Annotated in this window: 50 protein-coding genes (1 of these 50 cut by a window edge); 12 read left to right on the forward strand and 38 right to left on the reverse strand. The window is 58.6% G+C overall.

All coding sequences use genetic code 11. The features are described from left to right. Positions 1–338 precede the first annotated feature (338 nt). The 4 genes from HMPREF9163_RS04020 to HMPREF9163_RS04035 all read left to right on the forward strand — a co-directional run bounded on the left by HMPREF9163_RS04020 (position 339) and on the right by HMPREF9163_RS04035 (position 5,526). Positions 339–1,271 carry an ABC transporter permease gene (locus HMPREF9163_RS04020; RefSeq protein WP_009440385.1) on the forward strand — a complete coding sequence of 311 codons (933 nt, stop codon included), beginning with the start codon at positions 339–341 and terminating at the stop codon, positions 1,269–1,271. Beyond that, positions 1,272–2,105 (forward strand): ABC transporter permease, encoded by an 834-nt coding sequence (locus tag HMPREF9163_RS04025; protein ID WP_009440386.1) that lies wholly within the window; start codon positions 1,272–1,274, stop codon positions 2,103–2,105. 240 nt (positions 2,106–2,345) lie between these two features. Continuing rightward, on the forward strand, positions 2,346–3,869 hold the full coding sequence (locus HMPREF9163_RS04030; protein WP_009440387.1) for an ABC transporter substrate-binding protein: 1,524 nt from the start codon (positions 2,346–2,348) through the stop codon (positions 3,867–3,869). Positions 3,870–3,900: 31 nt separating this feature from the next. Then, positions 3,901–5,526 carry an ABC transporter ATP-binding protein gene (locus tag HMPREF9163_RS04035; RefSeq protein ID WP_009440389.1) on the forward strand — a complete coding sequence of 542 codons (1,626 nt, stop codon included), beginning with the start codon at positions 3,901–3,903 and terminating at the stop codon, positions 5,524–5,526. Positions 5,527–5,616: 90 nt separating this feature from the next. Here the strand turns inward: HMPREF9163_RS04035 and hcp are convergent, their stop codons facing one another. The 3 genes from hcp to HMPREF9163_RS04050 form a co-directional block, all read right to left on the reverse strand. Continuing rightward, positions 5,617–7,278: a hydroxylamine reductase gene (gene hcp, locus HMPREF9163_RS04040; RefSeq protein WP_037345982.1), complete on the reverse strand. Its 1,662-nt coding sequence runs from the start codon at positions 7,276–7,278 to the stop codon at positions 5,617–5,619. Positions 7,279–7,396: 118 nt separating this feature from the next. Then, positions 7,397–7,804, reverse strand: coding sequence for a YkvA family protein (locus HMPREF9163_RS04045; protein ID WP_009440391.1), 408 nt, complete (start codon positions 7,802–7,804; stop codon positions 7,397–7,399). Between the two features lie 95 nt (positions 7,805–7,899). Next, positions 7,900–9,057, reverse strand: a complete 1,158-nt coding sequence (locus HMPREF9163_RS04050) for an MFS transporter (protein WP_037346025.1) — start codon at positions 9,055–9,057, stop codon at positions 7,900–7,902. Positions 9,058–9,215: 158 nt separating this feature from the next. Here HMPREF9163_RS04050 and HMPREF9163_RS04055 point away from each other — a divergent pair, with 158 nt between their 5' ends. Next, the gene (locus HMPREF9163_RS04055; RefSeq protein WP_037345985.1) at positions 9,216–10,394 is read left to right on the forward strand and encodes an MFS transporter; all 1,179 of its coding nucleotides are present in this window, start codon (positions 9,216–9,218) and stop codon (positions 10,392–10,394) included. A gap of 28 nt (positions 10,395–10,422) precedes the next feature. On the opposite strand, the gene HMPREF9163_RS04060 is transcribed toward HMPREF9163_RS04055, so the two are convergent. Further along, positions 10,423–12,246: a M48 family metallopeptidase gene (locus HMPREF9163_RS04060; protein WP_009440394.1), complete on the reverse strand. Its 1,824-nt coding sequence runs from the start codon at positions 12,244–12,246 to the stop codon at positions 10,423–10,425. Beyond that, positions 12,246–13,085: an ankyrin repeat domain-containing protein gene (locus HMPREF9163_RS04065; protein ID WP_009440395.1), complete on the reverse strand. Its 840-nt coding sequence runs from the start codon at positions 13,083–13,085 to the stop codon at positions 12,246–12,248. The genes HMPREF9163_RS04060 and HMPREF9163_RS04065 overlap by 1 nt, the downstream gene beginning before the upstream one ends. A 169-nt stretch (positions 13,086–13,254) precedes the next feature. Here HMPREF9163_RS04065 and HMPREF9163_RS04070 point away from each other — a divergent pair, with 169 nt between their 5' ends. Next, the gene (locus tag HMPREF9163_RS04070) at positions 13,255–13,767 is read left to right on the forward strand and encodes a nitroreductase family protein (RefSeq protein ID WP_009440396.1); all 513 of its coding nucleotides are present in this window, start codon (positions 13,255–13,257) and stop codon (positions 13,765–13,767) included. A gap of 66 nt (positions 13,768–13,833) precedes the next feature. On the opposite strand, the gene eno is transcribed toward HMPREF9163_RS04070, so the two are convergent. From eno to HMPREF9163_RS04105, 7 genes are all read right to left on the reverse strand, one after another. Continuing rightward, positions 13,834–15,138, reverse strand: coding sequence for a phosphopyruvate hydratase (eno, locus tag HMPREF9163_RS04075; RefSeq protein WP_009440397.1), 1,305 nt, complete (start codon positions 15,136–15,138; stop codon positions 13,834–13,836). 504 nt (positions 15,139–15,642) lie between these two features. Further along, a complete protein-coding gene (locus HMPREF9163_RS04080) occupies positions 15,643–16,422 on the reverse strand; it encodes a ZIP family metal transporter (protein ID WP_009440399.1) in 780 nt (259 codons plus the stop codon). 123 nt (positions 16,423–16,545) lie between these two features. After that, entirely contained in the window at positions 16,546–17,217 is a 672-nt protein-coding gene (locus HMPREF9163_RS04085; RefSeq protein WP_009656547.1) for a response regulator transcription factor, read from the reverse strand. A 67-nt stretch (positions 17,218–17,284) separates the two neighbouring features. Beyond that, positions 17,285–18,571, reverse strand: a complete 1,287-nt coding sequence (locus tag HMPREF9163_RS04090; protein WP_009440401.1) for a secretin N-terminal domain-containing protein — start codon at positions 18,569–18,571, stop codon at positions 17,285–17,287. Positions 18,572–18,577: 6 nt separating this feature from the next. Beyond that, on the reverse strand, positions 18,578–19,108 hold the full coding sequence (locus HMPREF9163_RS04095; protein ID WP_232296660.1) for a hypothetical protein: 531 nt from the start codon (positions 19,106–19,108) through the stop codon (positions 18,578–18,580). A 93-nt stretch (positions 19,109–19,201) separates the two neighbouring features. Beyond that, positions 19,202–20,650 carry a hypothetical protein gene (locus HMPREF9163_RS04100; protein ID WP_009440403.1) on the reverse strand — a complete coding sequence of 483 codons (1,449 nt, stop codon included), beginning with the start codon at positions 20,648–20,650 and terminating at the stop codon, positions 19,202–19,204. Between the two features lie 30 nt (positions 20,651–20,680). Next, positions 20,681–22,036 (reverse strand): phosphomannomutase/phosphoglucomutase, encoded by a 1,356-nt coding sequence (locus HMPREF9163_RS04105; RefSeq protein ID WP_009440404.1) that lies wholly within the window; start codon positions 22,034–22,036, stop codon positions 20,681–20,683. A gap of 266 nt (positions 22,037–22,302) precedes the next feature. On the opposite strand from HMPREF9163_RS04105, the gene HMPREF9163_RS04110 reads away from it, so the two are divergent. Together HMPREF9163_RS04110 and HMPREF9163_RS04115 are read left to right on the forward strand one after the other, a co-directional pair. Further along, on the forward strand, positions 22,303–23,259 hold the full coding sequence (locus HMPREF9163_RS04110; RefSeq protein WP_009440405.1) for an AEC family transporter: 957 nt from the start codon (positions 22,303–22,305) through the stop codon (positions 23,257–23,259). Between the two features lie 15 nt (positions 23,260–23,274). Then, entirely contained in the window at positions 23,275–24,228 is a 954-nt protein-coding gene (locus HMPREF9163_RS04115; RefSeq protein ID WP_009440406.1) for an AEC family transporter, read from the forward strand. Between the two features lie 78 nt (positions 24,229–24,306). Here the strand turns inward: HMPREF9163_RS04115 and HMPREF9163_RS04120 are convergent, their stop codons facing one another. Together HMPREF9163_RS04120 and HMPREF9163_RS04125 are read right to left on the reverse strand one after the other, a co-directional pair. Further along, positions 24,307–26,442 carry a methyl-accepting chemotaxis protein gene (locus HMPREF9163_RS04120; protein ID WP_037345996.1) on the reverse strand — a complete coding sequence of 712 codons (2,136 nt, stop codon included), beginning with the start codon at positions 26,440–26,442 and terminating at the stop codon, positions 24,307–24,309. Positions 26,443–26,675: 233 nt separating this feature from the next. Continuing rightward, positions 26,676–27,344, reverse strand: coding sequence for a PepSY domain-containing protein (locus HMPREF9163_RS04125; protein ID WP_037345998.1), 669 nt, complete (start codon positions 27,342–27,344; stop codon positions 26,676–26,678). Between the two features lie 343 nt (positions 27,345–27,687). Here HMPREF9163_RS04125 and HMPREF9163_RS04130 point away from each other — a divergent pair, with 343 nt between their 5' ends. The 3 genes from HMPREF9163_RS04130 to HMPREF9163_RS04140 all read left to right on the forward strand — a co-directional run bounded on the left by HMPREF9163_RS04130 (position 27,688) and on the right by HMPREF9163_RS04140 (position 31,498). Then, positions 27,688–29,184 (forward strand): HAMP domain-containing sensor histidine kinase, encoded by a 1,497-nt coding sequence (locus HMPREF9163_RS04130; protein WP_009440409.1) that lies wholly within the window; start codon positions 27,688–27,690, stop codon positions 29,182–29,184. Further along, positions 29,181–29,888: a response regulator transcription factor gene (locus HMPREF9163_RS04135; RefSeq protein WP_009440410.1), complete on the forward strand. Its 708-nt coding sequence runs from the start codon at positions 29,181–29,183 to the stop codon at positions 29,886–29,888. Before HMPREF9163_RS04130 ends, HMPREF9163_RS04135 begins: the two co-directional genes overlap by 4 nt. Positions 29,889–29,986: 98 nt before the next feature. After that, entirely contained in the window at positions 29,987–31,498 is a 1,512-nt protein-coding gene (locus HMPREF9163_RS04140) for a Na+/H+ antiporter NhaC family protein (protein WP_009440411.1), read from the forward strand. Positions 31,499–31,629: 131 nt separating this feature from the next. Here the strand turns inward: HMPREF9163_RS04140 and HMPREF9163_RS04145 are convergent, their stop codons facing one another. The 22 genes from HMPREF9163_RS04145 to gap form a co-directional block, all read right to left on the reverse strand. Then, positions 31,630–32,442, reverse strand: a complete 813-nt coding sequence (locus tag HMPREF9163_RS04145; RefSeq protein WP_009440412.1) for a PD-(D/E)XK nuclease family transposase — start codon at positions 32,440–32,442, stop codon at positions 31,630–31,632. Between the two features lie 163 nt (positions 32,443–32,605). Next, positions 32,606–33,415, reverse strand: coding sequence for an SDR family oxidoreductase (locus HMPREF9163_RS04150; protein ID WP_009440414.1), 810 nt, complete (start codon positions 33,413–33,415; stop codon positions 32,606–32,608). Between the two features lie 42 nt (positions 33,416–33,457). After that, positions 33,458–34,456, reverse strand: coding sequence for a PTS glucitol/sorbitol transporter subunit IIB (locus HMPREF9163_RS04155; RefSeq protein ID WP_009440415.1), 999 nt, complete (start codon positions 34,454–34,456; stop codon positions 33,458–33,460). Between the two features lie 24 nt (positions 34,457–34,480). Then, positions 34,481–35,035, reverse strand: a complete 555-nt coding sequence (locus HMPREF9163_RS04160; RefSeq protein WP_009440416.1) for a PTS glucitol/sorbitol transporter subunit IIC — start codon at positions 35,033–35,035, stop codon at positions 34,481–34,483. A 30-nt stretch (positions 35,036–35,065) separates the two neighbouring features. After that, positions 35,066–35,458: a transcriptional regulator GutM gene (locus tag HMPREF9163_RS04165; RefSeq protein ID WP_037346001.1), complete on the reverse strand. Its 393-nt coding sequence runs from the start codon at positions 35,456–35,458 to the stop codon at positions 35,066–35,068. A gap of 24 nt (positions 35,459–35,482) precedes the next feature. Then, entirely contained in the window at positions 35,483–36,421 is a 939-nt protein-coding gene (locus HMPREF9163_RS04170; RefSeq protein WP_037346004.1) for a sugar-binding transcriptional regulator, read from the reverse strand. A 203-nt stretch (positions 36,422–36,624) separates the two neighbouring features. Next, positions 36,625–36,996, reverse strand: coding sequence for a DUF488 domain-containing protein (locus HMPREF9163_RS04175; RefSeq protein ID WP_009440420.1), 372 nt, complete (start codon positions 36,994–36,996; stop codon positions 36,625–36,627). Next, positions 36,997–37,644 carry a hypothetical protein gene (locus HMPREF9163_RS04180; protein WP_009440421.1) on the reverse strand — a complete coding sequence of 216 codons (648 nt, stop codon included), beginning with the start codon at positions 37,642–37,644 and terminating at the stop codon, positions 36,997–36,999. A 130-nt stretch (positions 37,645–37,774) separates the two neighbouring features. Then, the gene (locus tag HMPREF9163_RS04185; protein ID WP_009440422.1) at positions 37,775–39,124 is read right to left on the reverse strand and encodes an amino acid permease; all 1,350 of its coding nucleotides are present in this window, start codon (positions 39,122–39,124) and stop codon (positions 37,775–37,777) included. Between the two features lie 10 nt (positions 39,125–39,134). Then, on the reverse strand, positions 39,135–39,608 hold the full coding sequence (gene smpB / locus HMPREF9163_RS04190) for an SsrA-binding protein SmpB (protein ID WP_009440423.1): 474 nt from the start codon (positions 39,606–39,608) through the stop codon (positions 39,135–39,137). 9 nt (positions 39,609–39,617) lie between these two features. Next, positions 39,618–42,329, reverse strand: a complete 2,712-nt coding sequence (rnr, locus tag HMPREF9163_RS04195; protein ID WP_009440424.1) for a ribonuclease R — start codon at positions 42,327–42,329, stop codon at positions 39,618–39,620. A gap of 42 nt (positions 42,330–42,371) precedes the next feature. After that, entirely contained in the window at positions 42,372–43,121 is a 750-nt protein-coding gene (locus HMPREF9163_RS04200) for a carboxylesterase (RefSeq protein ID WP_009440425.1), read from the reverse strand. Positions 43,122–43,203: 82 nt separating this feature from the next. Continuing rightward, positions 43,204–43,416: a preprotein translocase subunit SecG gene (gene secG, locus HMPREF9163_RS04205; protein WP_006693319.1), complete on the reverse strand. Its 213-nt coding sequence runs from the start codon at positions 43,414–43,416 to the stop codon at positions 43,204–43,206. Between the two features lie 91 nt (positions 43,417–43,507). Continuing rightward, a complete protein-coding gene (locus tag HMPREF9163_RS04210; protein WP_009440426.1) occupies positions 43,508–44,800 on the reverse strand; it encodes a hexokinase in 1,293 nt (430 codons plus the stop codon). A gap of 2 nt (positions 44,801–44,802) precedes the next feature. Next, complete coding sequence (locus HMPREF9163_RS04215; RefSeq protein WP_009440427.1) at positions 44,803–46,146, reverse strand: hemolysin family protein; 1,344 nt, start codon at positions 46,144–46,146, stop codon at positions 44,803–44,805. A gap of 45 nt (positions 46,147–46,191) precedes the next feature. After that, positions 46,192–47,295 (reverse strand): DEAD/DEAH box helicase, encoded by a 1,104-nt coding sequence (locus tag HMPREF9163_RS04220; RefSeq protein WP_009440428.1) that lies wholly within the window; start codon positions 47,293–47,295, stop codon positions 46,192–46,194. A 1-nt stretch (position 47,296) separates the two neighbouring features. Next, positions 47,297–49,438, reverse strand: a complete 2,142-nt coding sequence (locus HMPREF9163_RS04225; protein ID WP_009440429.1) for a DNA topoisomerase III — start codon at positions 49,436–49,438, stop codon at positions 47,297–47,299. Then, positions 49,435–49,794, reverse strand: coding sequence for a YkvA family protein (locus HMPREF9163_RS04230; protein WP_009440430.1), 360 nt, complete (start codon positions 49,792–49,794; stop codon positions 49,435–49,437). Before HMPREF9163_RS04230 ends, HMPREF9163_RS04225 begins: the two co-directional genes overlap by 4 nt. 128 nt (positions 49,795–49,922) lie before the next feature. Beyond that, on the reverse strand, positions 49,923–51,479 hold the full coding sequence (gpmI, locus tag HMPREF9163_RS04235) for a 2,3-bisphosphoglycerate-independent phosphoglycerate mutase (RefSeq protein WP_009440431.1): 1,557 nt from the start codon (positions 51,477–51,479) through the stop codon (positions 49,923–49,925). 108 nt (positions 51,480–51,587) lie between these two features. Then, complete coding sequence (gene tpiA, locus HMPREF9163_RS04240; RefSeq protein ID WP_009440432.1) at positions 51,588–52,337, reverse strand: triose-phosphate isomerase; 750 nt, start codon at positions 52,335–52,337, stop codon at positions 51,588–51,590. Positions 52,338–52,364: 27 nt separating this feature from the next. Further along, positions 52,365–53,558 carry a phosphoglycerate kinase gene (gene pgk / locus HMPREF9163_RS04245; RefSeq protein WP_009440433.1) on the reverse strand — a complete coding sequence of 398 codons (1,194 nt, stop codon included), beginning with the start codon at positions 53,556–53,558 and terminating at the stop codon, positions 52,365–52,367. 132 nt (positions 53,559–53,690) lie between these two features. Next, complete coding sequence (gene gap, locus HMPREF9163_RS04250) at positions 53,691–54,704, reverse strand: type I glyceraldehyde-3-phosphate dehydrogenase (protein WP_009440434.1); 1,014 nt, start codon at positions 54,702–54,704, stop codon at positions 53,691–53,693. 239 nt (positions 54,705–54,943) lie between these two features. Here gap and mtnA point away from each other — a divergent pair, with 239 nt between their 5' ends. Then, positions 54,944–55,999: an S-methyl-5-thioribose-1-phosphate isomerase gene (mtnA, locus tag HMPREF9163_RS04255; RefSeq protein WP_009440435.1), complete on the forward strand. Its 1,056-nt coding sequence runs from the start codon at positions 54,944–54,946 to the stop codon at positions 55,997–55,999. 73 nt (positions 56,000–56,072) lie between these two features. Here mtnA and HMPREF9163_RS04260 read toward each other — a convergent pair whose 3' ends face one another. Further along, positions 56,073–56,792, reverse strand: coding sequence for an HI0074 family nucleotidyltransferase substrate-binding subunit (locus HMPREF9163_RS04260; protein WP_037346011.1), 720 nt, complete (start codon positions 56,790–56,792; stop codon positions 56,073–56,075). Positions 56,793–56,933: 141 nt separating this feature from the next. Continuing rightward, a protein-coding gene (locus HMPREF9163_RS04265; protein ID WP_037346012.1) for an SDR family oxidoreductase crosses the window boundary here: on the reverse strand, positions 56,934–57,671 show its 3' portion. Its footprint extends 237 nt past the window's final position; only the last 738 of its 975 coding nucleotides appear in the window; its start codon lies beyond the right edge, outside the window — the gene reads right to left on this strand; it ends in the stop codon at positions 56,934–56,936.

Below are 57,671 nucleotides of genomic sequence, written 5' to 3' on the forward strand. Positions count from 1 at the left end.
GATGCTCCTAAGCAAACCCTAGTGAAGCAAGCGGGAAAAGTGCGTGGTACGCCCCGTTGGACTTCTTTCGTTCAAGCGCAGCGCGTTTAAGAAGTCCAGCGGTATTTAAGCGTACAAGCGCACGAACGCTTGCGCAACTAAGTGTTTGCGTGGAGCACGCATGTCTGTTACATTTATCATAGCACCAGAATTCACCGATAAATTCACGCATATTCATATCTTTACGCTTCGGTTGACAATCTTCTTCCATGGGCGATATACTAAAAATCGTTGTCTGACAGATAAATGATAAAAAACAATCGTCCACTTCAAAAAACCTACAATATAATGGAGTACCTATGACATACAAGACGCTTCTCGGTCGCTGCCTGCAATTTATCCCTGTATTTTTCGGCATCACACTTCTCTCCTTCGGTCTCATCTACATTGCTCCCGGCGATCCCGTCGGCATCCGTCTCTCGGCAGGCGGCATCGCCGCCGATCCGCAGCTCGTGGAGCGGATGCGTGCGGAGATGGGTCTCGATCAGCCCTTTCTCGTGCAGTACGGACACTGGCTCATCCATTTCCTCCAAGGCGATATGGGTAAATCCTACATTACCGATCTGCCTGTCGCTGCGACGTTTTGGAAGGCACTCCCCTACACGCTCCGCATGGCGGGTACGGCGATGGGGCTCACACTCCTCATCTCCCTGCCGCTCGGCATCGCCATCGCCGCGTGCCGCAACAGCCGCATGGACTATTGTCTGCGCTTTCTCACATTCGTCCTGAATGCAACGCCCGGCTTTATCATCGGGATTGTCCTCATGTTTATCTTTTCCTATCGGCTCGGATGGATTCCCGTGCTCGCAACGACGAAGCCGATCGGCATGATCCTACCCGCGCTGACCCTTGGACTTGTCATGTCCTCACGCTACATCCGTCAGATTCGAGCGGCGGCACTCGACGAACTGGCAAAGGACTACGTGATCGGACTGCGCGCGCGCGGCATCACGGAGCGCGTGATCCTGTTCCGCAACGTCCTGAAGAACATCATGGTCATCGTCATCACACTCACGGGCATCTCTATCGGCTCGCTCCTCGGCGGCACGGTGATTATTGAGACGATCTTTAACTGGCCGGGTATCGGCAGCCTCATCATGGGGGCAATCGGGAATCGCGACTATCCCGTCATTCAGGCGGTTGTCGTCTGGATGGCACTCGCATTCTTCCTTGTAAATCTCATTGCCGACCTCTCCTATCGCTATTTCAACCCGAAAATCAAGGATCTCTAAATGATGAAGTTCTTTCTGCAAACACCGCTCCTCTTTCGCACGTTTGCGCTCCTCGCGGCACTTATCCTGATCGCAAGCCTCTTCTCCGCGCAGCTTGCCCCCTATGACCCGTATGTGACCGACCCGCAGCTGATCCTAAAGGCACCGTCTGCAGAGCATCTTCTCGGCACGGACAACTACGGCAGGGACATCCTCTCGCGCATTCTCGCGGGTGGAAAAACGAGCATCTTTGCCGCGCTCTTCATCATCCTCGTCGCCGGCTCGCTCGGCAGTCTCATCGGACTGCTCGCGGGCTACTACCGGGGGCGGATGGATGCGATGCTGATGCGTGTAACCGACATCTTTCAGGCATTCCCCGACATCGTCCTTGCTATTGCGGTTGCGGGTGTGCTCGGCGGCGGACTTATGAACGCCGTACTCGCACTCATCCTTACGACATGGACACAGTACGCGCGCATTGCGCGGAGCGCGGCGGTTGCGGCAAAGGAGGAGACATACATACAGGCGGCACGCCTCTCAGGGTGCAGCGATGTGCGAATCCTCTTCGGACACATCCTGCCGAACATCGCAGGGCCGCTCGTCGTCACCGCTGTGCTCCACGTCAGCACAATGATGATGGGGCTCGCGGGGTTGTCCTACCTCGGCATTGGCGTTCAGATTCCCGCTGCCGAGTGGGGTGCGATGATCAGTGAGGGGCAGAAGTATCTCCAACAGGCACCGTGGGCGGCACTCGCCCCGAGCGCGGTGATGGTCGCCGTCATGATGGTGTTCAATATGTTTGGCGATCAGCTGCGTGACCTGCTCGATCCCAAGATGCGGGAAAAACGAGTGTAACGTACAGACAGATTATCTGTATGGATGCTGTGTAATGCCTCAAAGCGAACCCTAGTGAAGCAAGTGAGTAAAGAGTGCGTTTCGCCCCCTGCGGATTTCTTTCGTTCAAGCGAAGCGCGTTTAAGAAGTCCGCAGGTATTTAGGCGAATAAGCACACGATCACTTGCGTAACGAGGCGTTCGCGTGAGGCTTACACAGCGCATACAGCATCTCTGATAAACATTTTTCAGGAGGATTCCCATGAACAAAACACTGAAACGTCTCTGCGCCGCGCTCCTGCTCGCCGTTCCGCTCACCATGAGCGGCTGCGGCGGCTCGGATCAGGCGGCAGACAGCAAGAAAATCGTGCGCGTCGGCGGCACAGTCGCCGTGACGAACTCGATGGATCCCGCGAAGGAGTGGATGGGCTGGTACGCCGTACGCTACGGTGTCGGCGAAACACTCTTCCGTCTCGACGACAGTATGAAGCCGCAGCCGTGGCTCGCCGAGAAGGCGGAGAATGTCGAGCCGACGGTCTGGCGCATCACGCTGAAGGACAATGTCACGTTCTCCAACGGGGAGAAGATGACGGCGGACAAGGTCATCGCTTCGCTCAAACGCACGGCAGAGACGAATGACCGCGCCGCATGGCTGAAGGATGCAGAGTACACGGCAGAGGGAAATGTCCTCACGATCCGTACGAAAGCACCGTATGCGACCCTCGTCAACGATCTGTGCGACCCGTACGCTGTCATCGTCGATGTCGAAGGCACGAAGGACTTTGAGAATGCGCCCATCTGCACGGGGCCGTTTGTCATGAGCAGCTTTGAGGCGGACAAGCACGCCGTCATGACGAAGAACCCGAAGTATTGGGGCGGTGACGTGAAGGTCGACGAGGTCGAGTATACGAAGATCGCAGACTTCAATACGCTTGCAATGGCACTGCAGGGCGATGAGATTGACGTAGCACTGGATCTCAGCCCCGAGACGGCAGAGACGATTGCGGCGAATGACAAGTTTACGGTTGTCAAGACACCGCAGACGCGCACCTATCAGCTCTACATGAACCTCGATAAGCTCACTGATCCTGCGGTTCGTCAGGCGATCATGTACGGTGTCGACAAAAAGACCATCGGCGACCAGTACCTCAAGGGCGCAATGACCGCGTCGAACAGTGCGTTCCTCGCCTCCACCCCCTATGGCGATCCCGCGCTCAAGGCACGCTCCTACGATCCCGAAAAGGCAAAGCAGGTGCTTGCGGCGGCAGGATATACGGACACAAACGGCGACGGCATTGTCGAGAAGAACGGGCAGCCGCTGACCGTCGAGATGGGTGTCTACAAGCGTCTCTTCAACGAGAACATCACAACGGAGATGCAGGCACAGCTCAAGAAAATCGGCATCAACGTCAACATCGTTTCACATGAGAAATCGAACTACTACAAGGCGGGCGAATACGAGATCGGTCTTTACTCCGTCATCACCATGCCAACGGGCGACCCGTATGCATTCCTGCGTGACGTGCTGAGTGCAAAGGGCATTGCAAACTTTGGGCACTACACGAACCCCGTTGTCCAAGCGGCGCTTGCAGAGCTGCCGAACACATTTGATCCGGCAAAGCGCGTCGAACTCGTCAACCGCATTCAGCAGCAGGTGATCGACGACGCGGCGATGGACTTCATTGGGTTCAACAATATGCAGGTCGGCATCTCGAAGAAGGTCACCGGATTCCTCTCCACGCCGAGTGACTACTATCATGTGACAAAGGATCTGGATAAGAAGTGAGCGCACACACAGCGCACAGCGGAGCAGCGTCATGCAGGAACTCTTACGAATTGACCATTTGACTGCGGGGTACGGCGGCGATGCCGTGATCGAGGACATCAGCATCCATCTTCACGCGGGCGAGGTGCTTGGCATTGTCGGCGAGAGCGGCAGCGGCAAATCCACCCTGCTCAAGGCAATTGCGCAGATCTGCGGACTCTCCACCGAGATTCACGCAGGTACGATCTCCTTTAACACGAAAGATCTTGCCGTACTCTCCGAGGGAGAACGGCGCAGGCTGCGCGGCGAGGAGATTGCAATGGTGTTTCAGTATGCAGGCGCGTCACTGAACCCTATGCGGCAGATTGGCACGCAGCTCGTTGAGACGATGCGTGCACACACCGATCTGTCACGTGAGGAAATCTACGCACGCGCGGCAGAGGTATTCGGCGGCATGGGATTTCCCGACGTGCGTCGTATCCTTGCAACGTATCCGTTCGAACTCTCGGGCGGCATGGCACAGCGCGCCGCCATCGCACTTGCCGTCATCCTGCGCCCGCAGCTCCTCCTCGCCGATGAGCCGACCTCGGCACTCGACGCGACAATCCAACTGCAGGTACTCGACGAGCTGCGTGCACTCAAGGAGCGCACGGGGACGGCAATCCTCCTCATCACGCACAACATCGGCGTCGTGCGGCACATCGCCGACCGCGTCGCCGTCATGTGCAAAGGGAAGATCGTCGAGCAGGGCAGCGTGAATGAGGTGCTCGGAAACCCGCAGCATCCCTATACGCGGGAACTGCTTGCAGCCGTACCGAAGATGTCCGCTGCGACACATACGGACTGCGACCACATGGAGCATATGCACGTCACTCAAACCGCCTCCGCAATCACGGAGGAAAAAAACATAAGTGGTGATGAGGGGACACTCCTGCGCTTTGACAACGTCTCCATGCACTTTGACGATGCGGCGGGACGCGTCCAGGCAATCGACGGCATCTCCTTCTCCCTTGCTCGGCGCAAACTCCTTGGCATCGTCGGCGAGAGCGGCAGCGGCAAATCCACCGTTGCAAAGCTCCTCACTGGACTGCATACACCGACGGGCGGGAATATTCTCCTCGACGGCAAGGATATCACCCACGCAGTCGGAAAGGAACGCCGTGCCCTCTACACCCGCATCCAGATGGTGTTTCAGGACGCAGTGGGCTCGTTCAACCCACGCCGCACCATCGGCGCGATGATCGGTGAGACCATCTGCCGTCTGTGTACGCCCGATGAACGCGATACCAAACGGCGCGTCGCCGAACTCCTTACGGAGGTGGGACTTCCCTCCTCCTATGCCACGCGCTACCCGCACGAGATGAGCGGCGGCGAGTGCCAGCGGGCGGCGATTGCGCGGGCGATGGCAGTTCATCCCGAGATCCTCGTCTGCGATGAGGCAACCTCGGCACTTGATGTGTCCGTACAGGCAAAGATCATCGCCCTCCTCCTGCATCTGCAGCGAGAACATGGTATGAGCCTCCTCTTCATCTCACACGATCTGCCGCTCGTCAGCTCCATCGCCAACCGCGTCCTCATCATGCAGAATGGACGCATCGTCGAGCAGGGCGAGACCAGCCGCGTCCTCAGAGAACCAAGCGAGGACTATACGCGGAATCTCCTGCGGGCGGCACTGTAAACTCACACAAAAACGGGACTTCCGTACGAAATACCATTTTATTTCGTACGGAAGTCCCGTTTACTTACTTATCTATGAATGGATATTCTTTTACACAGCAGCAGCTTCGGGCACATTTACCTCAATGCCGAACATTGCCATATCGTCCTCAACATTCGTGATGCCACCGATGCCGAAAGTCTCAACGAGTACCTTTGCGACGTTCGGGGAGAGGAATGCGGGGAGCGTGGGTCCGAGGTGGATGTTCTTCACGCCGAGATGGAGCAGCGCAAGAAGAACAATGACCGCCTTCTGCTCGTACCACGCAATGTTGTACGCAATCGGGAGCTTGTTCACATCATCCAGCCCGAACACTTCCTTCAGCTTCAGCGCGATGAGCGCGAGCGAGTAGGAGTCGTTGCACTGTCCCGCATCGAGCACACGCGGAATACCACCGATGTCGCCGAGATCCTTCTTGATGTACTTGTACTTCGCGCAGCCCGCCGTGAGGATAACCGTGTCATGCGGCAGAGCCTCGGCGAACTCACCGTAGTACTCACGCGACTTCATGCGGCCGTCGCAGCCCGCCATGACAACGAACTTCTTGATCGCGCCGCTCTTCACCGCCTCGACGACCTTGTCCGCCACGGCAAAGACCTGCTCATGCGCGAAGCCGCCGACGATCTCGCCCGTCTCCAGCTCCGTCGGAGGCGCACACTTCTTCGCGCACTCGATGACAGGCGTAAAGTCCTTCTCACCGTTCACGAGCGGGATGTGCGTGCAGCCCGGTACGCCAACCGCAGCCGTCGTGAAGAGACGATCCTTGTAGCTGTCCTTCGGCGGAACAACGCAGTTCGTCGTCATGAGAATCGCGCCGTTAAACTTCTCGAACTCCTCTTTCTGCAGCCACCATGCGTTGCCGTAGTTGCCGACGAGGTTGTCGTACTTCTTAAACGCGGGATAGTAGTGCGCGGGGATCATCTCACCGTGCGTATAGACATCAACGCCCGTGCCCTTCGTCTGCTCCAAGAGACGCTCAAGATCCTTGAGGTCATGCCCGGAGATGAGAATGCCGGGGCGGCTGCCGACGCCGAGCTTCACCTTCGAGATCTCGGGATGTCCATACGTGCTCGTGTTTGCACCATCGAGCAGAGCCATACCGTCCACGCCCCACTTGCCCGTCTCAAGCACAAGTGCTGTCAACGCGTCGCCGTCCATCGTATCGTCGAGGAGCTGTGCCAGTGCACGCTGCATAAAGGCATCGATCTCCTCGTTCTCGTGGCCGAGTGCATTCGCATGCTCGACGTAGGCGGATAGGCCCTTCAGACCGTACGTCGTCAGTTCGCGTAGGCTGCGGACATCCTCGTTCTCCGTCGCAAGCACGCCGACCGTCTTTGCCTTTGCCTCAAAATCCGCACGTGAAGCTGTCCAATGCGCCGCTTCGGGCAGCTTCGATGCATCGGCAAGCTGACTGAGCAGATCCGACTTCAGCGCGAGCGTCTCCTCGATCACATCGATGATCGCCTCACGGTCGAAGTTCGCATTCGTGATCGTAATGAAGAGGTTCATCGTTACGCGATGGTTGACCTCAATCGCAACCTTCTTGCCCTCTGCGCGCAGTGCCGTCGTCACCGCGCCGAGCCCCTTCGTCACATAGACGAGCAGATCCTGCATCTCCGCGACATCCGGCTTCTTTCCGCAGACGCCCTGCACCGTGCAGCCCTTGCCGCCCGCCGTCTCCTGACACTGATAACAAAACATTTTAGCATCCATGAGAAACTCTCCTTTGCTGTCATATACAATACACATTTGTTGTGTTGATTATAGCAAAGGAGTCTCTCCATAGACGTAACATATGTTACCGTGTGCTAATCAATAAAAATTCTCAAATTTAATCATCAAGATTTTCGAGCGCATCCTCACCGAGCAGGTCGACGATCTTCGCACGTGCCTGCGCGCGAATCTCATCATTGATATAGACCTGCGCAAGTGCAACAGCCGCTGCAATCGCCGCCGCATCGTCGGCGAAGCCGATGCCCGGTATAAAGTCCGGAACGAGATCGAGCGGCGAGATCAGATAGCCAAGCGCACCGATGATGCCCGCCTTGATCTTCGTGGGACAGTTCGGCGACTGCGCCACATAGAAGAGGAGCAGCGCCTGATAGATGACCTTCACACCGATCTTGGCGATGTTGTTGCGGATCTTCTCCCAAAGCCCCTCCTCGGAGTACTTGTCCCTGTACTTCTCAATATCGAGATTTTCAATCTCTTCGACTTTGATTTCATCATGTGTGCTCATGTCACAACCTCCATTTGATCCCTACTTATACTGTATACGAATTTTTCGTACAACAATCCCATTTTTCGTCCGAAAATCTCCTGTACCCATTGACCTCAGACCAGCTTCCTGAATACATAGAATCCGACCACAGCCTGCAGGAGGCTGAGCGCGGCGAGCATGCCAAATGCTGTCGTGAGGCTCGTATGCGCGGAGACGAAGCCGATGGCGGCAGGACCTGCGAGTACGCCGAGATAGCCCATCGTGCTGACCGCAGAGACCGCCGTGCCGACGGGCATAACGTTCTGCCGCCCCATGAGGGAGAAGAAGACGGGCACGATGTTCGCACTGCCGATGCCGATGGCGAAGAAACCGAGATACAGGAGCGCATCCACGGGCGCGAACATGACGAGCAGGATGCCGACGAACGTGAGCAGTGCACCGCCCACGGCGACGGGGCACTGACCGACCTTCTGCGTCGTGCGATCGCCGAGGAAGCGCATGAGCAGCATAGCGGCAGAGAAGACGGAGAAGCCAACGCCCGCAAGCGAGAGATCCATGCCGCGCACCGTCGTGAGGTAGACGCCGCTCCAGTCCATGACCGCGCCCTCACTGAGGAATGCAATGAACGCCGCCACGCCGATGAAGGCGACAATCCCGCGTGGGATGGCGATGAGTGTGCCACCGCCCCCGCCATAGGGAATGAGATACCTGCCGAACGCAGCCGTCAGCGTGAGCATGAGTGCTGCGGCAATCAGGGTTGACTGAAGCGGCGTCACCCCCACGAGACCAACCCAGACGCCGTAGAGACCCGCGCCGACGAAGCCGCCGAGACTCCAAAAGGCATGCATGCCGCTCATGATGCGCCGCCCGATCCCCTGCTCCACGATGACCGCCGCAATATTCATGACAACATCGACACAGCCCATCAGTCCGCCAAAGAGGAAGATGACGGGAACAGCGACCCGGAAGGAGTCTACAAAGCAGATAGAGAGAAGACTCACTGCATAGAGGACTGCCCCCACGATCAGCACGCGCCTACATCCGATGCGCTCAGCAAGCGTTCCCGCAAGCGGCATGGTGACGATTGACCCAATTCCGATACAGAGGAGGAGCAGCCCCAGAAGATCATCCCCGATTACGAGGCGCTCACGCAGAACAGGCACGAGCGGTGCCCACGATGCCGCGCCAAAGCCGCTGACAAAGAAGATCGCACGCGTCGCGTTTGCCTCGCGGTCGCCAATCTTCGTCTCTCTTTCTCCAAATTCCGTCATTTCCATTTCCCCCCCTAGCTGCATGCCGCCCGAACGGCGCGCAAAAAACTTCTGCCATTCTATCACAGCATGGCAAAAAAGCAAGTACCGCCTTTACACAATGTTTTCTTCGTAGTATATTGAAAAGCACCGTTAAAAAGGGGAAACAGGAGACACTTATGAATCAACAGGGCGAACGCCAAAAAATTTGGACGCGCGAGTTTATCGGGATGAGCCTGAGCAACACCTTCATCTATGTTGCACAGTATGCCATGATCGCGGCACTTCCCATTGTCATCATGACGGAGTACGGCGGCGGCGATGTCGAGGCGGGTCTTGCGATGACCTTCTTCCAGATCGGCACGGTCGTCGCCCGCCCCTGCGCAGGCATCCTCATCGATGCCGTCAACAAGCGGAGGCTCATGATTTCCATTCTGACAGTATTCTTCATCCTCATGTGCAGCTTTGCATTCGCTGCGACGCTCTCCGCACTCTACGGTCTGCGCCTCGTGCACGGAGTCGTCTTTGCCGTTGCAACCACGACAGCGGCAGCGCTCGCCGCTCTCATCCTCCCGCCCGCACGTAAGGGTGAGGGCATCGGCTACTTCGCCCTCTCGACGAATCTTGCGATGGTCGCAGGTCCCATGATCGGACTTTTGATCTTGGAGTATTTCACCCCAACCGTACTCTTTGCCGCGCTCAGCGTACTCGCCGCCATCTCCATCGCAGCTGGCGGGGCGCATCGTCTGCCGGACGAGATCATCCTGCCCGCGAAGACACAGCGCGCACTCTCCGTCACTACATTCATCGAACGGCGTGCGCTCGCGCCCGCGCTCATTGCAGGGATTCTCTTCTTCGCGTACGGCAGCGTGCTCACCTTCATCCCGCTCTACACGCGCAGCCTCGGTCTCTCCACCGAGACGAGCCTCTTCTACGCGTGCTATGCGGGCGCAATCCTCGTGACGCGCCCCTTCGTCGGACGCATCTTCGACCGAAAGGGATCGGACTACACCGTCTATCCGGGGCTCGTCCTCTTCGCCGCGGGGATGTTCCTTCTCGGCAATATCGAGGGACTGTCGGGGCTGATTGCCGCCGCACTCCTCCTCGGTGCAGGCTTCGGCGCGGTGACGCCCGCCCTGCAGACACTTGCCGTACGCAGTGCGCCGCCCGCGCGTGCAGGTGTCGCCACTGCCACCTACTTCTGGTCACTCGACATCAGTGTCGGACTCGCCGCCGCAGGGCTTGGCGTTGTCGCCGTCACCTACGGCTACGCATTCACCTACAGCATCGTCGACGTTGCTGTCATCGCCGTAGGTACGCTTTGCTACGCACTGTGGCGCAGATCTGCGCGCATGTAAAAGGCGCGGCTCTGTGCCGCGCCCCTCATCAATCTGTACTGCCGTCCGTCGGACGGCTTTTTTTGTCGAGCTGCTCCCGCAACTCCTTCTCATGCGCCTCACGCGCCTTCTTTTTCTCCTTCATCCGCTTCTCGTAGGCGCGCTTGTCCACCGCCTCGAGATATTCGTCCGGAATGCGCCCCAAGGCGTCCTTTTCGACGGCGTAGAGCTTCTTGAAATACTCCTGCGCCTGTGTCTTCTCCCCCATCTCATCATAGAGCTCGGCGGCAATCAGATAGCCGTACGGATTCTTCGCGTCCACCTCAATCGCCTTCAGTGCGTCCGAGAGCGCACCCGTGCGGTCGCCGAGCATGCGGCGCACATCCGAGCGGTTCAGCCACGTGTAGACATCCTTCGGGTCATCCGCAACGCCGCGATCGGCATTCGCGAGTGCCTGCGCCGCATCGCCCTGCACGGCATACGCACGTGCGCGGATGACATAGCTGAGCGCACGGCTGTCATCGTGCTCCGAGGCAAAGACGCGATCCATCAGCGCGAGTGCCCGCTGACTGTCGCCGTAGTCGCTGTACGCATCGCTGTTCTCACGCATCTTCTTGATCGCCTTTGCATCAGCATTCTCGACCTCACTGCGCTCTGCCGCCCGTGCATCCGCACGTGCCTTCTCCTCTGCGCGCAGCTTCTCGCGTGCACCCGTCTCCGCCTCACGTGCATATGCTTCATGAACAAGCGAAATAAGCTGCGCCCCCGCCCGCTCCTTTGCAAGAAAGTGCACGAGCAGCTCGTTCACGCGCGCATCGCCGCCGAGCGTCGCGCCGCCCTCCCGCGTAAGGGCAAGCCCCCAGTCCTCCGCCCGATCATAGTCATGAAAGGCGCGTGCAAGTGCACCCGCGACGAGATAGGCATTCTCGGGGCTGTTGTCGTACTCCTCATCTGTCCATGTAACCGTGAGGAGCGGCGTCCCGTCGATGCAGACCGTCTTGCGGTCAGTGACCGTCACATGCCCCGCACTGTAGTCCGTCATGAACTGCGCGAGCTTCACCTCGCGCCGCTCCGTTGCAGGATGGTCGGAGAAATCGTCCTGCGGCAGATCCTTCTGCGTCGGATCCTGATACTCCGCAAGCTCCTGCGTCACATAGGTCAGATAATAGCCCATGCGCGCCATCGCCGCCGCCCCGCCGCCGGGGTTGAAGCCCGCACTCGTCATGATACGGAAGCCGCCCTCATCCGCCTCATACTCCGTGGGCAGGGTGACATTCTTCGCGACAGAGTACCCCACGAGCGCATTGAGCTTGTTCCAGTCCATGAGTCCGAAGTTCATATTGAGGAAGCTCATGCCGTAGAACTGCGCCGCCGCCTGCGCATAGTTGTGTGCGCTGTGCTGGCGGATGCCGTGCGTCATCTCGTGCCCGAGCACGGCGGCGAGCTCGTCCACATTGCTGTTCAGCCCGCGGATGAGTCCGCGGTTGATCGTCACATAGTCCGTCGGATAGCACGCGGCGTTGAAGACAGGGCTGTCCGTAACTGCCCACGTAAAGGGCAGCGAGTTCACGCGCAGCACATAGTCGCCGTCACGCACAAGGCGCTCCATGATCCCGTCCACGAGCTCGATGTCGCGCGCATTCCGCGCGCGCCCGTTCTCTGCAAGGTCCTGCCGCTGACTCTGCACCTGTGCACTCACATCGTTGCCGAGTGCAAGCACCGCGCCGAGCGCCGAATGATATGCACCGAGCACGCCGAGTGCCTGCGCCGCAATCCCCCACGCGTCAATCGCCTCCGCGCGCGCAGGCGGGAAGAATACGCTCCCCGCGATCACAAGCGCTGCGAGCAGAGAGCTTGTTGTTTTGCACATCATTACTGCCTAACGTATGTCTGGAGGAAGCGCGCGCTGTCAAGATCGTTGCGGGCGATGCAGTAGTCCACCGCCGTTTTTCCCGACTGATCTCGAACTGCAGGGTCTGCGCCCGCATCGAGCAGGATTTTGAGGACATTTTGACGGTCGCCCGCCGGAATCCACATCTGTGCAAAGTAGGTGAGCGGCGTTGTACCGCCGTTGCTTGTCACATAGTTCACATTGATGCCCTGTGCGATCAGATAGCGCATGACATTGAGATCATCGGACGATATACCGAGGGTAAAGAGTGCGTTGTAAAAGCCGTAACCATAGCTCCACGAAAGCCCATTGATATCCGCCCCCCAGTTGTGCAGATATTGGACGAGTGCGAGATCGCCCTTGTCCGCTGCTGCCACGAGATAGGAGTGCGTCCGGTTTTCCCCGCGGTCAAAGACATAACCCTGCACATCCGCGCCGCGCTCGAGAAGGAACTGGATTGTCGTGCGATTGTTCATGTGCATCGCACGGCCGAGCGGGGTCGTGTCCTTCACACTGTAGTAGGCGTTGATATCGACGCCCTTGTCGAGCATCAGCTGCATGGTATTGTAATCCGCCTTCTCGATGGCAAGGAAGAACATATTCTCATCCGTCGTGAGGGCGCGGTCAATGTACGGCGTCGTGATCTGCCCCGGAATGTAGATGGAAGGGCGCGTGCCGGGCACAGCCGTGGGCGCTGTCACGGCGGGCGAAACAACGGGCGCATCCGCAAAGAATACGCCCGCAGCCTCCGCCGCCGGCAGAGATGCGCCGCCGGCAGCGAGAACAGCTGCCATCATTGTTGCTGTCATAAACTTTTTCATAAAAAATCCCCCTTATCCGAGACATATGATTTCGAGTTTGCTTTGCACTGATAATAATTCGTTGCGCATATTCTATTTCCTCCATAGCTACCCAATGTTCCAAAAAATCCCGCCTCTTTCCCGTATTCTATGCTATACTTGAAGGACACGAAGCGAAGGAGGAAATACAATGGAATTCAATGAACTCATTCAGGAACGGTTCTCCTGCCGCGCACTCTCGGATGCGGAGCTTCCGCACGCGGCAATGGATCGCATCATCGAGGCGGCGCGCGTTGCACCGACGGCGGTCAACAAGCAGCCGTTCAAGATCTGGGCGATCGAGAGTCCCGAGGCGCGTGCAAAGATTGCGGAGACGACAAACTACACCTTCGGCGCGTGCGTCTTCCTCGTCGTCGGCGGCAAGCGTGAAGAGGCGTGGATACGCCCCTACGATGGACGGAACTTTGCCGACGTGGATGCCGCCATTGTCGCGACTCACATCATGCTCGCCATTCACAACGAGGGTCTGCGCTCAACATGGGTCGGACATTTCGACGCGCCCAAACTCAAAGAGACATTCCCTCAGATGGCAGACTACGACCTCATCGCCATCTTCCCCATCGGCTACCCAACCGAAAAGGGCATCCCCTCCCCGCGCCACACACAGCGTAAGGCTGCTGTGGAGATTGTGGAAGTATTGTAGGAGTGCCCCACATACACAAAAATCCCCCGCCGCAGCGGGGGATTTTTGTGTCCGTATCGGAATATCTTACTTCGTGAAGCCAAACGCGCGCTTGCCCGGATAGATTGCGCTGCCGCCGAGCTCTTCCTCAATGCGGAGGAGCTGGTTGTACTTCGCAACGCGCTCGGAGCGGGACGGTGCACCCGTCTTGATCTGCCCCGTGTTGAGCGCGACAGCGAGGTCGGCAATCGTCGTGTCCTCGGTCTCGCCCGAGCGATGCGACGTGACCGCCGTGTAGCCCGCCTTGTGCGCCATCTTGATCGCCTCGAGCGTCTCGGAGACAGAGCCGATCTGGTTGAGCTTGATGAGGATGGAGTTGCCCGCGCCGAGCTCGATGCCCTTCTTCAGACGCTCCGTATTCGTGACGAAGAGGTCGTCGCCAACGAGCTGAACCTTGTGTCCAAGTGCCTTTGTCATCGCCTTCCAGCCGTCCCAGTCCTCCTCATCGAGACCATCCTCGATCGAGTAGATCGGGAACTGGTCGACGAGCGACTCCCAATGCTTGATGAGTTCATCGGACGTAAACTTCTTGCCGGACTTCGGCTGATGGTAGAAGCCCTTGCCCTTCTCACGATCCTTCCACTCGGACGACGCCGCATCCATCGCAAGGACGAAATCCGTGCCAGGCTTGTAGCCGGCATTCTCGATCGCCTTCAGGATGTGCTCGATCGTGTCCTCATCGGAGTCGAGGTCAGGCGCAAAGCCGCCCTCGTCGCCGACCGCCGTCGTCTTGCCTTCCTTCTTGAGGAGGGACTGGAGGGAGTGGAAGACCTCGGTCGACCAGCGCAGAGCCTCGCGGAACGTCGGAGCACCTGCGGGCATAATCATGAACTCCTGCGTGTCAACGGAGTTCGACGCATGTGCGCCGCCGTTGAGGATGTTCATCATCGGCACGGGCAGGACGTTCGCCTGCAGACCGCCGAGGAAGCGATAGAGCGGAATATCCTCGGACTTTGCCGCCGCATCCGACGCCGCAATCGAGACTGCGAGGATCGCATTCGCGCCGAGCTTGGACTTATCCTTCGTGCCGTCCACATCGAACATCGCCTGATCGACGGCATAGATGTCGCTCGCCTCGATGCCGACGAGGGCGGGCGCAATCTTCTCGTTTACGTTCTCAACCGCCTTGGAGACCCCCTTGCCGCCGAACTTCGACTTGTCGCCGTCACGCAGCTCAAGCGCCTCGAACTCGCCTGTGGACGCGCCCGACGGGGACGCACCACGGCCGATCGTGCCGTCCTCGAGCACAACCTCCGCCTCAACGGTCGGATTGCCGCGCGAGTCGATGATCTCGCGTCCGATAACCTGAGCGATTCTTAAGTAATCACGCATGAATATTCCTCCTCATCACCAAACAAAGGGAGCATCCCCTCCGAATACGCCGCTCTATAGAGCGTATTCTCCTTCTCAATATTATACGATTTTTTTTCTCAAAAAGCAATGCAGGAGCCGCATGCAGAGTCCCATATCTGAGATATTTCTAAGAAATTCCTCAAGCACTGCACAGTACATCGATCACACAAAAATTTTCGATATTTTTCACTCTTAATGTATCTTTTTTTGTATTGTGTGACTTGGGTTACAAAATTTTCAAAAATAATATGATATAATACAGATGTCAACGGGAACTACGAAACGTCCTCCCCGACATTTTCCCCGTTGATCATCCCTCTATAGGAACGTTTCCCTGCGTTCCTCATTGTAAGGCAAATAACCCTTACATCCCATTTCTCAAGCCGCAGGTTTTTCCCGACCTGCGCGCATCCCTTTCCAGGAAAAAGAGCCGCTTGGCACCCCGCCAACGGCTCTTTTTCTATTTTCTTTTTTTATCCGATTTTATCCGAGTGCGACATCGAGCATCATCATGAGCGAGAAGCCCGCTGCGAACGAGATGACGCCCACATCCGAATGCTCCCCCTCACTCATCTCCGGAATCAACTCCTCGACGACGACGTAAAGCATCGCACCCGCTGCAAATGCGAGTGCATATGGCAGAATCGGCACGACGAGAGCCGTCGCGAGAATCGTGAGTGCCCCCCCGATCGGCTCTACTGCGCCAGATAGGACGCCGCCGCCGAACGCACGCCACTTCCCCATCCCCGCCGCACGCAGCGGCATGGATATGATCGCGCCCTCGGGAAAGTTCTGAATTGCAATGCCGAGCGAGAGCGCGAGCGCTGCGCCGAGCGTAATCCCCTCGCTGCCGCTCATCCACCCCGCATAGATCGCGCCGACCGCCATCCCCTCTGGGATATTGTGGAGCGTCACCGCAAGACAGAGCATCGTCGTCCGCGAGAGACGGCTGTGCGGCCCCTCTGCTTTCTTTGCGTTCATGTGCAGATGCGGGATGATGTGGTCGAGCGCAAGCAGGAAGAGGGTTCCTGCCCAGAAACCCACAACGGCAGGTACAAACGCAAGCTGCCCCATCTCCGCAGAGCCTTCCATCGCGGGGATCAGCAGGCTCCAGATCGACGCCGCAACCATCACGCCCGCTGCAAAGCCCGTCAGCCCGCGCTGCACGTTGCGGTTCAGCGCCCCCTTGAGAAAGAATACGCAGCCCGCACCGAGCGCCGTGCCGATGAACGGTATCATCAATCCTTGAAAAATATCCAACATAAGTGTTCACCTCATGACGGATATTATAGCACGTTCACTTCTTATTCACAAATGATAATTTTTTCAATAATATTGCAAAAAAGAGCGACTCCTCTCCCATAAGAGCTGAGCCGCTTCGTATGATTATTCCAACGTGACGATCTTATTCTTGAGCACGTAGACGAGTGCCTGTGTACGGTCATTGACCTTGAGCTTGTGAAAGATGCTCGTCAAGTGGTTCTTGACGGTCTTTTCGCTGAGGCCAAGAGCCTTGCCGATATCCTGATTCGAGAGCCCCTTTGCGATGCAGCCGAGCACATCCATCTCGCGCGGTGTGAGGCGTTCGCCGCGGCTCTCGTCCCAGATCTCCTTTGCCATGCGGCTGACATCGCCGTAGACCGCGGTGCTGCCAAAGAGGCGCTCCGCGAGCTTCGGATAGACGAATGGATTGCCCTCGTTGACCATGTGGATTGCCTTGATGAGGACGTTCGGCTCAACATCCTTCAGCAGGTAGCCGAGCGCGCCGTTCTTCAGGAGCTCGAGCACATAGTTGTCGCTGTCATGGATTGTGAGCGCAATGATCTTCGTGCGCGAGCGCGCCTGCTTGAGCTGCTTCGTGACATCGAGTCCCGTCAGCCCCGGCATATTGATGTCGAGCAGGAGGATGTCAGGCTTCAGCATGAGCGTGCGCGCGAGGGCTTCCTGTCCGTCCTCCGCTTCGCCGACGACCTCGAGATCATCCTCGAAGTTCAACACACGCTTGATTCCCTGGCGCAAAAGTGCGTGATCATCCGCAAGTAATATCCTGATTGCCACTGACATCTCCTCTTTTCCATGCATCCTGCATTTAGGAATCACTGATAATCACTGATTCCTTATATATCTATTCTTCATCCAACACGTGAGCTGTGAGAAAAATCATGAGTTCGGTCTCGGTCTTGCTCGTCCGCACGGAGCGGAAAAACGCGCCAAGTATGGGAATGTCTCCGAGAAACGGTATTTTTGAAAGCGATCGTGATTCATCACTGTCGATGAGGCCGCCGATCACCATCGTCTCGCCGTTTTTCAGACGGACGGTCGTGTCTGCACTCCGCTTCTGAAAGCGGTACGCCTTGAGATCCTCGACAAAGACAGGCGTGCTGACTTCTGTGTGCACACGCGCGACAATGTTGCCGTCTGCGGTGACACGCGGCGTATAGCGCAGGATGATTCCCGCCTCGCGGTAGTCAATGCCTGTCGTGGTGACGGTATTCGAGGTCGTCGTGCGCGGTACAGGTACCTCCGCGCCGATGTTGATGAGCGCCTCGTGTCCCTGCACTGTCGTGATGTTCGGACGTGCAAGCATCTTTGCCCTGCCGTCCGTGATGAGCGCGCGAATCGCCGCGGAGTAGTAGAACTCGAAGGGAACGCCCTCGGGTCCTCTGCCAAAGCGGATGATCCCCGGTGCGCTCGTCCCCTCGTTTCCAGCATTCCGCCCGCCAACCTCCCATGCGCCATCATCGCCGCGCCTAACACGCGGATACTGCGGGAGCGCTGACCATGACCAGTCCACGCCGAGTTCCTTTGCCGCCTGCTTAGAGATAGCAATGACACGAGCCTCAAGCGATACCTGCCGTGGAGCGACATCGAGTGCGGAGATAATTTCGCGCACGGAAAGAGCCTCAGATTCTGTCCCATAAAAGAGAAGTGTATTCGTTGCCCGATCGACGAGCACACGCCGCTGGGTATCAGAATCTGAGCCCTCATTCCATCTCTCTTCGTTATTTTTCGACACTATTGCCCGTTTTCCTTCACCTGTTAGGGATAAATTTGCAGCATGTGCCAATTCCTCCGGGTCGGCATAGCGCACGGTGTAGACGTGCACGCGCCGATTCTCCGTGCGTGCGTCTGCAGAAAGTGCAAGAAAGACCGAACCGTGCCGCTCGATGTGAATGCCGCGTGCGGCAGCCACGAGGCGCAGAACCTCCTCGCCCTCGCCTGTCAGATGCGCCGTCACCGCCCCCGCCACACCGTCGTCAACGATGAGGGGGATGTTCGCCATGCGTGCAACAGCAAGTAGAACGGCACGCACATCGCCGCCCGTCACGTCGATCGTCACGGGTGCGGCAGCGGCAGGAACGGAGAGGAGGAGTGTCCACACAAGAGCTGCTGCTGTCATCCATCGTTTCATACAGTTCTACTCCCTCGCTACCGTGATGCTGCCCGACATCGTCTCCAATGTCGCAGATGTGTCCGTCAGTCCTCGGAGGGTATGTCCCTCCCACGTCTCTCCAACGCTCAGTGCCGCGCCCTCTGTCCCCTTGCCGAGGATGGCGATGCGCACGCCGTTCGCATCCGTCACCACACCGCGCAGGACGAGCGGCGCGGGAGGAGGTGCGGGAGGAGTGCTTGCAGGTGAAGGCTGTGCCAGTGAAACAGGCTGCAGCGGTGAATGTCCGTCACCCTTGGATTTTTCTATGGCAGGAGAAGTCTCCGCAATCGCCTCATGCGCGTACGAAAAAGGATTGCGCAGCGGCATTTTCTGCGCCGCTGCAGAAAGTCCTGCAATCTCCGTTGCTGACTGCGGCACAGGCTCCTGTTGAAGTGTGACGACAGTCTCCGTATCATCTGTCCACAGGAGCGCAATGCCGCTGATTCCGCCCAAAAGAAATGCACCAATGAGCACCATCTGTCGCGCAGACAATTCGCGCAGACGCGCACGCCACATTTCGATCACAAGAACCTCCCGCTATTTCCTAAAACACAGAAAGGGACTGCCGCAGCAGCCCCTCCCCTCATGAAGGCATCCACCTTCGAAAATTTATCCCTTCAGCGCCTGAAGCTTCGGCCCCATGATCCGCTTGTACGCCTCCACACCCGGCTGATCGAATGCGTCCACATCCGCGAGCTCGCCCTCGTAGGCGACAGACATCGCAAGCAGGTAGAGCAGCTCGCCGAGATGGTACGGCGTCAGCTCCGGCAGAGCAAAGACGGCGCTGTATCGCTTGTTCGACGCAAGTGCGTCCGCGTTCGACTGACGCGCAACCTCGAGCGCCGCCCCCATCGTGACGCCCGCAATATCCGCGAGCTTCTTCACATCGGGGAAGACGTTCGGGATGACGAGATCATCCGCCCATTTATCCACGCGGATAAACTGCACAACCTTGTTGAGTTTGCCCTCCTGGTGCTGCTGCGTCTGTGCGTGCATATCGGTCGTGCCGACGGCGACAACCGGCGTGCGCCCGTAGCAGACCTCCTTGCCCTCCTTGTTGAACTGCTTTCCGAGGGATTCGGCAAGCAGCTGGATGTACCACTCGGAGACGGATTTCAGATAGTCTCCATACGGCATCATGACCTCAATGTCTCGCCCGTGCTTCTCCGACGCAGCAAACTTCAGCGCCGCATTGAGCATTGCAGGGTTCTGCCAGAGATCGTCATTCTGACATGCCTTGTCCATATCGCGTGCGCCCGCAAGGAAGCTCTCGATGTCAAAGCCGATGCACGCGGCAAGCGTCAGTCCGACCTCAGTGAACACCGTGAAGCGCCCGCCTACGCCGTCCGGCACAGCAAACTGCTTCCACCCCTTGTCCATCGCGAGTTTCTTCAGCAGCGTCGGCTTCGCCTCATTCGGGTCGGTGACCGCGACCACCTCGACCTCGATGTTGTCCGCCTTCATGAACGCGTCATACATGACCATGAAGTTCGACATTGTATCGAGCGTGCCGCCCGACTTCGAGATGACGAGGAGCATGATGCGCAGCGGCTGTCCGCCGTGCGTCTTCTTGATCTGCGCAACGTCTTTCAGATGATTGATGATGTCGCCTGTGCGGCGCGGGTCGATGTTGTTGCCGCTGAAGTAGATGCGCGGGTAGTTATTGCGCTGCTCGTTCGAGAGCGAGTTCCAAAGCTCGCCGCAGTGCACATCGAACAGTACCTTGTTCCCGAGGAACGAGCCGCCGATACCGAGCGAAATCACGACATCCGTATTCTGCTGCACATACTTGCCGAACTCCTTCAGCCGCGCAATCGACGCGGGTGAGTTGATATGCCCGTCTTCTATGTAGGGTGTCTGCGAGAAGAGCACCTTCTCAGGCTCGCCGTCCTTCGAGAGATGTGCACGGATGAAGCCGTTCTTGCGCATGACCTTCATCGCCTCATGCGCCTTCTTCAGATCCTCTGCGTAGAATGCGAGGTCGGCGTCCGTCACCTTGCCCTCGCCATAGAGATTGTCATAGTCAAATGTAAATCCGGATTTCAGTACAAGGCTCATCAAAAAACTCCTTCCTGTACCAGTACGCGATCAGGCACGAATCTCTGCAAGCAGTTCGTCCGTCTTTTCCTTCAGCAGTGCCTTATCCTGCCGCGTCTCGACGTTCAGGCGGATAACGGGCTCCGTGTTCGACATACGCAGGTTGAAGCGCCATTTATCAAACTCGATGGAAAGACCGTCCACCTTCGTCACCTTGCCGGAGGAACCGTACTTCGCCTCGATGCGATCCATGACCGCCTTTGCGTCCGTGACCTTGCTGTTGATCTCACCCGAGGTCGGATAGCGATCCATGCGCGCCTTCATCAGCTCGGAGAGCGTCTTGCCGCCCGATGCACTCATCAGCTCCGCCACGAGCAGCCACGGAATCTGACCGCTGTCGCAGTACGAGAAGTCGCGGAAATAGTGATGTGCGCTCATCTCGCCGCCGTAGATCGCATTGACCTTACGCATCTTGTCCTTGATGAACGCGTGACCACTCTTGCACATGACGGGCTTGCCGCCGAGGCTCTCGGCGATCTCGATCGTGTTCCAAATGAGACGCGGATCGTAGATCACGCTCGCGCCCTTGTTCTTCTTGAGGAATGCCTCGGAGAGGAAGCCGACCATGTAGTACCCTTCGATGAAGCCGCCCTTTTCGTCAAAGAGGAAGCAGCGGTCGAAGTCGCCATCCCATGCCACGCCGAAGTCCGCGCCCGTCTCGCGCACGACCTTTGCCGTCGCCTCGCGGTTCTCCTGCAGGATCGGATTCGGTACGCCGTTCGGGAAATTGCCGTCCGGCTCGTTGTAGACCTTGACCAGTTCGAACGGGAGGAACTTCTCCATTGCGTTGATGATGGGCCCCGCCGCGCCGTTGCCCGTGTTGACGACGATTTTGTACGGCTTCAGTTTGCTCACATCGACATAGGTAAGGATGTGCTTCACATACTCATCGAGTATGTCCACCTGCTCGATCTTGCCGGGCGTCGCTGCGGGTGCGGGATAGGTCTCGCCGACCGCCATTGCCGCAATGTCCTTGAGCCCCGTGTCGCTGGAGATCGGACGCGACTCCTCGCGCACGAACTTCATGCCGTTGTACTGCTTCGGATTGTGGCTCGCCGTAATCATGATGCCGCCACCGAGCCCGAGATGCGCCGTCGCGAAGTAGATCATCTCCGTGCCACACTGACCGATGTCCACAACGTCACAGCCCGCCTCCGTGAGCCCCTTTGCGAGTGCGTCGCTGATCGCAGGACCCGAGAGACGAATGTCATGCCCGATTGCCACCTTCTTTGCACCGAACAGCGTGGGGAAACTGCGTCCGACGCGGTATGCGAGCTCCTCGTTTACCTCGTCGGGATAGATACCGCGTACATCGTATGCGCCAAAACCTTTGTCTGTCACTGCCATGTAACGTCCCCTCCTCCATGGGAGCCCCTCGGCATCCCATAAACACCCCTGTGCTCCACCTGCAGCAGAACCATTGGGTCATAACAAAACACTATATAACATAGGGTAAATATTCGCCGCCCTTTCCTCCTTTTCCTCTCTCTCACATCAAAATCTTACGAACTTTTCTTGCCATTTTTTCCACGGATTGTAAATGTTTACAACGCCTGTGACTTGTGCTAGGATGAACGCACCATCCGAATTGATTGGGAAAGGCTGGGAATCTTATGGACGAAATCAATGCGCGCCTGATCTATCTCTTCACCGATCTGATCCTGCCACTCATCGTCGGCTATCTCCTCTATCAGCGTCGCCTCCTCTCGGACGCGGCCGTCAACCTGCTCATCCGCATCAATGTCATCGTATTCTTCACGCTGCTCTCGCTCTTCAGCTTCTGGGCGTTGCCGCTCACGCGGGATCTCTTCATTCTGCCCGCGTTCTTCGCGTTCATCATCCTCTTCCCGGGCTTCATCAGCTGGCGCTTTCTCGGACGGCGCTTTCACAGCCCTATCGACCGCGGCACGCATCTCATCTCCGCACTGCTCTCGAACATCGGCACGCTCGGCGGCATCTGTGCCTACATCATCTACGGAGAACGCGGCTTTGCCTATGCGCAGATCGGCGGCGCGTGCCAGAACCTCGTGCTCGTTCTGCTCGCATTCCCGATCGCACAGTACTTCTATCTGCTTCACAAGGCGCGTGGACGTGCGCCACGTCTCGAGGGGCGCGGCTTCCTCGGACTCCTCCTCTCGTGGAATCAGCTCAGCATCGTCGGCATGACGGCGGGACTCCTGCTGAACGCCTCGGGCATCGCTCGTCCGCCTGTCCTGTCGGATGCATTCGGCTGCATCATCCACATTGCGGCGTGGTTTGGCATGCTGCCCATCGGCTCGCTCATCAACTTCCGCCGCGCGCGCCATTTCGTCTATCTGACGCTCGACATGATCGCGCTCCGCTTCCTCGTCGTTCCCATTGTCACCTTCGCCGCCGCGCGCCTCCTCATCAGCGACCCGACCGTGCAGAACGCACTCGTGATCTTCGCGAGCGCCCCGGGAGCGATCAACGCGACGCTCACCGCGCGTCTCTACCATCTCAACGTCGACTATACGATTGCCGTCTTCCTCGTGACGACAGTGCTCTACCTCACCGTGCTTTTCCCCGCGACATTTTTCCTGTTTCGTTAGAAAGAAGCGTTTCTCTTGGACAATTCTGATTTCCGCATCATCTACCTATTCACCGACCTTCTCTCACCGCTCATCGTCGGCTACCTCCTCTATCGGCACGGCAAAATCTCCGATGCCCTTATCAGCCGCATCCTGCGCCTGAACGTCATCATCATCTACACCGTACTCGCGCTCATGAGCTGCTGGACGCTCCCAATCTCGTGGGATCTCGCACTCATCCCGATCTACGGCATCCTCATCGTCCTCGTCCCGGGGCTTGTCGGCTGGGCGTTCTTCATCCGCAAATATCATAGCCCGCTCGATCGCGGCGCATACCTCGCGAATGCGATGATGTCCAACATCACCACCCTCGGCGGAGTCTGCGCCTACATCATCTACGGCGAGCAGGGCTTTGCCTACGCGCAGATCATGGGTATCTTTCAGACACTGATGCTTGTCCTCGCCGTGTTTCCGATGGCACAGTACTACTATCTGCAGCATAAAAATCATGGGCGCGGCGGCAAGATTCACATGCGGTTTCTCGACATCTTCCTCTCGTGGAACCAGCTCAGCATCCTCGGCATGGCGGCAGGGCTCCTTCTCAACGCCGCAGGCATCGAACGCCCGCCCGCAGTCGGCACGGCATTCGAGGGACTGATCCACTTCGGCGCATGGTTCGGCATGCTGCCCGTCGGTGCACTCGTCAACCTACACCGTGCACGCCGTTACGCACCCTACACCCTCGACCTCTTCGCCCTGCGCTTTCTCATTCTGCCCGCATTCATGATGGCGATCACCTATCCATTCGTCCGCGACCCCGTCCTCCTCGGCGCGATCCTCGTCTTCTCCGTCACGCCGGGCGCGATCAACTCCGTCACGGCGGCGAAGCTCTATCATCTGAACGTCGACTACACGATCTCTGGTTTTCTCACCACGAGCATCGCCTTCTTCTTCCTCGTCTACCCTGCACTGTTCTTTTTCCTGCGCTGAACCTTATGCGAGGCATCACAAAAGCCCTGCCGCATTGCGGCAGGGCTTTCTGCATACTGTATGCGTTCGAACGGCAGATCAAATGCGGAAGCGCGAGATCTCGTTCTGCAGATCCGTTGCGATCTGCGCCAAGCTCTCGCTCGCCTCGGCGATATCTGCAAGCGCCTGCGTCTGCGTATCCACCGATGCCTCTGCCTCATCCGTCGTCGTATCGTTCTCTTTCGCCATATCCATCAGCTTCTTGCTGACGGCGGCAATCGCCTTATTCTTCTCCGTCAGCTTCTCCGCCGATGCGTTCAGCTTCGTCACAACGCTGTTCGCGCCCTCGACCGCCTCGGCGATCATGTCAAAGCGACGCTGGGTACGTCCGAGATTGACATTGCTCTCCTCGACAAGCTTCTTGGAGACCTCCATCGTATCGACTGCCTGCTGCGACTTCGTCTTGAGCTCACCGATGATGCCGTTGATCTCATCCGTAAAGCCGCGCGACTGCTCGGCAAGCTTGCGAATCTCCTCGGCGACGACGGCGAATCCGCGCCCTGCCTCGCCCGCACGTGCTGCCTCGATGGCAGCGTTGAGCGCAAGGAGGTTCGTCTGCTCGGAGATGGACTGAATCATCGCGCTCGCCTCTTCGATGCGCTCCGCACGCTCATTCGTCTCCTCGACCACGCGCGCGACCTCCTGTGTGGCATTGGCGGTCTCGGCGGACTTCTTCATCAGGTCGGCAAGAATCTCCGCGCCCTCGGTCTGGCGCTTGTGGATATTCACCGTCGCCTCGTTCATCTCCGTCATGACCTTGCGGTTGTCCTCGAGCAGCTGGAGGATTTCATCCGTATGATCGACCGCGTTCTGCGTGTCCGCAACCTGCACGCGCGCACTCTCGGCAATGTCGTGGATGCCCTTACGCACGGTCTCCGCCGAGTGCGCCGTGTTCTGCGCCGTTGCTGTCAGTTCCTCGCTCGTTGCCGCAACCGACTGGGACGCGCCGTTGATCTTGCCGATAATCTCGCGCAGGCTGTTCGCCATACGCCCGAGCGAGCGAACCATCGCACCGACCTCATCGGAACGCTCCAGATAGATCACGGCATGCTTGCCCTTCTCGCGATCCAGATCGAGATCGGAAAAACGTGTCAAAATATCCGTCACATCCCCAATGGGAACGATCAGACGCCGCTGGATGAACATTGCGAGCGCGATGACGAGTACCACGGTACAGATCACGGCAAGTACCACGGAGAAGATCACCATATCGCGCGCGGCACCGGTGAACTTATCCTTGTCCGTAATGGAGAAGATCGACCACGGCGTATCCACACCTGCAAAGTGGACGGAGCGGAAAATGTAGACCGAGTCCTTGCCCGTCGTCGGCGAAACCTGCGACTTGCTGTACGGAGCCTCCGAGAAGGCTTCCTTCTTTTCCTCCTCCGGAGACTGCATGATCGTGAAGGCGTTCTTCATGATCGACTCCGGGCTCGTCCCATGCGCGACGAGATCGCCCTCGTTGTCCATCAGCAGATAGATGTTGTCCGGCGTACTGACCTTGGCAAGATCCTCCTGAAGCTGCGTGACATCGAAGTCGAGCGAGAGCGCACCGACGAAGCGCCCATCCACAATGAGCGGCATGCCGATGGAGACGAGCAGAGCTTTTTTCCCGTTTACTTCGTCATAGTATGCCTCCGAGAGAACCAACTTCGATGTAGACTTCGGCTTCTGATACCACGTCTCGGTCTCATAACCCGTACAACCCTCAAACTCTATCGCATTCCCCTCACGGTTTGCATAGGGCATCATACGCCCGGACTCATCCGAAAGCGGATCTCCCACATGTGCCGCATCCTGTCCGTCGAAGGCGTTCGGCTCAAACACGACACCAATTCCTGAGAGATTGTCATTCGAAGCAGCCGCATCTGCAAGCATCTCGTTCAGCGCCTCGCGGCTGCGCGCTGCGGGCGGATGCTGCTGCATATACGTATAGATGCGCTGGCGCACATCCTCTCCCGACTGCTGGACAGACTCATAGCGGCTAATGACCGCCTTTGAACGCTCACCCAATTCGTTGTACTGCGCCACCGTCCCGATCTCGAGAAGCTCATCATAAGCTCTGTAGCCAACGAACGAGACAAGGATCGTCACCATCACAACAATCCCGATGAGCGTGATCGCGTTCAGCTGGAAGCCAATACCCCTTCCCCTTTTCTGCCCTTGTTCTTGCAAAATATTCTCTCCTTTCCCCAGCACCCGGCCATTCCGACACAGAACGAGGAGCACCTTGCCATAACCGTGCGCAAAGACAGCAGCGCATGCTGCCGTCAAAAATAACTTTAGTATACGATAATTTTAATTCGCCACATACTTATTTTTTCCTGCTAAGGAAAATTTTATTTGCGTTTTACGCACAAAAACAGCGACCCCATCGGATCGCTGTTTCTGTATGCCGTATTTTGTCATTAGAAAATATCGTCGTCCACATCCACTTCGCTCGAAAGTACTGTTCCCGTCACGGCGTCGATGCGGATCTTGTACTCGACGCTGCCCGCATAGCACTTCACCTTGTAGACCGGATGGACCATCAGCTGCGGTGCGGGCGCATTCGCTGCGTCGTCTGCCGGCGGTGCGGGCTGACCGTTTCCGGCATCCGGCGCCTGTGCCGGTGCTGCCTGCGGCATCATACCGGGATGCTCGCCGCGATCATGCATATAGCGTCCGTCACGGTGCTCCCTGTCATCGTGCTTTCCATCGCGCCAGTCATCATGTTTGTTTCCATGTTTGCCGTCACGATGATTTTTGTGATGCTTTCCGTCTCTGTCGTGATCCTTCTCCGTCAGATAGACGGAGCGGAAGTCCAGCTCCGTCTCGGACTTCCCGATCGCCTCCGCCGCAATCGACCGCACATGATCCTCGTCGATCAGAACCAGACCGCGCTGCTCTGCCTGCGCTGCGACCATCTCCGAATGCGCCTGCTTTTCGGCGACCGAACGAGCCTCTGCCTGACGGTGGTGGTAATATGTGCCGCCCGCAGTGACAACGCCGACGAGTACGGCGAACGCCACTGCCTTTTTGAGACGCGCGGGGGTGAAGATATTCGTGACCTGATTCTTGACATTCTGCATTTCCATGATGTTTTCCTCCTCTGCCTTTCGGCGTTCATGTTTGTGTTTATCATTGCTGATGGGTACATCATACGGGGAAAGTTTAAACAAAGTGTAAACACAAAAATAACTTTTTTGAAATTCCTCACAGCGCGCAGATTTTTTTCGCATTTCGGTTATAATAGGTCTGTTTATTGTGCCCCTTCCACCGCATTGCGATCCCCCTCCCCCGTCAAACGGGGGAGGCTTTGAGTTACAGCGTATTAGCTTCCCCCGTCGAAACGGGGCCTGTGCGCGGAACGTGTAGAAGTGGCGAGCTTGCGAGCCGATAGGGGCGCCTCGCACTCCCCAACGGAAAGTGAGGTTCTCCATGCATCTACGCGACTTGTCCCTCAAGAAAAAACTGCTCGTGACGAACGCGCTCATGATCGTCATCCCGATTGTCGTGCTCATCGCCATCGGCGCGGTGCTGCTCGGCGGTCTGCGCCACGCGGGCACCCTGCAGCAGCAAGCACTCGCCCTCCTCTGGCCGGAGGAGGGGCGGACGCTCTCCGTGCAGGTCGCACTCAGCTCTCTGCGCGCCGAGTCAGAGAAACGCAAGTTCAAGCTGGATAATATCGAACGCGACATCCACGTCCTCGAAGGAGCGGGGGTGCGCATTCTCACCGTGGCAAAGGAGAAGGACAGCGCCTATCTGACGCCCGGGAGCAATCCGGATGAGCTTCAGCACATCGTTGCACGCAAATGCGGCGTGCGCGGCTCCGCGCTCAGCTGGGACATGGACGGTCTTGTCTTCCGCTATGAGGGTCTGCGCAGCGGTACAGTCATCATCGGCGTCGGCGATGTACCCATGATGCGCGGCGATGAACCGCCGCCGATTTCGCACGATACGCGAGACTTCATCCTGAACGCCGCACTCATCCTCCTCATCCTCACGACCTCGGCGGGCATTCTGCTCCTCGGTCGCTACCTCGCGCGCCTCCTCTCCGCGCAGATTCTCACCCCGCTCGAGGAGATGCGCCGTGCGGCGGCCGCAATCCAACGAGGCGATCTGAGTCATGAACTCCCGCCGATGGGCAGCGACGAGGGGGGCGCAACCTGCCGTGCATTCGACGAGATGCGCAGGGAGCTCCTGCGCGCTCGCGTGCGTGAGGAGCGCGAGGAGGCACGGCGCAGAGAGCTCTTCATTGGCATCCTCCACGACATCGCAACCCCGCTCACCGCGATCAAGGGCTACGCGAGCGGCATTCTCGACGGCATTGCACGCACGCCCGAGAAGCAGCGCACCTACGCCGAACGCATCAGCCAATCCGCCGCAACAATGGAGCGCCTGACGACGCGTCTGCGCGAGTTCCTGCGCCTCGACACGGATGATCTGCCGCTCACATGGGAGACGGTCAGCGCAAGGGATTTTCTCACAGAATACATCCATGAACACGCCCCCGCCCTTGCCGAGGACGGCGTGCATATCTTGATGGAGAAGACGAATACAGCGGCAAAGATACGGATTGACCGCGGGGAGTTCGCCCGCGTTCTCAAAAATCTGTGGGAGAACAGCAGCAAGTATCGGCGCGGCGCAGAGGTACACGTATGTATGTCACTCAGCGAAGAAGGACGGCAGCTCGCCATCCGCTGCGATGACGACGGCATCGGCGTCGATGCTGCAGAGCTGCCGAAGCTCTTTGACAGCTTCTACCGCACGGACACGGCACGCACGAACGTCGCGGGCGGCAGCGGGCTGGGGCTTGCCATCGTACGGCGGATCATGACAGCATTCGGCGGCAGCGTGCGCGCAGAAGTGTCGACCGAGGGAGGGCTGTGCATCGTGCTCCTCCTGCCCATTGCAAGCGAGGGAGATATGAAATGAAAAAGATATTACTGGTTGAGGATGATAACGACATCGCTGAACTCGAGCGCGACTATCTCGAGGCGAGCGGTTTCGCCGTCGACATCGTATCCGACGGCGACGAGGGCAAGCGCCGCGCGCTCACGGGCGAGTACAGTCTCCTCCTGCTGGATGTCATGCTGCCGGGTGCAGACGGCTTTGCCATCTGCCGCGATGTCCGCAAGACGCTCGACATCCCGATCCTCATGGTCTCGGCACGCCTCGAGGACGTGGACAAGATCCGCGCGCTTGGTCTCGGCGCAGATGACTACATCGTCAAGCCGTTCAGCCCGAGCGAACTCGCCGCGCGCGTCAAGGCGCATATCACGCGCTATGAGCGCCTCAAGGGCGGCGCACAGACGGCGCCCACCGTCCTGCGGTTTGGCGCGCTCGAGATCCAGCCGTGGACGCACCGCGTCTTTGTCGCGGGACGCGAGGTACATCTCGCCGCACGCGAGTTCGATCTGCTCCTCTTTCTCGCGGAGCACCCGCAGATCGTATTCAGCAAGGAGACACTCTACGACCGCGTCTGGGATCTGGACGCGATGGGCAATACCTCCACCGTCTCCGTCCACATGAACCGCCTGCGCGAAAAGATTGAGGACGATCCGTCGCACCCGCGCTGGCTTCAGACCGTCTGGGGCGCAGGCTACCGCTTCAATAGCGAGGCGACGGAGGAGGAATGAATTTTTGCGTGAGGATATTTTGCCAAATCCTGTTTTTTTGTTATAATGGGAAACGGTCTTTATCGAATATCAATCTATATAGGGAGTGTATCTAACTCATGACAGCAACCGCATGGTCGATTCTGCCGCCGATCATCACCATCGTCCTCGCGCTCTGGACGAAGGAAGTCTATATGTCGCTCATCATCGGCATCTTCTCGGGCGCAATGCTCTTCGCGGGCGGGAATTTCCTGCAGGCGACGCTCACGATGTTTCAAGTCATGGCGGACAAGGTCGGCAGCAATGTCAACATCCTCGTCTTTCTCGTCATCCTCGGCATCCTCGTCGCAGCCATCACGCGCTCGGGCGCAATGAACGCCTACGGCGAGTGGGCGACGCGAACGATCAAGGGCAAGCGCAGCGCCTCCCTCGTCACCGTCCTGCTCGGCATCGTCATCTTCATCGACGACTACTTCAACTGTCTCACGGTCGGCACGGTCATGCGCCCTGTCACGGATAAATTCCAGATTGCGCGCACGAAGCTCGCCTACATCATCGACGCGACCGCCGCGCCGATCTGCATCATCGCCCCCGTCTCGAGTTGGGCGGCGGCAGTCGGTTCCTCGCTGCCCGAGGACAGTCACATCGACGGCTTCATGCTCTTTCTGCAGACGATTCCCTTCAACCTCTACGCATGGCTGACGATTCTCTTCATGCTCTTTGTCATCTGGACGGGGCGCGACTTCGGGGCAATGCGGCAGAGCGTAGAGAAGTCAAATGTTCATTTCGAGATTCCGAAGGAGTATCAGGACACGGCGGAGGCATCTGCAAGCGCAGCGAGCGAGGGGCGCGGCAAGATGATCGACCTCATGCTGCCGCTGCTCGTCCTCATCGGCGCGTGTATCTACGGCATGCTCTACACGGGCGGCATCCACGAGGGCAGGAGTATTGCGGACGCATTTGCCAACTGCGACTCGTCAAAGTCGCTCGTGCTCGGCTCGTTCATCGCATTCGTCTTCACGGGGCTGCTCTATCTACCGCGCCGCGTTGTCTCGTTCAACGTGTTCTGCGACAGCTTCGGCTGGGGCTTCAAGGCGATGACCCCCGCCATCTTCATTCTCTGCCTCGCGTGGACGCTCTCGGGTATCTGCAGCAAGGAGTACCTTGACCTCGGTGGCTTCGTTGGCTCCGTCGTCTCGGCGAATGCGGGCGTCGTCATGTTCCTGCCGCCGCTCTTCTTCCTCGTCGCAGCAGGGCTTGCCTTCGCGACGGGCACGAGCTGGGGCACGTTCGGCATCCTGATTCCGATCGCCATTGCCGTCCTCGGGCAGACAGCTCCTGACATCCTCGTCGTTTCCGTCGCCGCCATCCTCTCGGGCGCGGTCTGCGGCGACCACGCCTCGCCCATCTCGGATACCACCATCCTCGCTTCGGCGGGCGCACAGTGTCACCACCTCGACCATGTATCGACACAGCTGCCCTACGTCGGCGTCGTCGCCTCCTGCTCCCTCGTCGGCTACATCGCCGACGGACTCACGGGCAACGGCTACATCGGCCTCGCCGTCGGCATCGCTACCCTCGCCCTCACAATGGCAGCAATTTCCACACGCGTGACATCTGCAGAGAAGTAAATACGATCTACTAAATACAAACGCCGCCGATGAGGTACAACCCCATCGGCGGCGTTATGTATTATACATTACTTTTTTCAAAAAAACTATCCAGATTCTATGTGTATCCGGTAGCAAAAAGACTCAAAGCATTAGGCTCTCGCCATCTGTTCAACTTCCTCAAGCGGCAGCTGGGTCGCTGCGGCAATCTGGGAAATCGTCAATTTTCCCAAGGAAATCAACGCCAGCGCCGTTGCACGAGCCGACTCCAACCGTCCCTCGGCACGCCCCTCTTCCATCTTCTTCTCTCCAAACTTTTCCATCAGTTCGCACATGGTATTTACCCCCTCCACTTCCGCCTTAAAGTAACTGGCGCGTTTTGCAAGTTCCTTGTAGTGCATCTGCTCCGCACGCTCACAGAAGAAATCCTGCATCAGACGACCGAGAGGCGTGTCCTCACGATTCGCCCCGTTCACATAGAGAATATGCGCGCCGTCGTCAAACGGACGTTGAAGCTCTTGAATGACGCGCTCCACATGGTAGAGTGGATGCCCCGCGCGGTATATGTCATTCTCCGTGATAAAGATCACCCACGTTTCGGGCAGTGCGGAGAATTTTGCAGATTTTTCCAGCTCACGCGTATCCATCATGCTGCTGTTGTATCCCGCACGACGCGCGACTGTACCCTCGTTTGCCCGCTGAACCTCGCAATCGTAGAGCTTCCCATCGCTGTCCTCAGCGAGCACATCGAAACGAACGCCGCGTCCATAGAGATTATCAACGCTCTGCTGTGTAACGACACGCTTTACCACGAGATCGTCCCGATCAAGGAAGATGCGCAACAGAAGCTGCATTCCCTCGGTGTTGTTGTCGAAACATACATTGAAAAACGTGTCATCTATCAGACGGAGTTTCTGAATCAATGCAAGATATTCCGCCGGAACATTCTTCTTGATAATACTCATTGATTCGCCTCTTTCTCCTTTGATACTATCATATTATGGGAAACAAGGGTTCTTGTCAAGAATGAAAATTTCGACTCATCCCATTCCTCCATGAGACAGCAAAACGCTCCTTGCAGACGGCAGTCATGCACATCTGTAAGGAGCGTTTTTCAATGTCAGGTTTTTACCCGCGTGTCTTGCCACCCGCGACGTTGTAGGTAACGCCGTGGATGTAGGAGGCGCGCTCGGAGGCGAGGTAGGCGACGAGGTCGGCGACCTCGGAGAGTTTGCCGCTGCGTCCGAGCGGCGTGGTCTTCGTACTCGCGTACCCCTTGCGCAGGTCATCGACGGTGATGCCGCGCGTGTAGGCGAGTGCTTCCTCATAGGCGAGAGTGCGGAGCCCCGTTGCCTCGAGGATGCCAGGTGCGACGCCGATGACGCGTACGCCGTACTTGCCGAACTCCTTCGCCCACGAACGCGTGAAGGAGTTGACGGCATTCTTCGTTGCAGCGTAGATGCTCTGCCCCTCAGAGCCCTCAATGCCGCTCTCGGAGCTCATGTTGATGATCACGCCGTGTCCCTGTGCGACGAGCTCGCGTCCGACCGCCTGTGCGCAGAGGTAGACTCCCTTGAGGTTGACTGCCGTGACCTTGTCGAAGACGGCGTCGTCCAGCTCGTACTTCCCATGCGGATCCTTCGGGTCGACGAGGAGGCGCGGGATGTTGATGCCCGCGTTGTTGACGAGGATGTCAATCGCACCGAACGTCTTCTTCGCCTCTGCGACCATTGCCTCGACGCTCTCGCGCTTCGTGACATCGGTGACAACATAGAGAACCTTGCCGTTCTTTGCATCAAATGCGGGTGCCTCCGGGTTCATATCGCAAACAACCACGTTCGCGCCCTGTGCCAGGAACTCCTCCACAACGGCCTTACCGATGCCCGATGCACCGCCCGTGACGATGGCCGTTTTTCCTTCGAGATTCAACCAACTCATAATAGATTCTCCTTCTGCACTGCTCTGTGTTCAGCGAAAAACTTAGCTCTCGTAGAGGCCTGCACTGGCAATCCACGCAATGATGACGGCGAGAGGACCAGTCATGAAGCGCGAGTAGAGGACAGCGGGCACACCGATCTCAACGGTCTTGGCATCCGCCTCGGCAAGTCCGAGTCCGACGGGGATGAAGTCACAGGCGCACTGTACGTTGATGGCGAAGACCGCGGGAAGCGCAAGGTTCGGCGGGATGTGCCCGAGGCCGATCTCGACGCCGATGAGAACACCGACAACCTGCGCGATGACCGCCCCTGGTCCAAGGAACGGGGAAAGGAGTGGGAAGGAGCAGATCAGCGCGAGGATGACGAGCCCGATCGGCGACGCGGCAAGCGGCGAAACGAAGTGCGCGACGAAGTCGCCAAAGCCCGAACCGAGGATGACACCGATGAGCATGGAGACGAATGCCATGAAGGGCAGGATCGTCGTGATAAGCGTGTTGATGGACTCACGGCCTGCCTGATAGAAGGTAGCAACGATGCCGCCCATTATCTGCCCGACCTTTGCCATGAGGCTGCCGGACTGCTCCGTGATCTTCTTCGAGGTATCATACTTCGGCTTGTTCTCTTCTTCTGCGAGCGCTGCGGCAGGTGCTGCTGCAGGAGCTGCCGTGCCGTCGATGAATGCGATGTTCGCGGGCTTTACTGCCGAGACGTAGATGTCCTCTTTGATGTACTGGGCAAGGGGTCCCGAGGGTCCCGTCTGCTTGATGTTGACGGTAAAGATGCGCTTCTGCGGATAGATGCCGCAGCGCAGCGTGCCGCCGCAGTCGATGACCGCCGCGAGGATCTCATCCTCGGGAACACTGGTCTTGAAGCCGTCCACGACCTCCGCACCCGTCATTTCGCCGAGGCGTACGGCAACATCCGAGATCACACCGCCCGTGATGTTGACGATCTTGTTCTTCTTCTCATCCGGCGTAAGGGTCAGCGGGCCGCCAAATCCGCCCGAGCCTGCCGACACGATGACGCTCTTGTATTCGCTCATGATAATTTCTCCTTTCGGCTTTCCTTACGACTTGAGGACGGCGGGTTCTTTGCTGAGCTTTACGCCCTGCTGACGTTGGACATAGGCGACTGTGAAGTCTGTGAGCCAGCCGCGCAGGAAGTTGACGATGAGTCCGACGAGCAGATAGCGAAGCGCCAGATCTGTGTACGGAAGACCGAGGGTCGTAATGCCGTTTGCAACGCCGAGGAAGACGAACATCTCACCGGGGTTGACGTGCGGGAACATACCGTTCATCGTGTGGCATGCAGACGAAGCTGCTGCATAGTAAGAGGGCTTGTAATACTCGGGCATGAATTTGCCGAGCGAGAGCGCCATCGGGTTGCAGAGGAAGAACACGCCGATGAACGGTAGTACAACGTAGCGAGAGATGGGATTGCCGGCACAGAGGTGGGCAAATCTCTCAACGCGCTCATTGCCGACAAAGAGCACGATCGCATTCATCGCGACGAGCAGGCAGACAAGGGTCGGGATGATGCCCGTGACCCACCCGATCAGGGTTTCGCCGCCCTTGTTGAACATGCCGATGAATCCCTCGGCAAAGAGAATCAGAGTATCCATGTGTTTCTCCTTTCAGTGGAAACAAAGCCTTTATGCATGACTGGCAAGGGTCTCGCCCTGCTCCTGATAGATGATGTACTCCTCACGGGCACCGAGCACGGCGCGGCGCGTCTGACGGTCATAGCCCGCGACGCTCTCCTCGTCGAGATCGAGCAAATTCTTGCCCGTGAAGTCCTCAAACGGGCGAAAGCCCGCAAATACGGTGACGCCCTTCATGATCTCGCCGCGCAGAATATTGCACTCTGCATCAATCACAAAGAGGACAATCGCCCCCGCAACGAAGCGCCCCTTCGCCTTGCCGATGGCAACGCGCCCTTCGCGGCGCATCTCCTTCACATGTGAGGCAAAGCGGCGGAACTGCAGAATGCTCAGAACCAGCTGGAGCACCCACATGCCTACGGCAATCAAAACAAGCCAGAGCATTCTCATCGTTCCTTTCTTATCTGTTCACTCGTTCAGCAGAATCTTCGCTGTCTCCTCATCTGTGATGAGGACGTTGATGTAGCGCCCGCGCAGTGCGCCGAGGATGGCGGGTACCTTCTCGCGTGACGCCGCCATGCCGATGCTGTAGTCCAGCGCACGGAGGCGCTCGAGCTCAACGGCGATGATGCGATCCTGAAACTCCGTCTGGACGGGATGCCCCTCGATGTCATAGAACATGGAGCAGATCTCTCCGACCACGCGCTCGCGCAGGAGGCTTTCGATCGCCTCGCGACCGAAGCTGCCCATCCAGACGAGGTTCGAGGACTTTACAGGTGCGCCGATGCCGACGATGCCGATGTCGAGCCGCGCCCAGAGATTCATGATCTGCTCGAAGTTCACATCCTGCCGGATTGCCGCCGCAATCTCTGCCGTGCGCGCAATCGCGGGGGCGTAAATGTAGTGGCTGCGTCCGCCGAATGCGTTTGCGAGTTCGTAGCAGAGCGTGTTCACGTGGAGATCGCTGTCGAGGCTCTCAGGCCCGCCGTCAAGCGGTACGAAGTCGGCATTGACGGCAGGCAGACGCTCTGCCGCCGCATAGCGCGTCAGCTCACGGATGCTCGTCCCCCATGCGAGTCCGATGGTCTGACCGTCGGCGACGATCCGCCGCAGAAGACTGAGCCCCGCCTGCGCCATGCGCCGCTTGACCTGTTCGAGATCGATGCTGTGTGCGACGACGTATACCTCTCGGAGTCCGAAGCGTCGTTCGAGTGCGCTCTCGAGCTCCTCGTTGCTGTCCGTCTCCACGCTGATGCGTACAATCCCGGCCTGGAGGGCACGTTTCAGATACTTGCTCACCGTTGTGCGGTCAACGCCGAGACGTGCCGCAATCTCCCCCTGTTTCAGACCGTCGGTGTAGTAAAGGTTTGCCGCCTTGATAAGGATCCGTTTATCCACGGCCTGCATATTGTTTTCCTCCCGAGAGTATTTACCTTCATATTTGTGATTATTTAGCGCTTTTGTCATCCTGACAAAGTGAATATACTGCGAATCTCAATCTATGGCAAGAAAAAACGCCGTGAATTTTGCATTCCACAGCGTTTTTCGGTCATTTTCAGTTTTTATCGTCACATACGTGAAGTATTCATCTCATAAGTGACGATGTCTTCTCACTTATCCATCATCGCATACATCCATTCCTGCAATACACGGGCATGGTTGACCGCGGGATCTTTCGCCCCATAGAGCAACGTTACATTTGCCCCTGCTGCAAGATGTTCAGCTACTGTTACCATATGAGTTGGTGCAGCCCTTCCTGTCGAGAGTTCCACGCGATATTTCACAGCAAATTCCTCAAAATGCTCCGCCTTGTGTCCAAACCACGTACGGAGTTCCGGCGAGGGGGCAATATCCTTCCACCAGTCGTCGAGCGCCGCACGCTCCTTGGATATGCCCCGCGGCCAGAGGCGGTCAACGAGCACACGAAAGCCGTCATCTGCAGACATTGCCTCATAAATACGTTTGATTCGAATCTCAGCCATTCAGCCCGCCTCCCGTTCCATATACTCGCGCACGGAGTCGGTCTCTCCCGAGCGCAGGGCATCGATTATGCGGTTGATGCGCGGCGGCGATGTCCACGCGAGTGGGAGAAAGCAGTCCGCACAGCCATTATACATTGCATGCAGGTCGTTCTCCGCATCGCGGCGCAGGAGCGCGTACTCCGCCTTACGGCGTTCGTAGCGGCGGCCGGCACGCAGATAGCCGACAGTGGTGACCGCGCCCCAGAGCACGAAGTAGTATGCCCAGATGAAATCCGGCAGGAATGGGGAGAGAGGGAAGTAGACGAGTGCTGCGACCAGTCCGCCGACGAGCAGCCAGAGCACAAAGGACGGACGGTGCAGACCGCTCTCGATGTAGTCCAGATCCTCAACAATCTTGTAGAGGTTGCTGTGCTGAACGAAGTAGTCCTTCAGGCGCTCTAGTCCGTCGATCTGCGCTGTGCGTTCGTCGGGGATCGGTACGGGTTCGTTCAGCACAATCTCTGCGGGCATTTTGCGCCGATGTTTGTCCGCCGTATCAGCAATGAAGTTCCATGTTTCGAGTTCATCGTCGATCAGCGCCCGCTCGCCACAATGCGGGCAAATACGCGTCAGCCCTTCAATTTTTTCGCCGCATTCTTTGCAGATCATATGATATTCCTCCTTGCTGTCAAAATTTTATTACATATTCTAACACAAATTTATTTTTTTGTCTAATGAAAAAGACGGTATACAAGAAAGGGACACACACAGTTTGTGCATGTCCCTTGGCATTCCATTATTATCCTCTTCTGCGCCTCGAACGATACCCAATCCACAGCACGAGCAGCCATGCGGGCAGGATCGGCACGGCAAGCTGCATGCCCGGAATCTGCGCCATCATGACGACAACGCCGATGAGGAAGACGAGACAGAGATAGTTGATCCACGGGCAGAACGGTGCACGGAATTTGATCGGCGTTCCTTCGCGCTCCATCTTGCGACGAAATTTCAGATGTGTCACAACGATCGTCACCCAACTGATGACGGCGGCGCAGGTCGCAATCGAGATGAGATAGAGGAATGCATCCCCCGGGAAGAAATAGTTGAGGAATACAACAATGAGCGTAAAGCCCGAAGAAATCAATATGCCGAGCACGGGCACACCGCGCACGGAGAGACTCCTCAGCACCTGCGGCGCGTCCCCGCGCTGCGCCAGTCCGTAGAGCATACGGCTGTTGCTGTAGATCGCAGAGTTGTAGACGGAGATTGCCGCCGTCAGCACGACGAAGTTCAGAATATGCGCGGCGGCGGGAATGCCGACGTTCTGGAAAATCTGCACGAAGGGGCTTGCCTCCATGCCGACCTCGTTCCACGGCCAGAGTGCCATAAGCACCGCCATCGTGCCGACATAGAAAATCAGGATGCGCCAGATGACCTGATTGATCGCCTGCGGGATTGTGAGGTCGGGATCCTCCGCCTCACCCGCCGTGATGCCGATCAGCTCGATGCCGCCGAACGAGAACATGACGACAGCGGTGCCGAGGAAGAATCCCCACCATCCGTTCGGCAGAAATCCGCCATGCTCCCAGAGATTGCTGACGTTCTCGGGGAACGGCGCACCTGTAACGAGCAGCCAGCCGCCGAGTCCGATCATGAGGACAATCGCAGTGATCTTGACGAGTGCCATCCAGAACTCCAGCTCACCGTATGCGCGCACATTCGTCAGGTTGAGCGCGGTGATGACAGCAAGGCAGATGAGCGCCGAGAGCCACTGCGGGAGGTCGGGCAGCCAGAAATTCATATAGATGCCGACCGCTGCAAGCTCCGCCATGGAGACGATGATGTAGTTGAACCAGTAGTTCCAGCCGGAGAGAAAGCCCGGAAAATCGCCCCAGTATTTGCCCGCGTAGTGACTGAACGAGCCAGAGACCGGCTCATCGACCGCCATCTCGCCGAGCATGCGCATGATGAAGAAAATCATGATGCCGCCGAGGAGATAGGCGAGCATGACCGCAGGACCCGCGAGCGCGATTGTGGACGCTGAGCCGTAGAAAAGTCCCGTCCCAATTGCACCGCCGAGTGCGATCATCTGGAGATGTCTGTTCTTCAGCCCGCGCCGCAGGACGGGCGGTGCTTCCTTTTCCTGCATAAAGACTCCTTTATCCACGCTGACGTTCCTTGAGCGCCTGCTCCACTTCGCGTTTTGCAGACTTCGCCTTGAGCGTCTGGCGCTTGTCGTAGTTGTGCTTGCCGCTTGCAAGCGCGAGTTCCAGCTTTGCCCGCCCGCGCTTGAAATAGACCTTCAGAGGGACGAGGGTCATGCCCTTCTCGCGCGTCTTGCCGAAGAGTTTCAGAATCTCCGCCTTGTGCATGAGGAGGCGGCGGGGGCGCAACGGGTCGTGGTTGAACTGATTGCCCTGCTCGTATGGGCTGATGTGCATATGGTCGAGGAATACTTCCCCGTTCTTGATGTAAGCGTAGCTGTCGCGCAGATTCGCGCGTCCTGCCCGCAGGGACTTGACCTCCGTCCCGACGAGCTCCATGCCCGCCTCATAGGTCTCGTGGATAAAGTAATCATGACGCGCCTTGCGGTTCTCGCAGGCGATCTTGATGCTTTCGTTCTTCTTTCCCATAGAAATTCCTCACTCGGCGTTGCCGGTGCCGCCCTCCGTCTTGCGGTTCATGCGGCGCGCGGGACGCGGGGCGCGGCGCGGTTTCTCCGTGCTCTCTGTCTCCGGACGCGGCGCACGATAGCTCGGCGAATCTGGCCAGACGGCGCTATTCAGCCCCGTTACCTTAACGCGGTGGTAGTCGCGCGGACCGCGCTCCTCACCATAGCGGTCATTTCCTCTGCCGCGCCCGCGATTGCGCTGCTCCATGCCTGTCTGCTGTGCGCGTGCGGGATGCTGCCCGCACGTGCCGTCCGCCCTCTGTGCAGCTGCACGCAGCTTTGCGGGCACGCTTGCCGCCGCTGTGCGCGCCGCACGCTCGCCCTCCTGCACGCGTTTGCCCTGTGTGCCGTGTGCGCCGCGCGTCTTCTTACGGCGCTCGGCGGGCGTTGCGGCGACATCCGCGATAATTGGCTCATGCCGTTTCTCATTCTTCTTTTTACGGGAGCGACGTCCGCGCCCGTCTTTATTTTTTTCACCCTCCGCCTTCGGCTTTACTGCAGTTTTCGCAGGTTTCGCCATATTCGGCTCGTAAACGCCGTTGTCCTTCAACACGAAGTCGAGCGTCCGCGCCTGTACGTCCGCACGCGTGATGATGATGGTCACGGCATCGCCGAGACGGTAACGCGTGCCCGTTCGCTCGCCGACCATTGCATACTGCTCCTCGACGTAGCTGTAGTAGTCGTTCACCATCGTCGAGACGTGGACAAGCCCCTCGACGCCGTTCTCGAGCTCAACAAAGATGCCGAACGCCGTGACGCCGCTTATGATTCCCTCGAAGGTCTCACCGACGAACTGCGCCATGTACTCAATCTTCTTCATATCCGTGGTCTCGCGCTCCGCCTCGATGGCAATGCGCTCGCGCGCGGAGGAATGCTCCGCCGCCTCGGCGAGGGTCGCGCGCAGCCGCTCCCGCTTCTCGAGCGGGATATGCCCTGTCGCAAACGTCTCGCGCAGGAGGCGGTGGACAAGGAGGTCGGGGTAGCGGCGAATAGGCGAGGTGAAATGCGTATAGTAGCGCGCGGCAAGCCCGAAATGTCCGAGACTCGCCGTTGCATAGCGCGCCTGCTGCATGGAGCGCAGCGCGACAGCACCGATGATGCGCTCCTCGGGCGCGCCCTTCACATGGTCGAGCACCTGCTGAATGTCGCGCGGGCGCACCTTGCCGTCCTCGTCGATGTGGAGGCGCAGCCCGAGCGCGGCGAGGAGACTCTGGAAGCGCTCGATCTTCTCCGTGTTCGGCGTCTCGTGCACGCGATAGACGAACGGCTCCTCCTTCAGTTCCATATGGCGTGCAACCGTCTCATTTGCAACAAGCATGCACTCCTCAATGATGGACTCGCCGATCGAGCCCGTGCGCTTCACGAGCGCAACGGGATGTCCCTCGGCGTCGAGCTTTACCTTGATCTCGGGCAGCTCGAAGTCGATCGAGCCGCGGCGGTGGCGCTTTGCGCGCAGTGCCTCACGCAGACGGCGCAGCGTCTCGAGCATGGGGCGGATGTCCTCGTTGTCGGAGACAAACGGTTCCTCGCCCGCAAGCACGCGGTTCACGAGCGTATAGGTGAGGCGGCGCGCAACGTGGATGACGCACGGCACGATCTCGTAGCTGCGCACCTCGCCGTCCGCACCGATCTCCATCTCGCACGCCATCGAGAGGCGGTCAACGCCCTCGTTCAGGCTGCATATGCCGTTCGACAGTTCCTTTGGCAGCATGGGGATGACGCGGTCGACCAGATAGACACTCGTCCCGCGCCGCGCCGCCTCGTTGTCGAGCGGCTCGCCCGCGCGGACATAGTGGCTCACGTCCGCGATGTAGACGCCGAGGAAGAAGCCGCCGTCCTTCTCATACGCATAGATGCCGTCGTCGATGTCCTTCGTATCCTCGCCATCAATCGTGACAATGGGGAAATCGCGGCGGTCACGCCGTCCCGCATACTCCTCCGGCAGCGGATGCGTCGGACAGTGCGCGGCTGCCTCCGCCACAGCGGGCGGAAAGTTCTCATCGAGATCGTAGGCGCGCATGACGGCGAGCACATCGACCCCCGGGTCGCCCGTCTTGCCAAGCACCTCGATGACGCGCCCCTCGGCGCTGCGGCGCTCCTCGGGCCACTTCGTAATCTCGACGACAACCTTGCTGCCTGTCTTTGCGCCGCCGAAGTCCTTTTTCAAAACAAAGATGTCGCGCCCGATCTTCGCGCTGTCGGGCGTCACAAAGCCAAACGCCTTGCTGCGCTCGAATGTGCCGACAATATGCGTGTTCGCACGCTCGAGGATGCGGATGATCTCGCCCTCACGCGCACGCCCCGGCGTCTCGGACGGCGTAACGCGTGCAACCACGCGGTCGCCGTGCATGGCGGTCGTGAGCGCAGAGCCGGGCACGAATACATCCGACTCGTCCTCCGTCGCGCGCACGTCGGGGATGATGAAGCCGAAGCCCTTCGGCGACATAGAGAGCCGCCCGACAACGAGGTTCATGCGGGTCGGCAGCCCGTAGAGTCCGCTGCGGTTACGGATGATCGCGCCCTCCGCCTCAAGTGCCGCGAGGGCAGACGAAAGAAGCTGCTCCTCCTCATCGGGCAGCCCGAGTCCCGTCCGCACCTCAGCCTCGGGCAGCGGGCGATAGGCGTCCTCCCGCATAAAGGCGTGTACGCGCTCTTTCAGTGTATCCAGTTGTTCCTGTTCCATAATTTCCTCGTTTTCCCGTTCCTATTTCCGTTCCTACAAAATTTACAGAGTATCCCCCGTCAAAAACGCCGTCGTGCGCACAAAGACGCGCTCCCTGACCCCCGTATCGAGCGGCAGCAGATGCCCCGCATCGGGCAGGATGAATTTCTCGCAATGCGGACTCCGCACATTCTCATAGAGGTAGTCCGCACTCTTCGGATCCGCCGTATGATCCCGCTCCCCGTGTACAATCAGGAGCGGCGCCGTCACGCGCCCGATCTGACGGCAGAGGATTGCGACAACATCCAAGAGCTCATGAATGGAGACGAGCGGCATGCGCCGATAGGTGTTGTTCGCGCCCTGCGGCACGTCCCTGAGTTTCCTGCGCGCCTTTGGTACATAGCGGTCAATGCACGCCTCGCGCGTGGGCAGATGCTCGAGTCCCTGCTCGGGTGCAATCATGATCGGCGCACCGAGGCTGACAACATGGGCAACCTCCGCCTCGACGGAGAGCAGGAGGGCAAAGACCGCACCCATCGAATGGCCGACGACGGAGATCCGATCACACGCGCCGCTGAGGATGGCATAGCCGTCGCGCACGGAGTCCATCCAATCCTCGTGCTCCATGCGGCTCAAATCCTCGACCGTCGTCCCGTGCCCTGCAAGCCGTATCGCAAGCACGGTGAAGCCACGCTCGTTCAGATATGCACCGAGCAGGCGCAGCTCTGCCGGCAGCCCCGTAAAGCCGTGAATGAGAAGCACGCCATGCCGCCCACCCGGCAGGAAAAACGGCTCCGCGCCCACTAAGTGCATGACATTCCCTCCTCTTCCCGATCGTTCCCTGTTTGAAAAAATCCCTGCCCCGCATAGCGGTACAGGGATATTCCCTTTTCAATCAGCTCGACATCCGCGCAATCACAATCGTAATCACACCGAACAAAATCGCAAATACGATCGTCACGCGCGCAAGCAGCGCGTCCATTCCGCGTGCCTTGCCCGAAAAGACCGTATCGCCGCCGCCGTCGAGCCCGCCCATGCCGGCGGACTTTGCCTCCTGCCCGAGCACGGACGCGATTAGGATGATTGCAACGATTGCATCAAGTACCATTAAAAGCGTGAGCAAGAAAAAGCCCCTTCCTTCTGCAAGATATTATATTCGTCTATCATAGCACAGACCGCGCCGCAGTGGCAAGCAGTTTTCATCCGCGCTCCGCCATTGCCGCCGCGAGCGCCGCACCGAGTCCCGATCCGCCGCTCGCGAGAATGGTGTCAACCTTGCCAGCATCCGCGCCGAGGAGTTCCGCAAAGGCGTTCGCCATCTGCTCCTTGACGAGCGGCATCTTCTCATAGACCGAGCCGTCGACGGCGATGTGCTGCGCACGTATCTCCCCGCTACCCGTCACCTGCCAGAGTGTCCCGACAAATGTCGCCGCAATGAGGCGCGCGGAGCGTACAACGATGGCGCGCGCAAGGCCGCGCACGCGCAAGGCATCCTCAGCCGTAAGCCGCTGTCCCGTCAGCACCTCGACAAGGGTCGCCGCCGATGTCGCATCCTCGCTCACATCCTCGAGCATGCGGCTGAGATCAACGCTCGTAAAGCCGTATTTGCTACCCGCTGCACCAAGGAGCTCGGCAAGCGCCATCTCGAAGAGCTCTCCCATGTAGCGACCCGAGACCATCTTTTCGAGGCGCTGCTCCCCCTTTTTCTCAGACGCTGCGTCGAGCGCCACGTCGAAGCGGTTCGGCACGAGCTTGGAGAAGCCGCCCGACTCCATGTTGAGGATCATCGGTGGCTGCGCCGTACCCGTATACGGCTCGAGGTAGCAGGTGTTGTGCCCCGTCGCATAGATCGCGCCGATGGCGGTCTCGCCGTGGATGTAGGCGGCAGCGAGGAGCACGGCAACCGTGTCGTTGATGACGGAGTTCGGCGTGACATTCGTCAGCCCCTGCCGCACGAGAGCCGCACGCAGGAGATCGTTGACAACCTCGCCCTCGACACCGCGCGCTGCGAATTCCTTCGTCCAGATGATGAGCCGCGCGTCGCTGATATTCGTCTGCGCGGACGGGAAGGAGAAGGTGTGTCCGAGGAGGTACGGCGTCTCATGGTCGCCGCCGACTGCCTCGTCGACGAGCGCCGCGATGAAGTCAAACATCTGCTCGCCCGTCGCCTCCGCGCCGATGAAGTCATAGACGCCGTCGACCTTGAGCGGCTTTGCGACGTGGGAGAGCATCTCGTATTTCCCATTGCCCTCGAGACGATAGAGCAGGACGCGCACATTCGTCCCGCCGAAGTCGAGGGCGAGATAGTCGCCGCGCTCTTTTCCCGTCGGCAGTCCGAGATAGGAGCGCAACATGCGCAGCGAGGAGTCGGGGGAGCCGGAGAGGCCAAGGCGCATATCCTGACGGAAGTTTGCCGCCGCCTCGTGCAGATGCTCCGCATCCACCGTAAACGCAGCGATGATTTCATCGTAAAGCACGGGATCGAATGCCATTTTTACTCCTCCTCATGCGGCGCGATCTCCCCCTGCGCCTCCAATACCGTATGCAGGAGATGGACGAGCACGCGCGTGATGCGCACGCCGTCGACCTCCTCGACGTAAAATAGTGTCCCTGCGTGCGCCGCCATCTGCCCGATGCGCGGAGCCTCGCCCAGCTGGTCGTAGAGCCAACCGCCGATGCTGTCCACATCCTCGTCCTCGATGCGCACGCCGAGGAGATCGGCGACCTCTTCGAGCAGCAGCTTTGCATCAATCGAGCAGACAGCGCCCGCGCGCCACTCGACGCTCTCGCGCTCCTCGTCGAACTCGTCGCGGATATCGCCGACGATCTGCTCAATGATGTCCTCGACCGTCACCATGCCCGCCGTGCCGCCGTACTCATCGACCACGATTGCGAGCTGCGACCCCTGCTCCTGCATCGTGCGCAGGAGCACGCTGCCGTCCATGCTCTCGGGTACGACGAGCGCCTTGCGGATGTAGCGGCGCAGGTTCAGCCGCTCCCCTCGGACGAGCGGCGGCAGGAGATCCTTGACATGGATAAAGCCGATGATGTGATCCTTGTCCTCGTAGCAGACGGGATAGCGCGTCTGCTGCTCCTCGAGGATCGTCTTGATGCGCTCGGCGGGCGTGTCGTCGAGGTAGAGGCAGATCATATCCGTGCGCGGCACCATGATCTCGCGCGCGTTCAGCTCCGTGAACGAGAATACATTGTCCACGAAGTCCGCCTCGGTGCTGTTGATGAGTCCCTGCCGATAGCTTTCCTTCATCAGGAGGCGGATCTCCTCCTCTGTGTGCGCGTCCTCATTCTCCCCCTTTACATCGTAGCCAAAGCGACGGCTAATTGCATTTGCAACTGTGTTCAGGATCCAGACAAAGGGGCGCATGACACGTCCAAAGAGCACCATTGGAAACGCGATGGAGAGCATGATGTTCTCGACATTTGCAATCGCCATCGACTTCGGCGTGAGCTCGCCGAGCACGATGTGCAGCGAGGTGATGATCGTGAAGGCGACTGCGAGCGCGACCGTATGCCCGACCTCATCGGGCAGCCCGACGGCGCGCGTCACTGGAAGGATCAGCGTTGCGAGTGCCGGTTCACCCACCCAGCCGAGGCCGAGCGAGGCGAGCGTGATGCCGAACTGTGTCACCGAAAGGGAGTAGTCGAGATGCTCCGTGAGCTGCTTGGCATATTTTGCGCGGCTGCTGCCCTCCGCGATGAGGGTCTCAAGGCGCGAGGTGCGGATCTTCACGCAGCAGAACTCCGCCGCAACAAAGAAACCGTTCATGAAGATCAGAAAGGCGACGAGCAGTATATCAAGTAATGTGGGCACGATGTCCACGAACGGAGGCCTCCTTTGGAAAACGGTGGAAATCGGAGCATGTCATCAGGCGCGCGGCAGACGGGAGAGTTCGATCTCCATGCGCGCGGCGAGCGCCTTCAGTTTGTCCATCTCCTTCTCATCCACGAGCGAGATGACCGCGCCCGCCTTGCCCGCGCGCGCCGTGCGCCCCGCGCGGTGGCGGTAGGTGCGCACGTCCTCGGGCAGATCGAGGTGGATGACATAGTCCACATTCTCGATGTCAAGTCCGCGCGCGGCGAGATCGGTGGAAATCAGCAGCTCGGCGCGCCCCGCACGAATCGCGTCCAGTGCCGCACGGCGCTGATCGCGCCGCTCCTGTCCGAGGAGCGCGACCGCCTTGATGCCCTCGTAGCGCAGCTTTTCGAGCGCGTGCGCCGCATCGAAGCTGCGCCCGACGAAGACAAGTCCGCGCCTCACCGGCAGACGGCGCGTCAGCTTCTGTACTGCCTTTATTTTATCACGAAACGATACAATATGATAGTAGTTTTCATAGCCCCCGTTCGTGCTCTCCGCGCGGATGAGGCGCGGCGCAAAGAGGCTCTCCGCCATGCGCACCGCCGCCGTCCCCGCCGTCGCCGAGAGAAGAAGAGCCTGTCGTTCGGGCGGCAGGAGGCGGACAACGGCGCGCACCTCGTCCAGCTGCTGCTTGCCGAGGAGACGATCAAACTCGTCCAGAACGAGAATTTTCACGCCCGAGAGTTTCAGCTTGCCGAAGCGGTGGATCTCCGCAATGCGCGGCGCAGAGCCGACGATGACGGCGGGCTTCTTCTTGAGCGCTTCGATCTGCCGCTTGACATTCGCGCCGCCGATGAGCGCCTGTACGCCGAACGCGAGTCCAGCCGCCTGTACGAGTTCGCGCGCAACGGTCGCAATCTGCATGGCAAGCTCGTGCGTCGGTGCGAGGATGAGTGCCTGTGCTGTACGCGCGGCAGGGTCGATGCGCGTGAGGAGCGGCAGGAGATAGGCGAGCGTCTTGCCCGTGCCCGTCGGTGCCGCACCGATGAGGTTCTCCCCCGCGCATGCGGCGGGGATGAACGCCTCCTGTATCTCCGTCGGCACCGTAATGCCGCGTTTCTCGAGCGCCGCCGCAAGGCTCTCGGGCACGCCGAGCGATGTAAATGTTGTCATGTTATTCTCCAAAAAAGATTGCATCCATCTCCGCCTGCTCGTCCGCCGTCGGCGTATAGCTGCGCCGCGCCGTCATTGCAGCCACATGCGCACCGCCACTCGCACCAGCCGCCCCCGATGCGCGCGGAATGCGCCGCCCCGCAAAATCAGGCTTGCCGTTCGCATCATTTGCCGTCATGCGGCACCGGGGGAATGCAGAGCAGCCCCAAAAATCGCCGTGTTTTCCCTTGCGCTTCTGCATGACACCGCGCCCGCACGCAGGACAGGGAATGCCCCCCCCGCCCGCAATCTTCGCTGACAATGCAGCATTGCAGAGATCGCGCGCAAACGCCGCCTGTCCCGCAAGGAATTCCTCGGGCGTCCCCTCGCCCTCCGCCATCGAGTGGAGGCGATCCTCCCAGACCGCTGTTGCATCCGGATAGGTCATCGTATCGGGCAGTGCATCGATGAGAAGGTATGCCGACTCCGTCGGCGTCAGCACCTTTTTCTTGCCCGCCGCATGAAGGAACTTCCTCCGAATCAGATCCTCGATGATGCTCGCGCGCGTCGCCTCTGTTCCAATGCCGGAGACATCGCGCAGCATCTTCTTCGCAGCCTCGTCCATCACATACTTGTGAATCTCCTTCATGCCCTGCAGGAGGGTCGCGGGCGTAAAGCGCGTGGGCGGCTTCGTCTGCCGCGTGCCGAGCTCCGCCGACACGTAGTCCGCCGCGTCGCCCTTCTTCATCGGCGGCAGAACAGTGCTCTCCTCGTCCTCCTTCTCCGTATCCTCGGACTCGGATTTTCCCGTGCGGTACATGGCGCGCCACCCCGCCGCGCGCTCCGTGCGCCCGCTCGCCGAGAACAGATCTCCGTGATAGGTGACCTCGACCTTCGTCTGATCGTAGACGTAGTTCGGATGAAACTGCGCAATGTAGGCGCGCGCAATCAGCTCGTAGATATTGCGCTCCACCGCACTCAGTCGCGCGAGGTTCACTGGCACGGTCGTCGGGATGATCGCGTGATGCGCCGAGATCTTCGCATCGTTCCACGCGCGCGATTTCTGCTTTGCATCCGCCTCACGCGCCCATGCACCGAACGGCGTGTCCGCGAGCGCAGCGAGATTGCCGAGGATCTTTGGCGCGTCCTTGTGCTGATTCACGGGCAGATACTCCGCATCCGAGCGCGGGTAGCTCGTCAACTTCTCCTCATAGAGCTTCTGCGCCGTATCGAGCACCTGCTGCGGCTCGTAGCCGTATCGCTTGCCCGCGAGCACCTGCAATGCCGAGAGAGAAAATGGGAGCGGCGGCGGCTCCTCCTTCTTCTTGCGCTCATAGCGCGTGATCTTCGCGTCCTGCGGATCGCCGCCGAACGCCTCCAACGCAGCGCGTGCGGCGCTCTCGTCTACAAGACGTCCCTCGGGATCGAGCGTCGTGCGCTCCTCCGACGGCTTCCACCGTGCACGAAACGATTCGCCCGTCTTCTCATGACGAAATACAGCGTCGAGCAGATAGTAGGTTGCGGGCTTAAAGTTCTCGATCTCGCGCTCGCGTCGCACAACGAGGGCGAGCGTCGGTGTCTTGACCCGCCCGATGGGGAGCACGAGCCGATCATGCCCCGCACGCCGCACCGCAAGCGTATAGGCGCGCGAGAGATTCATCCCGATGAGCCAGTCCGCGCGCGCACGCGCGAGCGCCGAGCGCTTGAGCGGCAGGAAGTCCCGATTGTCGCGCAGGTCGCCAAGCGCATCGTGGATGCTCTTATCGTTGAGCGCGTTGATGAGGATGCGGCGCACGGGCTTCTCGTTGCCAAGATAGTCCAGTACCTCATCTACAAGCAGCTGCCCCTCGCGGTCGGGGTCACCGCCGTGCACGATCTCATCCGCACGCTCGATCAGCCCCTTGACCACGGCGAACTGCTGCGCTGCGCTCTCGTTCACGACGAGCCGCCACTCGGTGGGCAGGATTGGCAGATCCTCCGCGCGCCAGCGCTTTAGTTTCGGATCGTATTCCTCCGGCTCCGCCTGTCGCAGGACGTGACCGAAGAGCCACGTCACCACGCCGCCGCCCGTCTCAATCCACCCCGCCCCCTTCTTGTGCGGCGCGGGCAGACACGCGGCAAGTGCACGCCCGACACTCGGCTTCTCCGCGATGTAGAGCCTCATGCAAACACCTTCGAGAGCGCCCAGATGAGGAGGACAAACCAGAGAATCACGATAATGGATGCCACAACGAGTATGAGCGTCCCGTAGCGCGCCACGCGCCGCTCGCCCTCCGCACGCGCGTCGGGGGGCAGCATACGCACAAGCAGCTCCGTCGCCGCCGGCAGGATCACCATATCATCCACCGCGCCGAGCAACGGAATCGTATCGGGTATGATGTCAATGGGACTGACGAGATAGAGCAGCGCAAGCGGGAAGAGAAACTTCACCGCACGCGGCGTATCGCGCCGCACCATTGCAAAGAGCAGGACGGCAATATCGCGCCGCAGCGCACGCAGCAGCACCAAAAATCGCAGCATAGAAACCTCCGATCATGTCATGTCATGTCATTATGCTCAGTATACCATTCCGCCCGCCCTCTTTCAAATGCAAATGAAAAGGGCAGACGCGCAACGGCATCTGCCCTTTTGGATAGGTTCAAAGATTTTTACGCAAGCGTAACGAGCGGCTTGCCCGTCATCTCCTTCGGGATTGGAATCCCCGCAAGCGTCAGAAGCGTCGGTGCGATATCGCAGAGCGCGCCCTTGTGCACTTCCTTGATGCGGTCGGAGACCACGATGAACGGCACGGGATTCGTCGTGTGCTTCGTGAATGGCTGATTCGTCTCGTAGTCCCACATCTTGTCCGCGTTGCCGTGATCTGCCGTAATGCAGACCTCGCCGCCAACCTCGCGGATGGCGTCGACAAAGCGCCCAACGCAGGTGTCGACCGTCTCAACCGCCTTCACAACCGCAGGGACGACACCCGTATGACCGACCATGTCGCAGTTCGCATAGTTGAGGATGATGAAGTCGTACTTACGCGACTTGATCGCCTCAACCACCTTGTCCGTGACCTCGATCGCGCTCATCTCGGGCTGCAGATCGTAGGTCGCAACCTTCGGGGAGTGCACGAGGATGCGATCCTCGCCCTTGTACGGTTCCTCGACGCCGCCGTTGAAGAAGAACGTGACGTGTGCGTACTTCTCCGTCTCGGCGATGCGCAGCTGCGTGTAGCCGAGATCCTGCACATACTGACCGAACGTGTTGTCGATCTCCTCGGGCGGGAACGCCACGAGCGCGTTCATCCCCGCCTCGTACTGCGAAAACGTCGCAAATGGGATCTTCAGCGACTCGTCACGCCGGAAGCCGTCAAACTTCTCATCGACGAATGCGTGTGTGAGCTGGCGCGCACGGTCAGGACGGAAGTTGTAGAAGATCGCCCCGTCGCCGTTCTTCATGCCGGGGTATCCCTCGACCACGAACGGGACGACGAACTCATCCGTCACGCCCTCGGGCTTCTCGCTCGTATCTGCATAGGATGCAAGCAGCCCGTCCACTGCCGTCTTTGCGACGGTCTTCGCCTTTGCGTGTGCAATGGCCTCATAGGCGAGCTGCTCGCGCTCCCAGCGCTTATCGCGATCCATCGCGTAGTAGCGTCCGCTGACCGTTGCGATCTTGCCGACGCCGATCTCCGCCGCCTTCTTTTCAACTGCCTCGAGATATTCCTGCGCGCTCTTGGGCGGCACGTCACGGCCGTCGAGGAACGCATGAATCCAGACCTCGGTCAGCCCCTCGCGCTTCGCCATCTCGAGCACGCCGAAGAGATGATCGTCATGGCTGTGCACGCCGCCCGGAGAGACGAGCCCCATGACGTGCAGCGCCCCACCGCGCTCACGCACGCCGCGCACGATCGTGAGCAGCGCCTCGTTCTTGAAGAAGTCGCCGTTGCGGATGTCGCGCGTGATGCGCGTGAGCTGCTGATAGACGATGCGACCCGCGCCGATATTCGTGTGCCCGACCTCGGAGTTGCCCATCTGCCCGTCCGGCAGGCCGACGTACTCGCCCGACGCCTGAATCTCATTGTGCTTGTACTTCTTCAGCAGTCCGTCAATCACGGGAGTCTTTGCCATTGCAATGGCGTTGTACTTGAGGTCGTTCGGATCGCCGTCGCCAAAGCCGTCCATGATGATGAGTGCCACGGGGGCATTTTTAAGTTTTGCCATAATATTTGATTCTTTCTAAGAGCTTTCGCTCAATACTCAGGAGGCGCAGATTCTCCGCAAAGCGAAGCGTCCGCGCCAACCAAGCAAATGTATATGTCTGTAGAAAAATCAGAAGTTGACGATCGCAGCGAAATCCTTCGCCTTGAGCGCCGCGCCGCCGACGAGTGCACCGTCGACATTCGGCTTCTCCATGAGACCCGCAATCGTCTCGGGCTTCACGCTGCCGCCGTACTGGATGCGTATGCCCTCGGCTGCCGCCGCGCCGTACTTCGCCTCGATGGTCTTGCGGATGTGGGCGCAGACCTCCTCTGCCTGCTCGAACGTCGCTGTCTTGCCCGTGCCAATCGCCCAGATCGGCTCGTAGGCGATGACGAGCTTCGCCACGTCTGCCGCCTCGAAGCCCGCAAGCGCCGCCTCGATCTGATAGGCGACATAGGCGAGGTACGTGCCCGCCTCGCGGATCTCGAGCGACTCGCCGCAGCAGATGATCGGCGTGATGCCCGCGGCATATGCTGCATGCGCACGCTTGTTCACGCCCTCGTTCGTCTCGCCGAAGTAGTCGCGACGCTCGCTGTGGCCGAGCACGCAGTAGGAGACACCGAGCTCCGTGAGCATATCCGTCGAGATCTCGCCCGTATACGCGCCGCTCTTCTCCCAGTGCACATTCTGTGCGCCGACTGCGATGTTCGTGCCTTTGACTGCCTCGGTGACACCCGCGAGAGCCGTTGCCGTCGGGCAGACGACGACCGTCGCCTTTGCGTCCTTGACGAGCGGAGCGAGCTCATTCACAAGCGCGACGCCCGCCGCAACAGTGTTGTTCATCTTCCAGTTGCCTGCAATGATCGGTGTTCTTGCCATATGTATGATTCTCCTCTATCGTTCGTCTTATTCGTCCGCGAGTGCCGCAATGCCCGGGAGCACCTTGCCCTCGAGCAGCTCCAGCGTTGCGCCGCCGCCCGTCGAGATGTGCGAGATCTTCTCCGAGAGCCCCGTCTTCTTCAGCGCTGCGATGGAGTCGCCGCCGCCGACGATGGAGATTGCGCCCTCCTTCGTCGCCTGCGCCACAGCGCGTGCAACCGCCTCCGTGCCCTTTGCAAAAGCATCAAACTCGAACACCCCCATGGGACCGTTCCAGATGACCGTCTTTGCGCCCTTCAGTGCATTGACGTACTCCTCGGAGGTCTTCGGGCCGCTGTCAAGCGCCTGCCAGCCGTCGGGCACCTTGTCCACATCGACAATCTTCGTATTGGCATCCGCCGCGAACTTGTCCGCAATGACGAGATCGACGGGCAGAACGACCTTCACGCCCTTCTTCTCCGCCTTCTCGAGCAGCTCCTTCGCGAGGTCGATCTTATCGCGCTCGACGAGAGAGTCGCCGACCGGATAGCCCTTCGATGCGTCAAAGGTATGCGCCATGCCGCCGCCGATGATGATCGTGTCGACCTTGTCGATCATGTTCTCGATGACGCCGATCTTGTCCGAGACCTTCGCGCCGCCGATGATAGCGACAAACGGGCGCTTCGGGTTCTCGAGCGTCTTGCCGATGTAGTTGATCTCCTTCTCCATGAGGAAGCCCGCGACCGTCTCGAGATACGCCGTGATGCCGACGTTCGAGGCATGCGCGCGGTGTGCAACACCGAAGGCATCGTCCACAGCAATGTCTGCAAGCGAAGCCAGCTGCTTTGCAAACTCAGGATCGTTCTTCTTCTCTGCCTTGTGATAGCGCAGGTTCTCAAGGAGCAGCACCTCGCCCGGCTTCAGATCGGCAGCAGCCTTCTCCGCCTCAGGACCCACACAGTCAGGCGCCCATTTCACGGGCTGCCCGAGGCACTCCTCGAGGCGCGCCACAATCGGGCGTGTCGAGAACTGCGGCTCGCGTGCCTCCGTCGGACGGCCGACATGGCAGGCAAGGATGACCGCTGCACCCGCATTCAGGAGATGCTGAATCGTCGGGAGCGTCGCGCGGATGCGCGTGTCGTTCGTAATGTGCTGATTCTCATCCATCGGCACGTTGAAGTCCACGCGGACAAATACCTTTTTCCCGTGCGGCTCAATGTGAAGCATTGTCTTTTTGTTCATATTGTCCCCTCCATAAAGAAACGAGATCCGGCCCAAACGTCGGCCGGACCTCGTGAAAGATCGTATGCATACGGTACCATGGAGCAAACGCTAGCTATCCGCATCCACGTCCCATATATCTCTGTTTACTTGTCAGCCGAGTTCCGCAAAGTACTTGATCGTGCGAACCATCTGGCTCGTGTAGCTGTTCTCGTTGTCATACCAGGAGACCACCTGAACGAGCGTGTTGCCGTCGCCCGTGTCGCTGACCATCGTCTGCGTCGCGTCGAAGATCGAACCGTACGTCGTACCGATGATGTCGCTGGAGACGATCTCGTCCGTGTTGTATGCGAACGACTCCGTTGCTTCCTTCTTCATCTGCGCGTTGACCTGATCGACCGTGACCTTGCCCTCAACCACCGCATAGAGGAGCGTCGTGGAGCCCGTCGGGGTCGGAACGCGCTGTGCCGAGCCGATGAGCTTGCCGTTCAGCTCGGGGATGACGAGACCGATTGCCTTCGCTGCGCCCGTAGAGTTCGGAACGATGTTGAGCGCTGCTGCACGGCTACGGCGCAGATCGCCCTTGCGCTGCGGACCGTCGAGAGGCATCTGATCACCCGTATACGCATGGATCGTCGCCATGATGCCGCTCTTGATCGGAGCGAGATCATTCAGCGCCTTCGCCATCGGAGCAAGGCAGTTCGTCGTGCAGGAAGCAGCCGAGATAACCTTGTCGTCCTTCGTGAGGTTCTTGTGGTTGACGTTGTAGACAATCGTCGGGAGGTCATTGCCCGCAGGAGCGGAGATAACAACCTTCTTTGCGCCGGCCTTCAGATGTGCCTCAGCCTTTGCCTTTGCCGTGTAGAAGCCCGTGCACTCGAGCACGACATCGACATCATGCTTGCCCCATGGGATCTGCGATGCATCCGCCTGTGCGTAGATATTGATCTTCTTGCCATTGACCGTGATGGAATCGTCACCCGCCGTGACCGAATCCGCATACTTATAACGCCCCTGCGTGGAGTCATACTTCAGGAGATGAGCGAGCATCGTCGGGCTCGTCAGATCGTTGATCGCGACGACCTCATAGCCGGGAGCATCGAACATCTGACGGAACGCGAGACGACCGATACGGCCAAAACCATTGATAGCAACTTTTACTGCCATTGAAATACCCCCTGTTGAGTCCCTAATTATTGGCGCCGCATGCCTTTTGCCGCCGCGCTCTTCATACGATTTATATTATAAACCATTCCCAATAAAAGTCAAATCATTTATCTTGCACAGAGTGCTTTTCACGCAACATTTTATCCAAATGTAAAAATCGCTTGCCACAGCGCGCAAATTTTCGTTAAAATAGAAACATCAGTTGAACCGTCTGTATCTTCTACGGAAAGAGGCATCGCATGAGCACCAACATCCTCGACATGGAAACCCTCGCCCTCGACGAAGAGGAGCATGCCCTTGTCATCATCGACCAGACCAAACTCCCGAATAGAGCCGAGTACCTGCATCTAAAAACGCAGGGCGAGATCTGGACGGCCATCCGCGAGCTCCAAGTGCGCGGTGCGCCCGCCATCGGCGACGCCGCCGCCATCGGCATCTACCTCGCCGCACTCGAGATCGACACCGACGACTACGATGAATTTGCGCGCCGCTTCCACACTGCCGCTGACTACCTCAACTCCTCCCGCCCCACCGCCGTCAACCTCTCGTGGGCGCTGAACCGTATGGAAACGGTCGTCAAAAACGCAGCGGGCAAATCCATCCCCGAGATTCGCAGTCTCCTGCGCAACGAGGCGCTGCGCATCAAGCAGGAAGACATCGACATCTGCAAAAAAATAGGCGAGCATGCGCTCACCCTCGTCAAGCCCGGATACGGCCTGCTCACCCACTGCAACGCAGGACAGCTCGCCACAGCCAAATACGGCACCGCAACCGCCGTCATGTATCTCGGCCACCAAAAAGGCTACAACTTCAAAATCTACGCCGACGAAACGCGCCCCCTCCTCCAGGGCGCACGCCTCACCGCCTACGAACTCAGCGCCGCCGGCATGGACGTCACATTGATATGCGACAATATGGCAGCGACCGTTATGAAAAACGGCTGGATCGACGCCGTCTTCGTCGGCTGTGACCGCGTCGCCGCCAACGGCGACGTTGCGAACAAGATCGGCACCTCCGGCGTCGCCATCCTCGCCAAACACTACGGCATCCCCTTCTACGTCTGCGCCCCCACCTCTACCATCGACATGAACACCCCAACAGGTGCCGACATTCACATCGAACAACGCCCCCCCGAGGAAGTCACCGATATGTGGTACAAGGAACGCATGGCACCGAAGGAGGTAAAAATATACAATCCTGCGTTTGATGTCACAGATCACGAACTGATTACGGCAATTGTGACGGAGGAGGGAGTCGTGAGCGATCTCGAACACCTTACCTCCAACAAAATCTAGCCGTTACTTTTGATTTGCAAAGAGCTATTGTGGGAAGTCTTTTTAACTTGTGCAACAGCTCTGTTATGCTTTTTTACACATTCACATCCATAAGCCACTGATTTATCCTTCGATCCAGCACTTCCAACAGATCAGCATACCGTTCCCTCACCTCATGATAAATATCCCGCGCCACATTCTCATCATAGGTATGCGATGATAGATTACGCTTCTCCATCATATCCAGCCACTCTTCAGCATCCGAAATCAGCCCCTGTTTCCATCCTTCTCGGATGCTGCTGCGCGGACTGTTTGCCTCGATACCTTCATACTCCAAAATCGCCTTCATCAACTTCCAGGCAAGCTCAAAACAAAATTCAAAGCGCTGGATCGTCGCATCCAAATACATATCATCCAGATCGGCTTCTTTTTTCAGCGCTGTCTGCAATCGCAATAATGCCCGGTGATAATCTTCCTCTTTCAGGCGAATCCGCTCCACTGTCATAACACTTCTCCCTGCCTCCACACAAAAAAGGAGTTTTCCCTCTCGATCAATTGCATCTCGCAGCTTTTCATTCATTTGGTGATCGTAAAGCACAATATCGAATGTATAGGGTAAATTGCTCTGCTCAAATTCCTCCAACAAGGTGCTTCTTATGTCTTGATCGTTTTCTATCGCTAAATCGACATCGGATGTCACACGGTAATCTCCACGTGCCCTTGAACCAAAAAGCCTAACCCGGTGGATCTGATCGCGATGCCGATCTAAGATATGATAGATTTGCTTCCATTGTGCACTCGTTAATCCATACACATCTTATCACTCCAATCGGACAATTTCAGTATTGTATATATTCTCTCTGTAAAACAAATCACCTTCTCCACAGAAGCATGCCAAGCAAAAACGACAGTACCGTATTCTAGTGTGAGGTAGAATACGGTACTGCCGTTTAGTTTACAGATTCTCTTTATACCACTGAATCGCTTCCTTGATCCCCTTCTCGAAATCATACTCCGGCGCATAGCCGAGATTTTTGCAAATCTTCGAGATGTCCGCCCCGCTGTGGCGAATATCACCCTTGCGCTCCGGACCGAAGATCGGCTCCAGATCTTTGCCGAACAGTTCACTGAGCACCGCATACATCTCATTCAGGCTCGACCGCTTGCCCGCCGCGACATTATATGCCTCGCCCGCCGCCTCATGTGATGCAACGCATGCGAGGAGATTTGCCTGCACAACATCCTCCACATACACAAAATCACGTGACTGCTCCCCATCGCCATTGATCGTCGGCGGTTCATCGCGCAGCAAGCACTCAATGAACTTGGGGATCACCGCCGCATACGCGCCATTCGGATCCTGCCGACGACCATAGACATTGAAGTAGCGCATTCCATAGCAGTCCAGCCCGTAGTGCATCGTATACTGATGCGCGTACTCCTCCGCCACGAACTTCGTCACCGCATAGGTCGAGAGCCGCCGCCCGACAATCTCCTCACGCTTCGGCATCGTCTCGTCGTCACCGTAGACCGCAGCACTCGACGCATAAGTGAACTTCTTCACCCCGTTTTTCGCCGCCGCCTCCATCATATTGACCGTGCCCACAATATTCGTCAGCGTATACTCCACTGGCTGTTCAATGCTCTCCGGCACACTCACCGCCGCCGCCTGATGAAGCACATAGTCCACACC

Source organism: Selenomonas sp. oral taxon 138 str. F0429, from assembly GCF_000318175.2.
GTDB classification, from domain to species: Bacteria; Bacillota; Negativicutes; order Selenomonadales; family Selenomonadaceae; genus Centipeda; species Centipeda timonae.

Coding starts and splice junctions, on each gene's coding strand:
- HMPREF9163_RS04070 (WP_009440396.1), top strand. CDS start 13,255: ATGGAATTCAATGAACTCATTCAGGAACGGTTCTCCTGCCGCGCACTC.
- HMPREF9163_RS04045 (WP_009440391.1), bottom strand. CDS start 7,804: ATGAGCACACATGATGAAATCAAAGTCGAAGAGATTGAAAATCTCGAT.
- HMPREF9163_RS04180 (WP_009440421.1), bottom strand. CDS start 37,644: ATGATCTGCAAAGAATGCGGCGAAAAAATTGAAGGGCTGACGCGTATT.
- HMPREF9163_RS04150 (WP_009440414.1), bottom strand. CDS start 33,415: ATGAGTTGGTTGAATCTCGAAGGAAAAACGGCCATCGTCACGGGCGGT.
- HMPREF9163_RS04020 (WP_009440385.1), top strand. CDS start 339: ATGACATACAAGACGCTTCTCGGTCGCTGCCTGCAATTTATCCCTGTA.
- HMPREF9163_RS04060 (WP_009440394.1), bottom strand. CDS start 12,246: ATGATGTGCAAAACAACAAGCTCTCTGCTCGCAGCGCTTGTGATCGCG.
- HMPREF9163_RS04175 (WP_009440420.1), bottom strand. CDS start 36,996: ATGGCTGAGATTCGAATCAAACGTATTTATGAGGCAATGTCTGCAGAT.
- HMPREF9163_RS04125 (WP_037345998.1), bottom strand. CDS start 27,344: ATGGAAATGCAGAATGTCAAGAATCAGGTCACGAATATCTTCACCCCC.
- HMPREF9163_RS04025 (WP_009440386.1), top strand. CDS start 1,272: ATGATGAAGTTCTTTCTGCAAACACCGCTCCTCTTTCGCACGTTTGCG.
- smpB (WP_009440423.1), bottom strand. CDS start 39,608: ATGGGAAAGAAGAACGAAAGCATCAAGATCGCCTGCGAGAACCGCAAG.
- HMPREF9163_RS04090 (WP_009440401.1), bottom strand. CDS start 18,571: ATGAAACGATGGATGACAGCAGCAGCTCTTGTGTGGACACTCCTCCTC.
- secG (WP_006693319.1), bottom strand. CDS start 43,416: ATGGTACTTGATGCAATCGTTGCAATCATCCTAATCGCGTCCGTGCTC.
- HMPREF9163_RS04140 (WP_009440411.1), top strand. CDS start 29,987: ATGACAGCAACCGCATGGTCGATTCTGCCGCCGATCATCACCATCGTC.
- mtnA (WP_009440435.1), top strand. CDS start 54,944: ATGAGCACCAACATCCTCGACATGGAAACCCTCGCCCTCGACGAAGAG.
- HMPREF9163_RS04050 (WP_037346025.1), bottom strand. CDS start 9,057: ATGACGGAATTTGGAGAAAGAGAGACGAAGATTGGCGACCGCGAGGCA.
- HMPREF9163_RS04210 (WP_009440426.1), bottom strand. CDS start 44,800: ATGGCATTCGATCCCGTGCTTTACGATGAAATCATCGCTGCGTTTACG.
- hcp (WP_037345982.1), bottom strand. CDS start 7,278: ATGGATGCTAAAATGTTTTGTTATCAGTGTCAGGAGACGGCGGGCGGC.
- gpmI (WP_009440431.1), bottom strand. CDS start 51,479: ATGGCAAAACTTAAAAATGCCCCCGTGGCACTCATCATCATGGACGGC.
- HMPREF9163_RS04170 (WP_037346004.1), bottom strand. CDS start 36,421: ATGCAGGCCGTGGATAAACGGATCCTTATCAAGGCGGCAAACCTTTAC.
- HMPREF9163_RS04110 (WP_009440405.1), top strand. CDS start 22,303: ATGGACGAAATCAATGCGCGCCTGATCTATCTCTTCACCGATCTGATC.
- eno (WP_009440397.1), bottom strand. CDS start 15,138: ATGCGTGATTACTTAAGAATCGCTCAGGTTATCGGACGCGAGATCATC.
- HMPREF9163_RS04155 (WP_009440415.1), bottom strand. CDS start 34,456: ATGAGCGAATACAAGAGCGTCATCGTGTCGGCAGGCTCGGGCGGATTT.
- gap (WP_009440434.1), bottom strand. CDS start 54,704: ATGGCAGTAAAAGTTGCTATCAATGGTTTTGGCCGTATCGGTCGTCTC.
- rnr (WP_009440424.1), bottom strand. CDS start 42,329: ATGGAACAGGAACAACTGGATACACTGAAAGAGCGCGTACACGCCTTT.
- HMPREF9163_RS04095 (WP_232296660.1), bottom strand. CDS start 19,108: ATGTGGCGTGCGCGTCTGCGCGAATTGTCTGCGCGACAGATGGTGCTC.
- HMPREF9163_RS04135 (WP_009440410.1), top strand. CDS start 29,181: ATGAAAAAGATATTACTGGTTGAGGATGATAACGACATCGCTGAACTC.
- pgk (WP_009440433.1), bottom strand. CDS start 53,558: ATGAACAAAAAGACAATGCTTCACATTGAGCCGCACGGGAAAAAGGTA.
- HMPREF9163_RS04185 (WP_009440422.1), bottom strand. CDS start 39,124: ATGCAGGAAAAGGAAGCACCGCCCGTCCTGCGGCGCGGGCTGAAGAAC.
- HMPREF9163_RS04165 (WP_037346001.1), bottom strand. CDS start 35,458: ATGCTCTGGCTTGTTTTGATTGCCGTAGGCATGTGGGTGCTCCAGCTG.
- HMPREF9163_RS04160 (WP_009440416.1), bottom strand. CDS start 35,035: ATGGATACTCTGATTCTCTTTGCCGAGGGATTCATCGGCATGTTCAAC.
- HMPREF9163_RS04065 (WP_009440395.1), bottom strand. CDS start 13,085: ATGAAAAAGTTTATGACAGCAACAATGATGGCAGCTGTTCTCGCTGCC.
- HMPREF9163_RS04105 (WP_009440404.1), bottom strand. CDS start 22,036: ATGGCAGTGACAGACAAAGGTTTTGGCGCATACGATGTACGCGGTATC.
- HMPREF9163_RS04030 (WP_009440387.1), top strand. CDS start 2,346: ATGAACAAAACACTGAAACGTCTCTGCGCCGCGCTCCTGCTCGCCGTT.
- HMPREF9163_RS04200 (WP_009440425.1), bottom strand. CDS start 43,121: ATGCACTTAGTGGGCGCGGAGCCGTTTTTCCTGCCGGGTGGGCGGCAT.
- HMPREF9163_RS04220 (WP_009440428.1), bottom strand. CDS start 47,295: ATGACAACATTTACATCGCTCGGCGTGCCCGAGAGCCTTGCGGCGGCG.
- HMPREF9163_RS04035 (WP_009440389.1), top strand. CDS start 3,901: ATGCAGGAACTCTTACGAATTGACCATTTGACTGCGGGGTACGGCGGC.
- HMPREF9163_RS04055 (WP_037345985.1), top strand. CDS start 9,216: ATGAATCAACAGGGCGAACGCCAAAAAATTTGGACGCGCGAGTTTATC.
- HMPREF9163_RS04145 (WP_009440412.1), bottom strand. CDS start 32,442: ATGAGTATTATCAAGAAGAATGTTCCGGCGGAATATCTTGCATTGATT.
- HMPREF9163_RS04225 (WP_009440429.1), bottom strand. CDS start 49,438: ATGAGGCTCTACATCGCGGAGAAGCCGAGTGTCGGGCGTGCACTTGCC.
- HMPREF9163_RS04100 (WP_009440403.1), bottom strand. CDS start 20,650: ATGAGCCTTGTACTGAAATCCGGATTTACATTTGACTATGACAATCTC.
- HMPREF9163_RS04130 (WP_009440409.1), top strand. CDS start 27,688: ATGCATCTACGCGACTTGTCCCTCAAGAAAAAACTGCTCGTGACGAAC.
- HMPREF9163_RS04080 (WP_009440399.1), bottom strand. CDS start 16,422: ATGTTGGATATTTTTCAAGGATTGATGATACCGTTCATCGGCACGGCG.
- HMPREF9163_RS04230 (WP_009440430.1), bottom strand. CDS start 49,794: ATGCTGCGATTTTTGGTGCTGCTGCGTGCGCTGCGGCGCGATATTGCC.
- tpiA (WP_009440432.1), bottom strand. CDS start 52,337: ATGGCAAGAACACCGATCATTGCAGGCAACTGGAAGATGAACAACACT.